The sequence below is a fragment of the Prosthecobacter sp. genome, assembly GCF_044222565.1.
Taxonomy (GTDB): domain Bacteria; phylum Verrucomicrobiota; class Verrucomicrobiia; order Verrucomicrobiales; family Verrucomicrobiaceae; genus Prosthecobacter.
The window spans coordinates 173015-230685 of sequence record NZ_JBGANA010000005.1 but is presented as its reverse complement, the minus strand read 5'-3'; the positions used below and the strand labels follow the sequence as shown (position 1 = coordinate 230685).

Sequence of the window (57671 nt, the reverse complement as noted above, 5' to 3'; positions counted from 1 at the left end):
CTGCGTTACCGCCCCGGCCAGCCTACCGTGGCGCAGGTGCAGGCGGAGCTGGATCACTTCCAAGCCGCCGAAGCCGTGGCGCGCGCTGCGGGCGATGACACCCAGGCAGCCGAGTGCCGTGCGATGAGCGAGCGCAAAACGCGCCTGCTGCACAAGCTTCACCAAATGCCGCCGGGGGACTGCTATCCGCTGCAGGTCGTGCTCTGGCACATGGGCGATTCGGTGTGGGTGGGCGTGCAGGGAGAGAGCTACAGCGTGCTGCAAACCGAACTGCGCCGCCGTTTTCCCGACAAGGTCATCATTGTGGCCACCATCGCCGCTGACTGGGGCGCCTCCTACCTGCCACCGCGTGAGCTTTACGACAGCGGCATCTATCAGGAAAGCATCGCTGTCGTTGCAGCGGGCAGCCTGGAGCAGCTCATCGAATCTATTTCCAAACGCCTGCTAGACCTGGCATGAGACTCCATTTCGTGGACATCAATCAATCAGTCGTCGATGCCCTTGCCGCTGCGTTTGCCAGTCACGACGAGGTTGAAATTCTTTGTGGCGACATCCTCGCTGTAGCTTCGCATTGTGTCATCTCGCCTGCCAACAGCTTCGGATACATGGATGGAGGAATGGATGCGGCCTATTATCAATTTTTTGGGCCATCCATTCAGTCCACGGTGCAAACAGCGATTCAACGCAGACCCGAGGGCATGCTTCCTGTGGGTGCCGCGCTGGCGGTGAGCACGGGTCATGAGAGGATCCCATACCTGATCGTGGCTCCGACGATGGAAATGCCTGAAACAGTCCCAGCCTCACACGCTGGCAGGGCATTACGTGCAGCGTTGCGATTGATTGATCGCGAACCTTGTCTTGATGGCGATGTCTTTTGCCCGGGACTGGCAACCTTGGTCGGAGGTGTTGATCCGACCGATGCCGCCGCCAGCATGGCATCTGCCTATGAGAGCTGGCTTCAAACTCGAATCCAAGACTCAACAAACACTATTCACCCATGAAAATCACCGCCATCGAAACACTCGTCTGCCACGCGCGGATGCGAAACTGGATCTTCGTCAAAGTCGTCACGGACCAGCCCGGCCTCATTGGCTGGGGAGAGGCGACGCTGGAGTGGCACACGCGCAGCATTGTCGGCGCGATCGAGGACATGTCGCATCTCCTCATTGGTGAAGACCCCACGCGGGTGGAGTACCTGTGGCAGGTGATGTACCGGCAGCACTTTTGGCACGGGCACGGCATTGTGCGGGCCACGGCCATCGCCGGCATCGATCTCGCGTTGTGGGACATCGTCGGCAAGGTGGCGAACATGCCGCTCTCCAAGGTCTTTGGCGGGCCGGTGCGTGATTTTGTGCGCACCTACTGCCACCTCGGTGGCGGCAAGATGGAGGACTTTTATCAAACGCCTGCCGACAATGCCAAACGTTTTGCAGAGCTGGCGCAGGCCGCCGTGGCGGACGGCTACACTGCCTTCAAAAGCATGGCGGTGCCCAGCACGATGCCCATTGAAGGCCAGAAGCCCGTGCGCGCCGCAGCAGCCGCCGTGGCTGCCATGCGGGAGGCCGTGGGGCCGGACATCGACATCATGGTGGACTGCCATGCGCGGCCCTCGCCCGCGATGGGCCTGAAGTTTGGCAAAGCCCTCGATGATTTCGGCCTCTACTTCTTCGAAGAACCCTGCTGGCCCGAATGTGTGGACGGACTGGCCCGCATCAATGCCGCACTCACCACACCCGTGGCCAGCGGCGAGCGCGTGACAAACCTGGAAGCCTTCAAGGACATGTTTGAAAAACGCGCGGTGGAGATCTGCCAGCTCGACATCACGCACTGCGGCGGACTCAGCGCGGCCAAACGAGTCGCCGCACTGGCGGAGGCGCACCGCATCTCCCTGGCACCGCACAATCCGCAGGGGCCTGTGAGCACCGCCGCATCGTTGGAGTTCGGCTTTTCGCAGCCCAGCTACATCATCTGCGAGACCGTGCACAACGACGTGCCCTGGCGACAGGACGTCGTGGAGGAAGGATTCACCATCGAAAAACAAGGCCGCATCGTCCGCCCCAACACCAAGCCCGGACTCGGCATCACGATCAACGAAGCGGAGGTGAAGAAGCACCCGTTTCAGCAGGAGATCGTGCTGCGCGAATTCAGCCCAGATGGGGGTGTGACGGATTGGTGAACTTTGATTTCGAGACTATGACATTTCAGACGTTATCCGAGAGACAAAAGCCGGAATTCATTTTGCCTCGGATGTACGTGGCTCTGCCGAAGTCAGGCTCTGCCGACATAACCTTATCATATGATGATTGCCCGGTAGAAACACCGCTCGGTGCCGACGTGATGGTCTGGTATGCCTATGACATGGACTCGCATTTTGAGATCATCTCCAACTCAGAATTGAAGAATCTTGGAATGTCTTTAGACGAGTTGCATCAGCTTGCGATCCACAACCTCGATTCGTTGAATCTGGAAATTCGTGCGCATCAAAACGGGCTGTTTCACATGCTTACCGCAGGCGGGGATTTTGAGGCGACGGTTCTTTTGCTGCCTCATGTGTGGGATTTTGTGGCGTCCATGGTTTCCGGACGTGTCGTGTCGGTGATACCTGCACGTAATCTGATCTTCTTCACTGGCGAAGATGATGTGTCAGGACTTTCTGAGATGCGAAAGGAGACATCCCGAATGCTCGAAATGGCAGAGAAACCTCTGTCCCGGCAATTTTTTGTTCGTGCCTATGATAAATGGGAGCTGTACACCGGGCATGCTGAATAAATGAGATCTGCAGCCACGCCATGAAACCCACCCGCACACGCTTCATCGTTCTCGCAGGCCTCTGCATGGCCGCGGCGCTGGCCTATCTGACGCGCAATGCGGTGGGAACGGCGGAGAGTACCATTCGTGCGGACCTGGGGCTGACGAAGCAGCAGTCCGGCTGGTTGAACAGTGCCTTTTTCTGGTCATATGCGCTGTGTCAGATCCCTGCGGCGGCGCTTTCGCTGCGTCTGGGTGCGCGACGTGCGCTGCCGTTGTTTGCGGTGCTCTGGTCGCTGGCCACAGCGTTGTTCGGCATGGGCGGCTTTGCTTCGATGGTGGTTTCTCGTGCTCTGATGGGCGTGGCGCAGGCGGGCCTGGTGCCGGTGGCGATTGCAGTTATGGCGCGCTGGTTTCCACGCGCGGGGCAGGGGCTCGCCTCGGGTGCGTTTGGCGGGTTCATGTCGGCAGGCAGCATTGTGGGCGCGCCGCTGACGGCGTGGCTGATCATCGTCTGCGGCTGGCGGCCGATGTTCCTGTGGTATGCGCTGCCGGGCATCGTGTGGGCCGTGTGGTTTGCACGATGGTATCGCAACGATCCGGCCGAACATGCTGCGGTGAATGAACCGGAGCGTCAGTTGATCACGGCGAATTCGAATAAAACCGCCAAGGTGAATGCAAAGCCGCCTGCGGTGCCGTGGCGTCTGCTCATCACGAGTCCGGCGATGTGGTGCATCTGCGTGCAGCAGGCGTGTCGATCTGCTGGCTACATTTTCTTTGGCAGCTGGTTCACCACGTATCTGCAGGAGGCGCGTGGCGTGGAGCTGATCACCTCCGGATGGCTCACCGCGCTGCCCCTCATCGGCGATTTGACGGGATCGCTTCTCGGCGGCGCAGTTTCAGATGCGGTGCTGCGCAAGACGGGCAGCCAGCGCCTGGCGAGGCAGGGGATCGCCGCGATCGCGTTGTTTGTGTGCGCCTGCCTGGTCTTCTCGGCTTGGTTTGTCAGTCATGCACTCACGGCGGTGCTGAACATCAGCCTGGGCATGTTCTGTGCGGCGGTGGGAAATCCCTGCGTGAGCACGGTGATGATGCATGTGGGCGGCTCCCATGTGGCGACAATCAGCGGCGTGATGAACATGTGCGGCAATCTCGGCGCGGCCGCGTTTCCAGTCGTGGTGCCCTGGCTTCTTGCCAACGCTGGCGGCTGGGATGCGGTGCTGATCTGCTTCACGACGCTCTATGCCGGGGCCGCGCTGTTCTGGCTGCTGATGAAAACGAAACCCAACATGTTTGACCGCACGCCCGCCAAGGCTGCTCACTGAGCGAAAGCACACAGGTGCTTGTTCGTGCGCACATAGATCACGCCATCGACAATGGCAGGTGAAGCAAACACAGGCGCTTTGAGATCGTTTTTCGCCAGCACTTTCAATGTGTCGCTTGCCGCATCCATGACAGAGATCACACCGCGCTGTGAAGTGACATACACGCGCCCGTCGGCAGTGACGGCGGAGGCGTAGTACTCGCCGGAGGCATCCAGGCGCTCGGCTTGGAAAATCGGGCTGCCGCTTTTGGCGTCGTAGGAGGAGGCAAGGCCGCCACCTTTCACGGTGAAAAGGCGCCCATTGGCTATGACAGGTGAAAACACATAGGGCAGGTGCTTCGTCTGCCGCCAGATCACATGCGTCTCCGTGATGTCGCCGCTGCCGCCGGCCTTGATGGCAAAGAGCTGGTTCGCCGCATTCGCAAAGATGGCGCGCATGGCGTCATACTCCGCCTTGTTGACCGTGCCGTTCTTGTCCGCATCGATGATGGTGAAGCGGTCGCGCAGGGGTCCCTCGGGAAATTCCGCCTCGCTAAGAAGACCGTTTTTGTCAGCGTCATGCGCTGCGAGGAAGGCGTCATGCGGCTCCATCTCCACGCGGTCGTCTGGATCTCCGCCGGCATTCCAGCCGCACACGATCAGCACATCCCCCACGGCAATGGGGCTGGTATTGGACACTCGTGCCATGCCACTGGCAGACCAGCGCAGTTTGCCATCCTTGAGATCGTAGCTGCGTGTCTGGAGCGAGCCGCTGACGATGAGTTCCTCGATGCCATCATGCCGCCAGACGAAGGGCGTGGAAAAGCTGCGGCGGAATTCACTGCGGTCCACACGCCACACCTGCTCGCCAGTTTTCACATCCAACGCGGTCATGTAGCTGCCGACGTCTTGATCGGCGACGATGATCACCTTGCCATCCGCAATGATGGGCGAGGCGCTGGTGCCAAACTCCACGATCGGCGGCGGCAGCGGCTTCTGCCACAGCACCTTGCCATTCCAGTCATAAGCCAGCACGCCGTAGGAGCCGAAGTAGGCGATCAAGCGCTCACCATCCGTGCAGCAGGTCGGCGTGGCCGGGCTGCCGATCCGGTGCGCCCCTTCCACCTTCTCCACCGGTGCCGCCGCGCGCCACAGCTCGTGCCCATCAGTCCGGCTCAGGCAAAACGTGACCAGCTTGCCGCCATCGAGACCGGTGAGTGCGATCTTGTCCTGCCAGAGGCACGGCGATGAATGACCAAACGGCACCTCCACCTGCCACTTTACGTTCTTCTGCGCATTGAATTCCACCGGCGGTTTGCCTGTGCCGAGGCCGAGTCCGCCCTCGCCACGAAACTGCGGCCAGTTGGAGTCCGCGAGGCAGGGTGTGATGAGAATGAAAAAAGCGAGGGGCAAATGCTTCATGCAGCCAGAACGTGACGTTGAGTGAGGATGATGCAACGCTTGTTCCTGCTTCCTCTTTTTGCCATCACTCTCCACGCCGAGCTGCAGGTGCGCACAGATTTCGAAGGCGGAAATGCCGAGGTGGTGACGCTGGACCAGTCCACCCGGACGCTGCGCATCATGCCCGCGCTTCGCGAAGGCCGGGGCTGGCCCTGCTGGTGGTCATTCAAACTGGAAGGACTCACCGTGGGCGAGACTTTCACTCTTGAAGTGCAGGCGCAGAGCAAACCCTATCGCGAAGGGACCGTGCTCGCTGCTGCCTGGTGCCAGCCCAAGTGTGCGTGGCTGAGCCTCGATGGCGAGACATGGCGGCCTTCATCTCCGGGCACGCTGAGTGCGGAGAAGGTGATGCGCTACTCACTCAAGGCGGAAGGCGCGCAAATGTCCCTGGCGTGGGGGCCGCCGTTTGTGCCGGCGGATGCGGAAAAGCTGCTGGCCGGTATCGCCGCAAAGTTGCCGGAGGCAAAGCGCTTTGAACTCGCCCGCACGCACGGCGGCCGCCCCGTGCAGGGCATTCGCATCGGCGCTGAAAACGCCCCGCATCAGGTCTGGGTCGGCTCACGGCAGCACGCGTGGGAGGCGGGCGGCAGCCAGGTAGGTCGCGGGTTCATCCAATGGTATGCCAGCGATGAAGCCAAGGCCCTGCGCGCAAACACCTGCCTCTACTTTATCCCCATCATGGATGTGGACAACGCCGCCATCGGCGCCGGCGGAAAAGAAGCCGTGCCGCGTGATCACAATCGCGACTGGGCCGATGAACCGATCTACCCTGAAGTGGCCGCGGCACAGCGCATGATCCGGGACATTCACACGAAGCATGGGCTGGATGTGTTCATCGACCTGCACAATCCCGGCGCGAGCGATCCCATCTTTTTCTTTGGCCCCTTTGCCTTCGAGCGGATGGCCGGCGTGCAGCAGCGCAACTACCAGCGCTGGATCGAGATCGCCGCCGCGAGCATCGTCGAGCCGCTGAAGGTGGAGCCCAAGTACCGCTTCGCCACCTACGTGAAAACGGATGAAGAACGTGCGCGCATGAGCAGCGGCTGGGTGCGCGCCCACACGGGCGATGCCACGATCTCAGTGACGCTGGAAACAGGCTGGAACAGTCCGCTGATGTCCGTGGACGGCTATGGCAAAATCGGCGCAGGACTTGGGCGTACGTTGGCGGCCTACATCAAAGAAAACCCACGGCGGGAGTAAATCATTTCAGCTTCTTCTCCAGCCACGGGATGATCTGAGCGGCCCAGCGCGCGCCATGCTCGCGCAGCCCAGCGCCGCTGAAGTGCACGCCCTGGCCATTGCGCTCACGGAGATCGCCCTTGAGCGCATCACTGTCCGGACCTTCAAGGGCGACTCCGTCTTTCCACATCGATGCCTGCGCCGCACGGATGTCAGGAGACGCTTCGTCTCCCGGCACATGATAGCTGACCTGCGCGACGAACCACGGCGCCTCCCAGCCGATCTCGCGGCGTGAGGCGCGGATGATTTTCTCCAGATATTCGCGATACAGCTTTCCTGGCAGCGTGCGTGAGGGGTCCTTCTGATTCGCGTCACTCTCGCCCTGATGCCAGAGCACCGCACGGAAGCCGTTGGGCCCGGCGGACTTCATGCGCTGCACCAGCGTTTCGTAGGCCTGCCCCTTGCTCTCCCATTCTCCATTCGGAAGCTTTTGCACCCGCGACTCGATCGTTGGTGGATTTGGAAATGTCGCGCCTTTGGGCAGCCACTCGCGCACACTGGTCGCACCGATGCCGCAGGGGATGAAGCCCACCGGCACGCCCAACTTCGCGGCCAAGGCATTGCCCAGCGGCGGCATGAAACTTCCGCCATTTCCGCTGGCACCAGGCTGGGGATCATCCGTCACATGCCAGCTCCGGCCATCGAAGGAGGCGAAAGAGCCTTCGTTGTGCTGCTTTTCGGCCCCGTGATTTGCCGAGTTTGACTGACCGGCCACGACAAACACTTCACCGATGCCGAGATGTTCGACGGCTGCTGCAGCGGTCACCGTGCCGGCCTCCAAGGCGCGCACTTCAAGCCGGAACCAGCCACCCGCAGGTACCTCCAACTTTGCGGTGAAATGGCCGTCTTCGAACTTCGCATCGAGCCGCTTCCAACCGCCGCTTGAGCCAATGCGCGCTTCGATGACCGAGGCTGCCGCACTGCCGGTGATGGGGATGCTTCCCCTTTCTTTGTCGCTGCGTTGAATCACCTGGTGCTCAAGAGGCGCGGTGAGTTTGAGCTGTGCAGGCGGCGTAGTCTGGGCGTGCAGCAGGCACAGCGGTGCAAGAAAGACGGGCAGGAGCAGAGAAGACTTCATGGGAGGATCAGGCTTGGTAAAAAAGGCGCGTCACTCCTCACTCGACGCGCCACGTCGCCTGCCGCAGCACGGCGAGCTTCGGCTCCTTCATCGTCTCATACCAGACAGTAAGCAGCGTGCCATCGGCCAGCTCCACGGTGCTTGGGTAGCCGAGATCTCCGCCGATGCCGTCGCCAGAAATGATCATTGCCTCGCCCCACGTCTTCCCGTTGTCGCTGCTGATGCGTGCCTGATTGCCGTAGGGCTTGCGGCGGTGGCCGTAGGTCATGAGCAGGCGGCCATCGCGCAGACGCAGCAGATGGGAGGGAAGACCCCACACGCCAATGCTGTGCGGCTCGCTCCAAGTCTTGCCGCCATCCGTGGATTCAGTCTGCAGAGTCTCGCCTTTGTTCGCGGCATTGTGATTGCGAATCTGCGCGATGATCGCGCCGTCAGCGGCCTCCACCGCATGCAGTTCGTGGTAGGCATTGGAGGCGGTGTCTCCTTTGCGGGTGGGGATGTCCGCCAGCCACTGCCACGTGGCGCCATCGTCTTTGGACTCGGCGGCTCCGATCTTCCGGTCCTCGGTCCAGAGCTGCTTTCCCAGATAGAGCAGGCGGCCGTCTTTGAGCTGGATGGGGCCATGCGGGCTGTTCACGATCGTGGGGATGCGTGTGGACCAGGACTTGCCGCCATCGGTGGAGCGGATGATCCATTCGCCCAGCTCGGCTTTGCGGTCCGCATCGTTCAGGCGCTCATGGGCGGCCTTCCATTTGGCGTAGCGCTCCGGCGGCATGGCTTTGGTGATCCAGCCTTTGTCCGTGTGCTCCGCCATGGCGGCCGCTTTTTTAAACGAGTCCTCGTAGGCCAGCGAGGTGAAGGTGGAGACGATGAGCGTGCCCTTCGCTGTCTCCAGCACGCCGGAGTCACGATCATCCGTGGCGGTGTCCAGCAGCACGCGCGGCCAGGTCCAGGTGGCGCCGTTGTCATTTGAAGTCATCGCATGCACCTGCCCAAACGGACACACATGCGACTCACGTCCGCCCGACCACGAAACCCAAAGCTCGCCGCTCTGCCGACGCACCACGGTGGGCCAGCCATGGTAATATTCCGGCTGCTGGGAGATCACCTTCGTTTCGAGAATCTTTGCCGTTGGCGTGGCAGCGCGAGCGAAGAATGGAAATGCGAGTGCCGAGGTGGTGGTGGCAAGGAAGCAGCGGCGATTGGTCATGGTGCGGGAAAGTACGCCGCCGCTCCATTGGGTTTCGCAGCAAACCCTTGGTCCGAACACCGGACCAGCCTGCGGAGACCTCATTTCGCCAAGATTTTCTCCGGCAGCTCGGACAGCTCGGCAAGTGTGAGGCTGCTGTTCTTGTCGGTATCAAGCTTGGTGAAGATCCCATCTGTCAGTGTGTCGTATTCCTTGCGACTCACGGCCTTGTCCTTGTCGGTATCCAGCGTGAGGAGCACCTGCTTGATCAGCGCCACAATGATCACTCCACCGATGTCTCCTGCCTCCGCAGCGATGTCATTGCTCAGGGCATCCACCTCATCGGTCTTGATTGAGCCATCACGATTTGTGTCCAGCTTGTCAAAGCTTCCCGAGATGCCGTTCTGCCATTCGCCTTGGTCGAGTTTATCATCCGAGTTCGTGTCAAATTCATGCGCGATGAGCTTGGCCAGTGATTCCGCTCCCGGCACTGCTGCGCGCAGCGTGTGAGCATTGAAAACGTACAGGAGGGTGATGAGGAGCGGTTTCATACGGAGACATGGATCACGGCTTGAACGCAGGCAATTTGCCAATCCTGCCGCTCAGTTCACTGACGACGTCGGCATGCTGAGCGGCGACATTGTGCAGTTCCTCAGCATCGGAGTCGTGATCGTAGAGTTCTGTTTGACCATCGCTCCAGAGAGTGAAACGCCAGCGCGCGGTCCGCACGCTCTGGCCATGCAGACTCGGGCTGCGGGAGACGAGCGTGAAAGCGGCGTCCTTCACACTGGCAGTCGGATTCTTCAGAATCGGAAGCAAGCTGAGCCCTGCACCCTCATGCGGCATTTTCAGACCGCAGAAGTCGGTGACTGTCGGATAGAGATCCACAAACTCGACGAGTGACTCGCTAACCTGACCGCCCTTCATGCCGGGGGCAGCGATGATGAACGGCGCATGGCAGGCCCGCTCAAACAGCGTGTTCTTGTTCCACCACTGCCGCTCGCCGGTGTGGTAACCGTGATCGCCCACAAAGATGACAAGCGTTTTGTCCCAGAGCTTCTTTTGATCCAGCACGTCCAGCACGCGTCCGAGCTGTGCATCCATGAAGGTCGTGCAGGCGCAGTAGGCACGCAGAAGCTCGCGCCATTCCTGGTCGGTGAATTTCGCGAAGGCCTTGCCGAGATCGCCGAGGCCCACCGACTCTTTGCGCACGGCATCCATGTCGGCAGGGTCCTTCCAGATCTTCAGCGACTCCAGCGGATACAGGTCGAAATACTTCTTCGGCGCGATGAAGGGATCATGCGGCTTCATGAAACCGCAGCCGATGAACCAGGGCTGGTCGCCGAGCTTGTCAATCATCGACACAGTGGCGGCGGCGATCTGGCCATCCGGCTGGTCGTCATCCGTGCCATCGGCGGCACCCCATTGGCACCACTTCAGTGCGCCACCCGTCACGTTGCGGCCTTCGAGCATTTTCTGGCCGGGCTTCGTCACTTCAAAAGCCTGCGCCGTGTGCCAGGAGCGCCCTGCATCCATCCACTGCTGCCTCAGTGCCGCGTCTCTGCCGCCGCCGAGATGAAACAGTTTCCCAAACGCATGCGACTGCCAGCCCGCCTTTTTGCAAAGCTGCGGCATCGTAATGACATCCGGCATGCGTTCGCGCAGGCGGGTGTCATTTCCCACGATGCCCGTCTGCTCGGCCCGCAAGCCGGTCATCATCGAACTGCGGCTTGGATTGCAGACGGTGTACTGCACGTACGCATGTTCAAAGGTCGTGCCGTGCGCACGCAGGCGGTCGAGGTTCGGCGTCTTAACCACATCCCGGGTGAAGGCACCACCAAAGTCACGGAGATCGTCCGCCATGATGAGCAGGACATTGGGTTTCGCGGCCAGGAGCGGCGAACTGAGGGCCAGGATAAAAAGCAGGACACGCATGGATGCGTGGAAACTGCCGGACACCTCACTTCTTGCGCACAAACTTCTGCACCCGCGCTCCGGTTCCCTCAGCCACATACACGGCACCGTCCGGGCCAACAGCAATATCATGCCCGAGCTGGAACTGGCCCGCTTCTTTGCCGTAGCCACCAAAGGTGTCGAGCACCTGGCCAATGGAGTCGAGTTCAACAGCCTTGCCGCGCAGCTCGCGCTTCAGCGACGGCGATCCGCCATCGATCACGAAGAGATGGCCGTCGGGGGCGGTAGCGATGCCATAGGGCTTGCCGATCTGCGGTCCTTTCCACTCTTGTTGGAAAACGCCCTTCGCATCGAAGACCTGCAGCCGCTCGTTTTCGCGGTCGCAAACGATGACGTGGCCCTTCGTATCCACCGCAATGCCGTGTGGCAGATTGAACTCGCCCGGCCCATTACCTTTCGTGCCCCATTCGAACTCAAAGCTTCCGTCGTGGGCGAATTTCAGCACACGCGTGTTTTGATAGCCGTCGCTCACATAGAAGGAGCCGTCCGGCAGCACGGCCACATCCGTGGGCAGATTGAAATGCGCGGCATCGTTCCCGGGCACGCCAGCCTCTCCCAGCGTGAGCAGCACTTCGCCAGTTGGCGTACACTTGAAGACCTGATGCAGGCCGACATCAGTGAGCCAGAGATTGCCCGCGTGATCCACCGTAAGCCCATGCGGCATGATGAAACGATTGGAGCCCCAGGTGCTGAGAAGGCGGCCCGTGGCCCCCTCAAACACACTCACCGTCGGCGCGGCGATGGCTTCCTTGGGAAAGGGCTTGGACCACACCCTCCCGCTGCGATGAAAAACGAACACACGATTTTGCGCATCGACTCCCGCTCCAGCGCAAAGGCCAAGCACATGCCCTTCCGGCAGCTGCGGCCAGCCAGGAACAACCTCGTGCTGCGGCTGGGCGAGGGAAGCGGTGGCAAGAAGGCCGAATAAGAAGAGACAGCGCATGGCGGAAGGACCACGCTCACTTCAACTTCGAAACCGTCACATCATCCACATCCGCCGATTTGTTCACGGCGAGGGTGATCATACGCTTCGTGGGATGCGCAATGCCTGCGCTGCTGAAGGAGACGGGTTCCAGCTCGTCGATACGCACGGTCATCTGATCGCCCACGATCTTGATGTTCATCGTGTGCCACTCGTTAGGCTTGAGGTCGAGCTTGAAGGACTTCGTCTTCGCCTTGAGCAGCGCGGCCAGCTCCGGCGATTTGTCTCCCTTCTCGCGACGGGCGCGGATTTCATTGTCCATGCCGCCGGTTTTGGAGTCGGTGATGGTCACGGCCTTGTTGGTGACACGCGCGATGCAGAGATGGCCGGCGTGCACGGTCTTGAGCTCACGATCCACGAAATCGACGCCGAGGTCGTCTCCTTCACCGAGACGGAACTTCAGCATGACAATGCCGTCTTGAAACTCCGCCGCATGAAAGATGGCCACGCCATGGTCCGCCTCCGCGTGCTTCGTCACGTGCATGTACCCATCTACAAGATCCACCTGCTGATGCCCCTTCGCACGCCAGGCGCTGTTGCTCGTCCATCCATTGCCGATGTCCTCCTTGCCCGCTGTGGCTTCGTCGCGGGAGAAGTCGTCGGAGAACAGTGGCGTGACGAAATCGGCACGGAGAGAGGAGGTGAGGGCGAGGAAGAGAATGGCGGTGGAGATTCGGGACATGGCTATTGAAACGAATCTGGGTGATGGCTCTGTCAAACGAGGCGAATGAATCACGGCCACTGCGCCAGCACCTTTCCGTCCGCGCCCATGAGCACAAGACCCTCGAGTTTCACCTCTCCTTCACCACTGCAAGGATCAAGACGAAGCGCATGCAGAGTTTTAGTCTCATCGATACGCGTACTCATCTCATGCCATTCGCCGTCGTGCTTCACTTCGAAGTCGAGGTGCTTGCCGTTCGGGAGAGTGGTTTCAGCGTCGGTGGTCCAGTAAAGTTCGGCGGGGCCGGAGGAGCGGCTTTGGATGCGGAAGCTGAGTGTATAAGGGCCAGGCGAGGAGAGGCGCAGGTTTTCAAAGGCGAGGCCTGGGTCCTTGCCGCTGCATTGCAGGATGAGCTGGGTCTCAGTCACGGTGAGCTTGGTCCCTTTGCGGGCGCGCGGAGGAGGCGCTTTGACTTGCTCCTCCGGCACGGTCTTGCGTTTGTTCTTCCTGTCCTTGCCTTTGCCATTGCCGGGCGTGGCATCGAAGTGCGTCCACTGCGGATTTGTTTGGGGCGTGGGTTCGGCATCCACGGGTTTGTTTTCTTTGGCGGGCACGTGCAGGACATTGGCGGCCATGTCGTGCCATTGCTTCACCATGCGCTCGACGATGTCGGGATGCTGCGCTGCCACGTCGTGCAGCTCGCTGCGATCGGTTGCAATGTGATACAACTCCCACGGGTGGCTTTGAAAGCTGACCAGCTTCCACTCGCCATCGCGCAAGCCGCGGTCGCTGGAAAAAAGCAGGTGGATGGGCGGTCGAGGTTGTGTGTCGGATTTGGCAAAAATGGGGGCGAGAGAGATGCCCGCAAGCGGCGTCGGCTCGCGATCTGGAAATGTCTCCGGCACCTTCGCGCCGGTGATCTCCGCAAGGGTGGGCAGCACATCCACCAAATGTGCGGGGGTGTCGATGACGGTGCCCGGCTTCTGCTTCATACCCGCAGGCCAGTGCATGACGGCGGGCGAGGAGATGCCGCCTTCAAACTGGTTCTGCTTATAGTAGCGGAAGGGCGAATTGCGCGCCCAGGCCCAGCCGGTGCTGTCGCTCCAGTGCGACTGCGGATCGTAGGGTTCTATTTCGGGAGTGGGATGGGCGCGGTCATAGGGGCAGGCGCCGTTGTCGGAGAAAAAGAGGATGAGCGTGTTGTCGAGTTCTCCGGCTTTCTCGATGTTGGAAATCAGGCGCCCCATTTCTTGATCGATGCGATCGATCAAGCCTGCGTAGGCGGCCATGCGGCGCGATTCCCAAGACTGCTGCTCGGGTGTGAGTTGATCCCAGGCGCGCACATGCTCGGGGCGTGGGCATTCTTGCAGGCTGCTGGGCAGGAGGCCGATTTTCTTTTGTTTGGCCACGCGTGCAGCACGGATGGTGTCCCAGCCGGAGTCGTAGCGGCCGAGGTATTTTTTATAATCCTGCTCCAAGGGCTGCAAGGGGCCGTGCGGGGCATTGAAGGCGACGTATTGGAACCAAGGCTTCTTTGCCGTGCGTGCTTCGCTGATGAACTCGATGGCACGGTCCACGTTGGCAATGGTGGTGTAAAAGCCGCTTTCGGGCGCTTTCCATTTCTCGCCATTCAGGCGGAAGGAGTTGTCTCCACGATAGTAGTTTGTGGCGCCGGAGAGGTGACCAAAATAGCGCTGAAAGCCGAAGTCGGTGGGCTCTTTGGAAAGGTGCCACTTGCCTGTCATGGCAGTAAAGTAACCCGCGGGTGCCAGCACTTCGGGAATGATGACGGCGCGCTTCAAAGTTTCATCGCCTGCCTGACGACACCAGCGGCCGCTGAGAAGGCTGACGCGCGATGAATGACATTTGGCTGTGTTGTAAAACTGCGAGAAGCGGACGCCATTGGCTGCGAGTCTGTCCATGTTGGGCGTTTCGATCTCACTGCCGTAGCAGCCGAGATCGGAGAAGCCCATGTCATCCACCAGAACCAGCAGGATGTTGGGTTTGTCCGCGCCCCGCAGCACTCCACAGAGCGCACAGAGGACCACAGAGATGAGGAGCTGTTTCATGAGGTGCTATTTTTTGGGAGGATTGGGCACGGTGCCAGCGGTGTACTCGGCTTGATCGATGGTGCCGTTCCCATCCACGTCGCGGGCTTTGAACCATGCGGCGGCATCTGCCGGGTTGCGCTTGGCGCTGAATTCTTCTTGGGTGAGCTTGCCGTCGTGGTCGGTGTCGAGTCGCTTGAACTGCTCGGCTCGGTTGGGATCACTTTTTGTTGCCGCCTTGCCTTTGGCCTTTCCTTTCGCATCTCCGGCGATGGGCAGCGGCAGGTAGTCGTAGTCGAGGATCATCTTTTTCTGCAGCGCGGACTTCAGCTCTAGCGTGGCTTCTTCCAGACCTTTCTGGCCGTAGAGATTGTGCAGCTCGCTCGGGTCTTCTTTGAGATCGTAGAGCTCGTACACAGGCCGCGGACTGGTGAACCAGAGGTCTTCAAATTCGGTGGCCAGCGTTTTCTCTTCATGCGCCTTGGTGATGTCTTTCCAGCTGGGGTCGCTGCCGCTGTCCACGGGGGTGTAGCGGATGTTTGGCGTGACGTTGTAGATGAGCTTGTAGCGTGCGCTGCGCACACACCGGCTGTAATCCACGCCGCTGGCGGTGGTGCTTTCATTGAAGGTGGCGCTGCCGTGCGGGCCGCGCTCGGCAAAGATGTGCTGGCGCTCCTTCTCAAACTTCACGCCCTTGAGCAGCGGCAGGAAACTCATGCCGCTCATGCGCTCCGGTACAGGAAGACCCGCGGCTTCGAGGCAGGTCGGTCCGATGTCTTCTCCGGAGATCAGCGCGCTGGAGTCTCCGCCAGGTTTGATCACGCCGGGCCACCACGCGAGGAGGGGCACGTTCAACCCCGGATCATGCAGCGAGCCTTTGCCGCTGGGGAAGGCCATGCCGTTGTCTCCCATAAAGATGATGAGCGTGTTGTCCAAACCGGCGCGCTCCTTCACAAGATCGAGCACATGCTGGAAGTCGCCATCGCAATGCTCGATCTCGCCTTCATACGCGGAGAGGTCGCTGCGCACTCCGGGCAAGTCTGGCAGGAAACCGGGCACCTTGAGCTTGGCCGGATCGGGTGGATTCTTGCCCGTGTTCCAGGCGTGGTGCGGATCGCTGAAGCCCACCCAGAGGAAGTAAGGTTTGTCTTTCGGCTTCTGATCGAAGAACTCATTCACCTTCGCCGGCACGTTCTCCTGACCGCTGGCATCCACATAATCAAAGCGGTCTTTAAAAGTGGTCAGGTGGTGCTCTTCAAACACCTGCGCCGAGGCTTCCGGTCCACGGCCCGAGCCATCCAGATGATACGTGCGGCCGCAGCAGCCCACGAAGTAACCCGCGTCCTTCTTCAAAAGCTCGGGAAAGGTGATCTCATCGCGCGGCAGCGGCGAGGAGAAACGCGTCATGCGACAGGCCACAGGGGAGCGCCCCGTCATGATGGTGGCACGCGAGGGCACGCACTGTGGTGCCCCTGTAAACATGCGACGGCACATGATGCCTTCCGCTGCAAAGCGGTCGAGGTTTGGCGTCTTCATCTCCTCGCGTCCGTAACAATGGATGAACGGATAGCTATGGTCGTCTGAGAGGATGAAGAGGATGTTTGGCGGAGCCGCGAACGACGAATGTGAAATGAAGAAGGATAAAACCAGCAAAAGAAGGTGATGAAATCTCATGGCAGCACGGGTGTGGGTTCGATGTCGCTTTTGTTGATCCAGTTGGCCTTCATGGGTTTGCCGCTCATGAACTTCTCGTAGAAGCCCACGTTGCCAGGGCTGGCGTGTTTGTACTCGTCGAAGATGGCCCCTTTGCCCTCCATGCGCGGGTCGCCCTGCTGCGTGAGCTCGGCGTGGAGCTGATTTTTCAAAGCGGTGGCGCGTGGATCGGCGGGCAGGTTCTTTACAAAATCAGGATCCGCTTTGAGATCGTAGAACTCGTTCCCGGGGCGCAGTCCGAAGCAGAGCTGCCAGAAGGGATCTGCTGGGTTCTTGCGGTGCGCTTCGAGGATGAAGGTCTTGGTGGCGCCGGCATCGCAGTCCATGTAGCCGGTCTCGGGATTGCCGGCGGGCCAGCGCGTGGGCTCGAAGTTTTCGATGAAGACGCTGTCCTTCGTCACAATGGCGCGGATGGGGTAGCCCCAGTCGTGCGGGCGGCCGACGTCGGTGCGCTCCTTGCCAATGAGGACGTGATCCCGCACATGCGCGGGCTTCGCGGCAAACAAATCGGTGAGGCTTCGGCCCGGTGACTCCGCCATGCCGGTGTCCGACCATTTCATGCCAGCGACCTCAATGAGCGTGGGCGCGAGATCGATGAAACTGACGAAGTCTGCCAGCGTGCGACCGGGCTGCAGGATGCCCTTCTTCCACATCATGGCCAGGGGCACGTGATTGGCCTGCACGTTAGCATTCCCCTTGCTGCGCGGGAAGGGCATACCGTGGTCTGCGGTGACGATGATGAGAGTATTTTCCAGCAGGCCGCGTTTTTCGAGATCGGCGATCATGCGGCCGAGGTGGCGGTCGAAGTGCTCCACCTCAAAGGCGTAATCCAGCATGTCATTGCGGATGACGTCGTTGTCGGGCCAGTAAGCAGGCACATGGTCGACATCCGTGAGCTTCTTGCCGCCCTTCGCCACACCACTGCCGAATTCATAGCCGCGATGCGGCTCCACCGCGCCATACCAAAAGCACCAGGGCTTGCCGGCAGGTGAGGCATTGAGGAAGTCGCTAAAATTTGCCGCGTAGTCGCAGTTCAGGATCTCAGGCGTGGGCGCTTCGGCGCGGCGTTTGTTGTAAGGTGTGCCGGTCATCTGGCGGGGCTTTCCATTCGCATCGTTCGCCACGCCGGGTCCCCAGCCTTTGGTGGTGTAGCCCACGTTCCACCCTTTCTCCGCGAGCGCCTCGCCCCAGCCTTTGAACTCCGGCGGGAAGTAGCAGATGTGGTTGGCGGCTTCTTTGAGCTGCCAGGAATTGCGCCCGGTGAGAATGCACGCGCGTGAAGGAGCGCACTTCGCATTCGGTGTGTAGGCCTGACTGAAAAGCAGGCCCTCTTTCGCGACGCGGTCAAAGCTCGGAGTCTTGACCCAAGGAGTGCCGTAGGCACTCGCGTGCGGCCCCCAGTCATCGGCGATGGCAAAGAGGATGTTCGGCGGGGGCTCGGCGGCAAAGGAATGCGGTGCGGCGGAGAATGAGAGGAGAGAGACGGCTAGGACGAAATGGCGAAGCATGCCGTGAGAACGATGAAACTTGAAGTTTCATTCGGTAAACACCACCAGGAGATCCGCCTTGGTTTGTAGATTGGCGGAGAGTTAAAAACTTTTTGCCGATGGTGGTGTACAACGGGCATGGACAGCGATGCGCTTTGACTGCGGCGGCAGGACGATGAGACGCTGCTGGAGAGCGCGGTGTGTATAGAAAACGATGGGTTTGCTTTCCCAGATTTTTGCCTGGGTGGACCCAGGGCTTGCTCGTTCCTCGCGGCGCCCTGGGCTGAATCCGGCGCCCCGTTGGGGCTTGTGCGATTTTGAGGCGGATTGCAAAGCGGGTCGTCTCATTCCTTTTCGATGCTGTGTGGACGCAAGCCCGGAGCCGGCAGGATGCCGGCGCTCCCAGTACAGAATATCCTGGCGGCGCCACAGTACGCCCAGAGAGCGAAGCCCCGCCTCAACCGAGTGGCGTTCAGGCCTGGCATTACTTCTCCGCCCTCTTTTTACCCTTCTTCCCGGTTTCACTTTTCCACAGCACGATGTCTGCCACGTCATTGGCAGAGTCCGGACCCGCGGTGCTGCGGCCACGTTCGATGTCAGCTTTCATAAGGTCGAGGAGCTGGTTCACGATTTCGGGTTTTGATTCGAAGAGGTTCGTGGTCTCGCCGATGTCGTTCTGCATGTCGTAGAGCTGCCCCTTGGGTGAACCGGCAGGCATTTGGTTTTCATTGGGCGAGGACCAGCCGCCGGATCCTCTGGCCAGAGCGAGCTTCCACGGCCCCTGACGATACGCGAAGTGCCCGCTGATGGAGTGATGAATGACTCCGTGCCGCGTGGAGACAATGGGCTGCCCCTTCAGCGCGGGGAGGAAGCTGACGCTGTCTTCACAGCTGCCCGCAGGCACGGGACGCCCAACAATCTCCGCAGCAGTGGCAAAGAAATCGACGAGGCAAATAAGCTGGCTGGAGGTGGAGCCTGCGGCGATCTGATCCGGCCAGCGCACGATGAAGGGAATGCGGTGCCCGCCGTCCCAGATGTCCGCCTTGGACCCGCGCATGTTTGCGCTAACCTGGTGGCCCTGCTTGGCGAGTTTGTCGATGCCGGCCGCCTTCGAGCAGCCGTTGTCGCTGGTGAAGATGACGAGCGTGTTGGACGTCATGCCATTGCGCTCCAAAGCTTCAGACACCGCGACGGCGACATCGTCTGTCTGCATCACGTAGTCGCCATAGTCTCCCAGGCCGCTTCTGCCCTGCCATTCGGTAGAAGGAACGATGGGCGTATGCGGCGAGCCGAGCGGCAGATAGAGAAAGAAGGGCTCTTGCTTGCCTTTGCGCGAGTCGATGAACTCCACGGCCTTGCGGCGCAGACGTGGCAGCATGTGCACCACTTCATCGTGTTCGATGACGGTGTTGTTCTCGATGACCGCCTCCATGTCTCGTGCGTGGTGAAAGCCGTGGTAGAAGTCGAATCCGCGCGTTACCGGACCGTCAGGGATCTTGGCTCCGATCGGCGGCGTGTTGAATTCTTTGGCACGGTAAGGTTTGCCGGTCTGGGGATCGAGATATTCGAAATTAAGATGCCATTTGCCGATGATGGCCGTGTGGTAGCCCGCGCTCTTGAGGAAGCTGGCGACCGTGGGACGTTCCTTCGCGATCAGGCTCGGCGCGAAGCCTTCCACCACGCCGTTTTGCAGCTTGGTGCGCCAGCTGTAGCGCCCGGTCATCACGCCGTAGCGGGTGGGCGTGCAGACGGAGGAGCCCGAGTGCGCGTCCGTAAATGTCATGCCCTGCGCCGCCAGCCGGTCGATACCCGGCGTCGCGATCTTCCCATGCGCGGGATTGAGGCAATGCACGTCCCCATAGCCCAGATCATCGCACATCAGGAAGATGATGTTGGGTCGCGGCTCGGCAGCAAATGATTCAAGGCCGAGGCAGAATGACGAGAGGATTAGCAGAAGCGAGCGCATGAGTTTGAGGGATGAAGTTACTCGGCCTTATCCTTGCCCTTTTTCTTCTTTTCCTTCTTCTGCTTCGCGTACTCGTCGAGTTCCGCCGGGCGGGCGTCTTTGAAATGATCGAGGGCGCTTTGTAGTTTCACAGCCGCTGCAGCCGCCTCGCCCTTGAGGTCCGCCACTTGGAGCGGTGACTTTTCTTCCACATCGTGGTCGAGCTCAAAGAATTTGCCGGTGCTGTAGAGCTTGAAGTGATGATCAAAGGCCTGCTCCACCGCACCGCGTGCGCCCACATTCGCCATCTGGCTGTCGCGCAGCGGCACCCAGTAGCTGTAGATCCAGTCGCGTGGAATTCCTTTTTCTCCGCGGATCTGTGGGAGGAAGCTGCGGCCATCGAGCGGCAGCGTTTTTGGTGGCGAGATGCTTGTGGCCTCGCAGATCGTGGGCAGGAAGTCGGTCATGTCCACGAGATCAGGGCAGACGGTGCCGGGCTTCATCGTGCCGGGCCAGCTCGCAATGAGCGGCACGTGCATGCCGCCGCGAGTGGTGCTGCCTTTTTCGCCATTCTGCTCGCTGCCATCTGCCAGGGCAGATGTGGTGCCGCGGCCGGTGCCATTGTCTCCGGTGAAAAGGATGAGCGTGTTTTCACGCAGGCCTAGGGTGGTCAGCTCCTGCGTGAGCGCGCCGACCAGCTTGTCCATGTAGGCCACCATGTCGGCGAAGTGCTGCTGGCCGCCTTTTTTATTTTTCACGGCACCTTGCCCGTAGTCTTTGCTGTCCGGAGTGGCCTCGTAGGGACCGTGGGTCAGAATCATCGGGTAATAAAGGAAGAAGGGGTTGCTGCGATTGCGCCGGATGAAATCGAACGCGAAGGCCTGGCACGCATCCGGACCATACTGGCCTTCCATGGCCTCTAGTTTGTCATTCACCGCCAGACTCGCATTCGCATAGCGCTTGCCATGATCCAGGTAGGCCCACAGGCAGTGTTCGTCGAAGCCGAAATGCTTCGGGCCACCATCACCCTGGCCCAGCTGCCATTTGCCGGTGATGCAGGTGGCATATCCGGCCTTTTGAAACAGATGCCCAAAGGTGGTCTGCGACTTCTCCAGCAAACCAAAGCGCACGTAGTTCCTCACGTTCGACATGCCCGTCATCATCTGCACCCTCGTGGGTGTGCAGTTCGGCTGCGCGTAGCACTGCTCAAAGCGAACGCCTTCGCGCGCCAAGCGGTCCAGGTTCGGAGTTTGGTAGGACGTACCGCCATTCGCGCCGATGCACTCATATCCGAGATCATCGACGAGAATGACGACGACGTTTGTCTGCGCGGCATGAAGGGTGCCGCTGAGAAGACCGAGCAGGGCGAGGAGTCGGAGCATCGCGTGAGAACGAGCGGAAGAAGGCGATTTGTCAGGAAACAGAGCGCCGTCTCCGTGGCGTCACTCTTCCGCTTCGTCGTCGCGCCGGCACAGCTGATCGCCCCAGAAGGTGGCGACAAGGAGGCTGCTGAGGGCCAGAAGGGCCAGCCCATTGAGCACGTGAAAATTCGTGACCCAGAAGCTTTTGCCGGTCAGGATCACAAAGATTCCCAGGGCCACCTGCACCGTGGGCAGAAACATCAGCCACGTGGCTGCGAGGCGCATCTGCGGCAGGGTGACCAGCCAGCGCCGTGCGCGCACAGCGACGAAAAGGATCAGCACCGCCACCGTGAAGCCCCAGTATTTGTGGGCAAAAAGCAGAAACACATCCTCCGGATGAATCGGCGGCAACCACTGCCCTTTCGTGGTGAGGATGTCATTCGCGGCGAGGTACGTGCGCTGCGTGTGCCGCAGGCAGGCACCGAGCGTGAGCTGGCCGAAGACAGCGAGAAACAGAGCCAGCGACCAGAAGCGTGCTTTGGCCGCCTCTTTGAGCGGGAGCACCAGCCGGCCCTCCGTCCAGGTGCGTGAGGAGGCGAAGGCGATGAAGACGAGGACGCAGTAGAAAACCTGGCCAAAGGTACCGTGGATGATTCCGAAGGGGTCCGACATTTCCTGCACACGTGCCGCACCCAGGGCGGCCTGGATCATCACCAGCATGACGGCCAGCGTGGTGAGGCCGCGCATGAGCGTCCAGCGTTTCCCGATCCACGTCATGATCAGCCAGCCAAATCCCAGCAGGGCCACAAAAGAAGCGATGGAATAGACGCGCAGCTTGATCAGCACGAAAAAGCCGATGCCGCAGAGCACGATGCCCACGCCTTCCACCAGCGAGGGTTTGAGCTTTGAAAACTGCCAGAAGTACATGCCCAGCACCAGCCAGCCAATGATCATGGCGATCCAGCGATGCCCGTGCTCCAGCAGCAGCGCCGGCACTTTGTACCAGCCTTCCGGATTGATCTTGCCATAGCACAGCGGCCAGTCTGGCACCGCCAGGCCGACATCTTCCGTGGTCACGGCCGCGCCCCACCAGATCAGCACCACACCCACCGCAAGGGTCAGCAGGGAATAGCGATGAAAGGCGCGGTCAGGCATGTCAGTCAGATCAGATCAGAAACGTGCTGCAAAAACAAAAGGGCAAAATAATGAGGTCATTATTTTGCCCTTCGGTCCGGCCATCCTGTGGGGATGGAAAATTAGTGAACGGCTGGCTTCGGCGCAGCGGCTTCAGCAGCCTGGGTCTTCTTCAGAGCGGCACCGGTCTGCTCCTTGGCCCAGGAGTCGTAGTCAGCGGCAGGCACCACTTCCAGAATGGCCTTCATCTGGGCATGGCCTGGGCCGCAAAGCTGGCCGCAGATGATGTCCCATGAGCCTTCCTTGACTGGCTTGAACCACATGTGGGCTTTCACACCGGGGGTGGCGTCCTGTGCGGCGCGCATGGGCACCAGCGCCAGATTGTGAATCACGTCCTTGCTGGCCACGTCCACGATCACAGGGCGGCCGACAGGCAGCTTCATCGTGCCGGGATTGACGAAGTCGTCCTTGCCGTTCGGGTCATGCAGATCTTTGCCTGTGGCGTTGCTGCTGCCATCCACATTGCGCGGATCCCAGGTGCTCAGCATCATGTCGGCGCCGGGGTACTGGAAGTTCCAGAGGAACTTCTCGCCAAGGGCGCGCATGCGGATGGTGTCTGGGGAGGTGGGGTACTCGTCTGCCTGGCGGGACCACAGCGGGAAGGCGAAGCCCAGCAGCAGGATGGCCTCCACAATGACGACACCGATTTCGATGTGCGTGGTCGCATGCCCGCGGAAGCCATGGTAGTCAGCGCGGGGGGTCTTCCGCTGACGGAAACGATAGAAGGCGATGGCGAGATAGATGGACCAGCCGACGCCCAGCACGACCATGAACCAGTGGACGAAGCCCAGCATGTGATCAACCAGGCCGCCATGCTCAGAAGCGTTTGCTGTCTGGCCCAGCCAGATATTGATGGAATCGAGTTTCATAAGGGGGGGAAATGGGAAAAACTAAATCAGGTTCGCGGCCGCGGCGGCGCTGGCGCTGTTCTGGCGGCGGATGAAGGAAATAATGAAGGCAGCCGCGCAGATGAACATGAATGCGAGGATGCCGAGCATGAACAGGATGGCGAAACCCTGGGCCTGCCCGACGAGGCTGCCTTTGTCAGCCATGCAGGTGGCGCAGGCGAGAACAGATGTTGAGGGCACGCTGATCATGGCTCAGACAATGATGGTGCGCATTTTTTTGACCATGTACCACAGGCCGTAGACCAGCAGGGCCACGCAGAGCATGCCTGCATAATTCTTGAGCCCGGACGCTCCGGCTCGGGCTGCATCCTCAGGCATGAACTGCAGCCACAGCCAGAACCCGGCATCGCACAAGATGGCGAAGACGAGGAAAACGATGTGGAAGTGCTTGAGGGACATGGCCGGGAAGCGTGATTACTGCTGCTGTTCGACGGGGGCGTACATCCCCTTGAACTCGAGCGGGTCTTCGTGGGAGAAGATGATCAGGGCAAAGAGAGCGATCACAAACGCCACCGTGAAGGCGAGCACCTTGTAGATCAGCGCGCGCTCGTGATTGAGATGCATGAAGATCAGCGCCACGAGGGCCGCCTTGAAGGTCGCCACGATCATCCCCACCAGAATGTTGAGGCTGTGGGTGGGCAGCTCCACATAGGAGAGATAAACGGTAAATCCGCTCAAGGCGATCAGGGCCACACCTATGATCAGGTACTTTTTGATCGTCTTCTGAAGTTCTTCGACGTTGTCAGCCATGGCTAGGGAGGGGTGAAAATTAGAGGAGATACAGGAGCGGGAAGAGGAAGATCCAGACAAGGTCCACGAAGTGCCAGAACAGGCCGCCCACTTCGACGCGGTTGGCCAGATGCTCCGGGTCCTGACGCAGGCGCTTGCCGTCAAACACCAGGAAATAGAGCAGCACCCCGGCGCCGGCGACCACGTGCAGGCCATGCAGACCGGTCAGTGTGAAGTAGATGGCGTAGTAGGTGTTCAGCTTCGGCGTGAAGTTGGAGAAGAAGGTGAAGTCCTTCTTTTCCAGCACCAGCGTGGGGTGATGATGGCCTTCGCCGTGACCACCGGAAGGGGCATGTGCTTCGGCACCATGCTTGTCTCCATGGGCTTCACCAGGAGCAGGAGCCGTGGGGCTGTCCAGCGGGAGGATCAGGGACTCCTTCTGCAGGGTGGCGGAGCGTGACTTGTCGCGCGTCGGGTAGTCTTTTTCAAACTTCGCGATGTGATGGTCACGATTGGCCACGAAGGCCTTCTGCCAGTCTTCACCCAGGTAGCGGTGGTCAAAGGCGAGGGATTTCTCCGACACCGCCACACCACGTGCGTCGATGGCGTCCACTTCGATCGTCAGCTTGTCATCAGCCAGCTTGCCGGCGGCGATGGTGCCGTCACGGAAAGTAAGCTGGGTTTCGCTGTAGCCAAAGATCTCGGAAGGTGTCGCGGCAAACTTGAGCGGAGCGGAGGCGACAAGCTTCACCTTGGTGTCTGGCACCACATTGTAGATGTTCGCGGTGCGGCGTTTCTCATTGGCGACCTGCTGGGCAAATGCGGCCTTGGAATCACCTTCAGCCTTCAGCTTGTCGGCAAGTTCCTGGGCCTTTTTGGCGGCATCAAACAGCTCTTCCTTTTTCTTGGCGAGAGATTCATGCGCGGCTGCGATGCTGCTGGCACGCAGTTCGGCAAAGGTCTGGCTGTTGAGCTCCTGCTCGGTGCCGGAAGGGAACTTGAACTTCGGTGCGGTGCCCTGGAGGAATGGCAGCACATGCTCCACAGGATCGGCGTCCACGGCCTTCTGCGCACCCGTGATGGTGAGCTCAAGCTCGGTCACGTTTTCAAACTTCACCTGGTAATGGATGAACTTGTCGTTCGCGTCCTTGGGCATGTGGCCGGTAAGGATGGTGCCGTCCGTGAGTTTCACGGCGTAGTGCTCAAACTTGGCCTTGTACTCCAGAGTCTTGTTGACCATGAAGACAGCGGCGCAAGCCACGGTGACTCCCATGTTGACGCGGTACCAGAAGAACTTGCGCATCTTCAGCATGGCCCAGGCCATGACCACCGTCACGGAGGAGGCGATGAGAACGACCGTGTTGATGAAACCAAGGGTCACATTCAGATCATGCACCGGCCACGGATAATCCGCTCCAACGCGAAGGAAGATGTAGGCGGAGAACAGGCCGCCGAAGAGCATGACTTCCGAGGCCAGGAAGAGCCAGATGCCGATCTTGGCATTGTAAAGACCGGTGTCTGGACGGGCGTGAACGGTATAGGGGATGTCCATTGAAGTAGTCGCGGTGCGCGGTTCGGTGTTCGCGGTTTAGTGGTGGGCCAGCGCCGGGGCGGGGGCGGGGCTGCCTTTCGGGTCGGGTTTGCCGGGTTCGGATTCCCACTGCGGGTAAAAGTCGCTGCCGTGGCCGGGAACGCTGTACTCGTAGGGACCGCGATGGGCCACGGGGTCGAAGAGGAAGTTGCCGTGCGGAGGAGGCGTGGGTGTGGCCCAGTCCAGCGTGGTGGCGTTCCAGGGGTTGTCGCTGTTGGCTTTCTTGCCGCCCTTGATGCTGAACCAGAAATTGAAGATGAAAGGCACCTGGCCGATGGCGAGGATGAACGCGCCAATGGACATGACGATGTTCAGGGAGAGCATGTTGTCCGGGATGTTGAGGCCGAAGAAGGCGCCGATCTTGTGCGTCAGCGTCGTGGTCCAATGAGACATGGCGCTGGTGTTTTCAAAGTACTTGCCGCCGTCATACCAGCGGCGGTGGAAGCCGGCCATGCCCTGGATGAACATGGGGGCAAACACGAGGTTCATGCCGAGAAGGGAAGGCCAGAAGTGCAGCTTGCCCAGCCTGTCATTCATGAACCGGCCCGTGATTTTCGGGAACCAGTGATAGACGCCGGCGAACAGCGCAAAGATGGTGCCGGGCGCCACGACGTAGTGGAAGTGGCCGATCACGTAATACGTGTCGTGCATGGCCAGGTCGATGAAGGAGAAGGCCAGGGGCAGGCCGGTGAGACCGCCGATGCCGAACATGGGCAGGAAGGCGGAGGCAAACATCATCTGTGTGTTGAAGCGGATGGAGCCGCCCCAGAGGGAAACCATCATGCAGGTCAGCAGCACCACCGAAGGCACTGAGATGAGCACCGTGGTGATCTGGAAGTAGGTGGACATCATGGTGCCCATGCCGGTGAGGTACATGTGGTGCGCCCAGACCAGGAAGCTGAGGAAGCCGAGCGTGAGCACGGAATACACCATGGACTTGTATCCCCACAGCGGACGGCGCGCATTGCACGGAATGACTTCCGTCAGAATGGCGAAGGCGGGAAGGATGAGCACGTACACCTCAGGGTGGGCCAGGAACCAGAACAGGTGCTGGTAGAGCAGGGGGCTGCCACCACCGGAGATGTCCAGGTGTTTGCCACCTTCCATGAGGCCGGTCGGCAGGTAGAAGGAGGAGCCGAACACACGGTCGGAGAGCTGCAGGAGCGCGGCCACTTCAAGGGGAGGGAAGGCCAGGAGGAGCAGGAAGCCGATCACAAACATGGCCCAGCAGAAGAAGGGCATCTTCATCCATGTCATGCCCTTGGTGCGCAGGTTGATGATGGTGGCGATGAAGTTGACGGAACCGAGGAGAGAGGCGGAGATGTTGAACACCATCGCGGTGAGCCACCAGGTATGACCGTGGCCCCAGATGCTGGTCACGCCGATATTGGCCGTGGAGGCCAGCGGCGAATACATTGTCCAGCCGGTCTGCACAGGGCCGGTGCCGACGAAGAAGCTCCACATCATCAGCACGCAGCTGATGAAGAACAGCCAGTAGCTGGCCATGTTCAGGCGGGGGAAGGCCATGTCGATCGTTCCGATCTGCAGCGGCATCACAAAGTTGCCGAAGGCGGCGAAGCCGAGCGGCACGATGCCGAAGAACACCATGATGGTGCCGTGCATGGCGCCGAGCATGTTGTAGAGCTCGCCGTTCAGGGAACCGTCAGCATTCAGCCAGCGGCCGAACATGCCTTCGAAGAGTTCACGGATGCCCGGGACGGAGCGGATGAATTCGATCGCCGGCAATGGCACTCCCGGATAGGCGATGCTCCAGCGCATGAGCAGCATGAGGAAGAACCCAAACAGCAGGAAGATCATGCCCGTAAGGCCATACTGGATGCCGATGGTCTTGTGATCACTCGAGAAGATGTACTTCCAGATGAAGCTCTGTTCGTGGTGCCCGTGCGCATGGTCGTCATGCGAGTGATCGTGGGCGTGATCGTGAGTGGGGGCTGCGGCGCTCATAAGCTGGGGTTCAAAGGGTCAGAGGGAGTGGGCATTCGCAAAGTCGAACTCGAAGTCGGCTGTGGCTTTGCCGTCACGGACAGTGACGGTATGCGTGATGCTTTGCGGAAACTGCGGGTGCCATGCTTCGACGACATAGTCGCCGTCAGCCAGCGCACGTGAGATGGAAAAACGGCCGTCGGTGCCGGAGACGGCGGTGTGCACACCTTCATGAACATACACCCAGGCGTTCATCCAACGATGTACGTCACACTCCAGGCGGTAGATTCCGGGGGTGTTGAAAACCTTGACGTTTTCATCTCCACGGGAGGGCTGGCCGAAGTTGTCGATGTTGCTGCTCTTGCCAGGCGCCTCGTAGCGCGCGATGCGGATATTGTGGAAGGTCAGATCGTTGTTGTGGAAGCGCACGCTCTGGCCGGGCTGGATGGACAGCGTGTGCGGCACAAATTCGCACTTCGTCTGGTCCATCATCGGAGCGCTGGCGGCATTGCTGGCGCGCTGGCTGCCACGCACGGTGATCACCGCATCGGCCAGCGAGCCATCCGCCGAGACTTTCCAAGCGGGGTCCAAAATCTCACCATGCCCGGTGCAAAATGGGTTGCCTCCCACATCGACGACCTTTTTCAGCTTCGCGGGATCGGCGCCTTTCAGCGTCACCTTGCCCGTGATGCTCGTCACTTCGGCAATCTCGATGGCAGGAGAAAGTTTCACCTCCGCGGCCGCATCAGGCATCTTGCCGCAACTCACGTTGGCGATCAGCATGACGACTCCGAAGGCAGCCCAAGGTGCCTGGCGGGAGACGGTTTGCTTCACACGGGTCATCGCGGTTTGAAATTACTTGGCGGCTGGGGCGGGGGCAGCGGCGGCTGGGGCGGCAGCACCAGGGGCCTCGCCGGGGATGTCTTTCTTGGCGAAAGGTTCCAGTTCAGGCGCGGTCCACTGCGTGGTGCGTTTTTCTTCGTCACGCACCTTGGCCACCATTTCCTTGGTGATCATGCCGGCCTTGTTGCTCCAGCTGTTGCGCACGAAGGTCAGCACGTTGGCGAGATCTTCCGAGGACATCGACGCGCCGAACGGCATCATGCCGCCGGGGAAATTGTAGCCTTGGCCCTTCACGGTCACCGGACCGGTAAGACCGTGCTGCACGATGCGGACCAGACGCTCCGTACCGCCGAGCACAAATTCAGAACCATCGAGCGGAGGGTACTGGCCGGGGAGACCACCGCCATTGCCCTGATGGCAGCCACCGCAGACAGCATAGCCAGCCGCACCTTTTTTCATGGCCTTGGCAAACGGATCAGCGCCCTGGTCCTCACCGCCTTTGGTAGGACGGGGATCGCCGCTGTTGGAGCCGACAAAGAGATTGCTGGACTCGAAGCTCACGCCTCCGCCGTTCAGGATGGGGCCAAGCTGGCCACCGGCGAGGATGGCGACGAGCATGAGCAGGAACATCGCCCAAAGCGGGGCGGGCTGGCTTTCGGGAGCGAGATCTTCCTTCTCGCGCTTCACAGCAGAGTGAAGGCGGTCGAGATCGGTGCTGTCTGGATGGGCGGGTGCGCTCATGGGGCGTGCGGGTCGCGGGAGGGGCTACTTTTTGGCGGGAGAGGCAGCGACGGCTGCGCCCTGGCCGGGGACGGGATAATCCTTTTTGAGGGAGAGAAGGTATTCGACGAGGCGGTCCGCTTCAGGAGTCGGGACGACTTCGTAACCGGCGGGCGGTGCAAACTTCTTCGGCAGCTTCAGTGCGCGGCTTGAAACCGGGCCCTGCACCTTCTGCAGCTTGTAGAGGTTCTTATAGGAAGGCATCGTGCTCCAGTCATTCACCGCGCGGGGTGAATAGAGGTGCACGTGCAGGGCGTTCGCATCCGGAGCGCGCCAGCCAAAGTTGGCAAGGTCCGGACCCACGCGCTGAATGCCGAGAAGGGCGTAGCGCTCGCCGAGGTAGTCACGCAGCACGCTTGGGCGCGCAGGTGTTGCCGGGCGGGCTTCCTGATCCTGGCCCCAGCCTTTGTACCAGCCGTCCAGACCCAGCTGAATGGGGCGGATCATCTGGCTATGGCATTGGTTGCAGCCTTCGCTGATGTAAACGAGCTGCCCCTGGCCATTGATGGGCGCGGGTGGGAAGTAGCCTTCCACGCCGTCCTTTTCCTTGTCATAGGCGACGGGGGCAAGCTGCTCGTACTGCATCGCCGGGAGAACGATGAGGCACAGCCAAGGCAGCCCGAAAGAGGCGGCGAGACCGAGAATGAAGGTGCGGAAGTTCGTCATGCGTGGGCTTCGTGGGGAAGAGCGTGATCGTCATGGTGTTCGAGCAGGGTGGGGGCCGAGCTGCGGCGACCCAAGCCTGCGACCATGAGCAGGAGGTGAAGAAGGAACATGAAGTTAGAGAAGCTGATGAGCGCCCAGGCCACCGCGCGGGAAACCACATACGGGCGGGAGTTTACGACGTGATTCATGAAGGTCTGGTCCCAGTGCTCAGGATCATTCAGATCCACGCCCTGCTGCCAGCCGGCCACCAGGCTCATGATGACAATGGTGCTGACGCCATACACAGAGAACCAGAAGTGGTTGCGGATGAGGCGGACGCTCAGCCATTCACAGCCGGAGAGGCGGGGGACGATGTAGTAGATGGCGCCGAAGACGCACATGCTGAAGAATCCGTACACGCTGACCGTCTGGAAGGCATACCAGGACTGGGTGAACTGCATGTTCGCACCCGTCCAGAAGGCCGAGTTCAGCGCGAGCACCAAGCCGGAGACGGGATAGAAGATCGCTCCGAAGAAGATGAATCGCAGCGTGGGGCTGGTAGCCACGGCGCTGTGCTTGCCCAAAGTGGTGAGGTGATGGTTCAGTCCAACGAGACCCACCGGGATCAGCAGCAGCACGCCGGTGCAGGCGCCGACAGAGGTCATCCAGGCTGGCAGCGGGCCGCCCATGTATTTCTGCATTCCTGTCCAGCCGCCGAGGATGGCCAGACTCCAGAATCCAGCAGAGGCGAGCTGGGCGGAGGCGATGGGCTGTCCGGTGATCTTCGGAATGAAGTAGTAGGCTGCACCCACGCCAACAGGCACGAAGAACAGCAGGATCACCGCGTGGATATACCAGGCGTCAATGCCGGCACCAATGGCTCCGAGGCCTGGCAGGCAATGCAGCGCGACATTGGCGGTGATGAAGATCCAGGGGAACCAGAAGCAGGCACCAAGGATGTACCAGGTGCTGACCATGAAGCCCTCAGGACGGAAAGCGCGGCCAAACATGCGGGCGATCGGCCAGGCGTAGCAGAGGAAGCAGGTCAGCAGCACGGGCCAGACGAACTTGGGCATCTCCAGCCACTCGATCGAGGTGCTCTTTCCACAAAGGATCGCGAGAATGCCGATGGTGATGGTGATGTTCCAGAAGACACCGGCGGTGATGAGGAGGCTCTTGCCGCCCTTGAGCTCCTGACCGGAACGGCGGGCCATGATCCAAAGCATCACACCGAGTGCCGCCTGGACGCCCCAGCCATACACCAGCGCATTGATGTGCGCAGGCTGCAGTCGGCCGTAGGAGATGTAAGCGCAGTCTCCCATGAACTCAGGCTCCACCAGCTTGATCGCGGCGAGAACGCCGAGCAGCGTGGAGAGCATGAGCCAGAAGGCTCCGTTGGTGAAGAGGAAGAGCACAGGGCCTTTCACCGACTTGTCGATCGCCGCGCGGCGAAGGTTGTCGGCCTGAAGGTCTGTGTCAGGGGTGGCGGGAGTGGTCTGCATGACTTACTTGGGCGGAGCGGGTGCGGCAGGGGCGGGGGCGGGAGCTGCGGGAGGAGCGGCTGGTGCCGCAGCAGGAGCAGGTGCAGCCGGGGGCGTTCCTCCTGCGGCTGGGGCGGGAGCTGGCGCTGGCGCCGCAGCAGCCTGCTTGAGCTGAGTGGGCGATCCTGGGACCACTTGCTTGCTAGCAGTCTCGCTCCTCTTCTTTGCGATATCATCAAATGCGTCCTTAAACACCTTCTTCTTGTTCTCAGGGTCGCTCAGACCCAGGCTGGAAATGTTCTTCGCCTGTGCGGCAAGGATTTCAGCCGTGTTGTTGTGGCGCTCCTGCTCGCGCGGGTCAAAGCCCTGCTTCGAGTCACTGACGGCCTGGATGAGGATGAAGAGCACGGCGAAGCCTGCGAAGGCTCCGAGCACCCACGTGAAGGTGGCTCCGGCTTTTTTGGGTTGATCGGGCTGCGACATGGAAAATCGGGGTCGGGGAATCAGTTGACGACGTTGACGGACTCGATGAGGCGCGGATCACGCCATGGATACAGGCTGTACTTGGCCAGGCTGCGGAGGTAGAGGAAGCCCATGGTGCCAAACACTGCGAGCAGCGCGGCGATGTCCTGCACCCAAGCTCCACTTGAGAAGACGCCATCGCCAAGGGAAGGACCACGCTCAGGGATCACGATCCAGTAGATGTCCACCAGGTGCATGAAGAGGATCCAGAGACAGCCAAGGCTGATCACCACCGGGTTCTTCTTGCGCTTCTGGGACAGGAGGAACAGGAACGGACCGATGAAGTGCCCAAGCAGGATGAAGATGGACACGTAGCGCCATTCTTCCGTGTTACGGGTCAGGTAAAAGCGGGTTTCTTCCGTGACGTTCGCATACCAGATGAGGAAATACTGGCTGAAGGAGATGTAGGCCCAGAACACCGTGAAGGCGAACAGCAGCTTGCCCATCAGATGGTAGTGCTCTTCCGTGACGACCTTCTGCAGGTAGCCAAGGCTGCGCAGCCAGCTGACCACCAGGATGGACACCGCCATCGAGGACCAGGCGCAGCCCGCGAAGATGTAAACACCCCACATGGTGGAGAACCAGTTGTAGTCCAGACCCACCAGCCAGTCATAGGCCGCGAAGGTCACGGCCAATGCGAACGGCAGAAGCACGATGCAGGAGAACTGGCGGGACCAGATGGTATGCTTGATGTCACCATCCTGCTCCTGCTTCACAGACCTGCCACGCAGAGTGCGGGCGATGACCCAGAGAATGAGGAAATAGAGCACGAAACGCACCTGCCAGCTGAACGCGGAGCTGAGGGTGAAAGCGCCAAAATGCTCCGTGAGGTTCATGTAGCCAAACTTGGAAACAAGCACATGCAGGTGCGGATTGTCCTGCGCCATGTGATGGAGCGCCTCCCTCACCGTGCCTCCATGCTCGCTCGCCTGCTTGGCTGCTGCGCGATGATGATTCATCCACTCATAGAGCGGTGACTGCACCGCAGGGATGAGCAGCGGGGAGGTCAGGAGCGCCAGAGGAAGGATCATGTTGGCCAGGTTTTCCCAGATGCGGCGCACCGCAACTCCCCAGCTCGAGTTCGAAGCGCTGTGGAGCAGGATCCAGAAGCAGCCACCGACCACGAAGGTGAAGGTGAAGAAGATCGCAAACAGCCAGGAGTAGGCGAAGGTGTCCGTGTTCTTAAAGAAGAAGTAGGCCGAAGCCAGGAGACCGAAGAGACCCAGAAGGCCCAGCGTACCAATGAGCTTGCCGCCCTTGGCTGGTTCGAATTTTTCTCCGCCCTGGGGCAGATCGTTAAAGGTGACGTGGTGACTCATGCCGGGATTCGCGTGATCGGGCCGTTACTGAAGGGGAAGGGTGACTTTGGACTCTTGCGCAGCGAACTGCAGGGTGCGGATGTAGGCCACGATGGCCCAGCGGTCCTGCACGGTGATGTTGCCGCCGTAGCTGCCCATCAGGCCTTTGCCGTTGGTGATGACATCAAAGATGGCACCATCCGCGCGGTAGGCTGCGGCATTGGCAGGGTCCAGATTGCCGGCCTGCTGGAAATTAAAGGCCGTGAGAATGCCATACTTGGAGGTCACACCCTTGCCGTTCCCGGAGATGCCGTGGCAGATGGCGCAGTTGATGTTGTAGCGCTGCTCGCCGCGTTTGATGAAATCCACGGTGAAAAGCTCCTTGTCTCCGGTGATTTCCTTGGGCAGTCCGTCGCCGTAGTAGTCGCCCATTTTGCCGGTGTCGTAATAGCCCAGACCGCTGGAGAAGCCCACGCGCGAAGGCTTGGCTCCGTCCACCGCTGGCTTGGAGGGGATTTCAAAACCCATCGGCAGCGTGCCTTTGACCGGCAGGCGTGCTCCGCGGCCGTCTGCGAAGAATTCGCTGCTGGCCTGGTACTTGACCTTGGCCTGTTGGTCCATGTCAGGCAGGATTTCGAGCGGCGGCAGTTCGGACTTGCTGCCGCGGAATCCAAACGCGCTCACGATGATCGCGCCGACAAAAATGTAGCTGAGAAAGAAGTACTTCATGGTGCGGGTAAGCGAGGCTTAGATTTCGTCCTCCACGAGTTCGATGTTCTTGCCGCCGGCTTTTTCGAGAAGGCTCTTGGTGCCTTCCTGGGAGAATTTGGGGTCGCGGGCTTCGATGCAGACGAAGAAGCCGTCGTCGGAGAACTTGCTGAAGTTCTTGGAGACAAACAGCGGATGGTTCCAGCGTGGCAGGCCGATGAGCGCCAGCAGGCCGAACAGGGTGGTGAAGGCGCTGAAGAGAATCGTCAGCTCAAACATCACCGGGAAGAAGGCCGGAAGGGTCCAGATGTCGGTGGGCTTGCCCTGCACCACGGTCGGGTAGGTTTCCACGATCTTCTGCAGGAAACCGAGGCCGATGTGGCTCCAGAAGTTCGTCTGCGTGATCGTTTCCAGGGTGAAGGCCACCGTGGTGCCGGTGATGCCGCCGCAGAAGACGAGCATTGGCAGTTTGGAGCGGGGATTGCCCATGGCTTCGTCCATTCCGTGAATGGGGAAGGGGGAATGGACGTCCCAGCGCTGATAACCGGCATCGCGCACATGCTCAGCGGCATGGTAGAGGTCCTTCACGCTGTCAAATTCAGCGAGGTAGCCGTGGACTCGTTTGAGGGTGGTGCTCACAGTCGGGGTGCGGTTAATTGGTTAGGCGGCGGTGGCAACGGGTTTCGGGACGTGGCGGTCAGGATAGTCCATGAGGTCCTCCTCCTGGATGCCCTTCTCAGCATGGTCGTCGGCGTGTGCGTTCGACTGTGGCAGGACGCCCTTCACTTCTCCGATGGCGATGACCGGCAGGAAGCGCAGGAACAAAAGGAACAGCATCATGAAAAAGCCGAAAGTGCCGAGGAAGGTGTACTTATCCACCCAGGTGGCCTCATACACGCGCCAGGAGCCTGGCATCATGTGGCGCTCCAGCGTGGTGGCGATGATGACGTAGCGCTCAAACCACATGCCGGCGTTCACGAACATGCAGACGATCATGACGACCCACACATTGTGGCGGCACCAGCGGCTCCAGAAGAGCTGCGGGGCAAACACGTTGCAGCTGAACATCCAGTAGTAGGCCCAGGTGGAGGGACCGGTCAGACCGCGCAGGGTGAAGGCGGCGGCTTCATACGGATTGGCGCTGTAGTAGGCCACGAAGAGCTCCATGCAGTAGGCGTAACCGACGATCGTGCCCGTGAGCAGGATGATCTTGGCCATGTTGTCCACGTGCTTTGGCGTGATGAGGTCGTCCAGGCCGTAGATGCGGCGCACTGGAAGCATGAGCGTCAGCACCATGGCGAAACCGCCGAAGATGGCGCCAGCCACGAAGTAGGGCGGGAAGATGGTGGTGTGCCAGCCGGGAACCACGGAGGTGGCGAAGTCGAAGGACACGACGGAGTGCACGGAGAGCACCAGCGGTGTGGAGAGAGCGGCCAGCAGCATGTAAGCCGTCTCATAGTGGCTCCAGTGGCGGTTGCCACCGCGCCAGCCGAGGGCGAACAGGCCGTAAAGGAACTTCTTCAGGCCCGGGCGGCAGCGGTCGCGCAGCGTGGCAAGGTCAGGCACGAGGCCCAGGAACCAGAACACGAGGGAGACGGAGAAGTAGGTCGAAACCGCGAACACGTCCCAGAGCAGGGGAGACTTGAAGTTCTGCCAGATGGCGTTGGCGTTCGGGATCGGTGCCAGGAACCACACCATCCACACACGACCGACGTGGAAGGCCGGGAAGAGACCGGCGCACATCACGGCGAAGATCGTCATGGCTTCTGCAGCGCGGTTCACAGACGTACGCCATTTCTGGCGGGTCAGGAACAAGATGGCGGAAATGAGCGTTCCGGCGTGGCCGATACCGATCCAGAACACGAAGTTCGTGATGTCCCAGGCCCAGGCGACTGGCTGCTTCTGACCCCACACACCGACGCCGGTGGAAATGAGATAGGTGAAGCAGAACACCATGAGTCCTGTCAGCAGCACGGAAGGGACGAACAGGATCCACCAGAGGGCGGGCTGCTTGTTTTCCACGATGCCGCAGATGCGGTTCGTGATCCAGGAATAGGAACGGTTGTTCAGCACCAGCGGCTCGCGGTCAAGGATGCGAGGCGTGGTGTTTGTAGCTGTGGCGGAGGCGTCCATGTGTCCGGTTTAGAATTGGTTGTTGCTCCACACGGCGATGTTTTCTGCGCCGGGCATGTTCTTGTTCGGATTGCGCAGACGGGCGAGGTAGCTCGTGCGCGGGCGGGTGCCGATGTATTTGAGCAACTGGTAGTCGCGTGGGGAGGCCTTTGACTTGGCCACCGCGGAGTTTGCATCGCCCAGATCGCCGAAGATGATGGCTTCTGCCGGGCAGGCCTGCTGGCAGGCGGATTTGACCGTGTCGGTCGGCACGCGGAAGTTCTTCGAGTCGCGCTGCACCTGCTTCTGCAGGATCTTGGCAGATTCCAGACGCTGCACGCAGTAGGTGCACTTCTCGATGACACCACGCATGCGGACGGTGACGTTCGGATTGCGCTGGAGGCGGAGGCTTTCGTCTTCCTTCTTCTCGCCGAGCGGGCCGGCGTAGAGGTTTCCGACGGTCATGCCGAGCACCTTCGTGTCGATCAACGGATTGCGCTTGTTGTAGTCGAACCAGTTGAAGCGGCGGGCGGTGTAAGGGCAGTTGTTCGCGCAGTAGCGGGTGCCGATGCAGCGGTTGTAGGCCATCGCGTTGAGGCCGTCCGGCGTGTGGACGGTGGCGTTCACCGGGCAGACGGTTTCGCATGGAGCCGCTTCGCACTGCTGGCAGGCCACGGGCTGGTGCACCATTTCGGCGTTTTCCAGCTGCTCGGGGGTGGCGTTGTCTTCGGGGAAGGTGCTTTCCTGCTCGACGTTGTTCTTGCCCCACTTCGGCACGGCGAAGTAGCGGTCCATGCGGATCCACTGCATCACGCGGCCCTTGCGGACCTGGTCTTTGCCGACCACGGGAATGTTGTTTTCGCTCTGGCAGGCGATGATGCAGGCCGTGCAGCCAATGCACTTGCTCAGATCGATCGTCATGCCCCACTGGTGCTGCTTCTCGTAGTCGAAGCCGTCCGGATTCTCCTCGGACTTCACGCCCACCTGGCCTTTGTAGAAGGAGATGTTTTCAGGGATGTGGCCGTCCATGCCCGTCTTCTGGGCAAAGGCCGTGTCCTTGTTGAAGGTGTCCAGCGTGCCTTCGCGATACAGCGCGCGCCCTTCCATCGTGTTCTGGTCCTGCGTGATGGCAAGTTCAGCGACGGTGGCGAGCACTTCGATCTTGGCACCGCCCAGAACAAAGGAGCCGGGCTGCTTGCGCAGCGCGTAGGCGTTCACCCCGCGGCTGCCGCCGACCACGCCGATGCCTTCCTGGCCGTAGCCAAGGGGCAGGGTGATGGAGTTGGAAACATGGCCCGGGGCTTCGATCGCCGGGATTTCGACGGACGCGCCACCTACGGTAATTTTGACATGCTGGCCGTCTTTGAGACCCAGACGCTGGAAGGTGGCGGAACCGATCCATGCCGCGTTTTCCCAGGTGAGCTTAGTCACGGGATCCGGCGCTTCCTGCAGCCAGGCGTTGTTGGCATAACGACCGTCATAGACGCTGGAGTCAGCCACGAGCACCACTTCAGGTGCTTCTGCCGTGGGAGCAGTTGCAGCGGCGGCCTTGCTCACGATGCCACCCACAGCGGCGGTGTTCGGAGTGCTGGTGGCCTTGGCGAAGGCGGAACCTTTGAGGAAACCGTCGCGCAGGGTGAAATTCCATTTCGTTTCATCCAGGCTGCCTGCCACGGTGGCGAAGGTGTCGCGCACGGCGGTGTGGGCTGGATCTTCAGCGGGGGCTGCGGGCGCGGCTGGAGCAGCACCGGCGGCGGCTGGTGCGGCGGCTTCGGCCGGGCCCAGCTTCTTGCGGCCGAGAAGGGCCAGGAGCATCTCCACACGGCTGGCTCCATCATACAATGGCGCAATCATCGGCTGGATGACGGAGTAGGTGCCGTCAGCGGCACGCACGTCTCCCCAGACTTCGAGATAATGGGCAGCCGGGATGTGCAGCGCGGCCTGCGTGGCCGTGGCATTCTTCAGCGTGCCGAGGTGAATCAGATTCACTTTCTTCTCCTTCAGGAGCTTGGGCAGCTCCGCTGCGTCTGGCGCATCGTAGAAGAGATTGGCAGAAGTCAGCGAGACGAGAGTTTTGAGCTGGCCGCCAGAGATGGCTGCCTGCAGATCGGCGTAGGAGCCGAGTTCAGGGCCGGCGGGGGACTGCAGCAGATCCACGACGGTGCCGTAGGCGCCCAGCAGGCTGTTGATCGAGGCCACCAGGGCGTGCACTTCAGCACCGTAACGGGAACCTGCGAGAACAACGGACTTGCCCTTGTTGTCGATCAAATCACGCACGGCGGGTGCGATCCAGTTCTTGAGATCTTCCGAAGCCGTGTCAGCCAGGGCCTTGGCGGAAGTGTCTCCGAGCTGTGAGGCAATCAGCGCTGCTGCCACCGGGATCAGGCTGGCTGCGAGCGGCTTGCGATGATCGGCCATGGCGCCGGTCAGCGTGTAGCGGTTTTCAAGAGAGTAGAGACGGTTCATCTCCGCCTCAGGAGTGGACTTGTCTGCGGCGCGCTTCTTGGTGAAGGCGGAGATCGGCTCGCCCGCGACCGGGTCCACGCCGAGGAAATCGCAGTCCAGCGAGAGGATGCGCATCGCTGAGCCAAACTTCACAAAGGTTTTCACGCCGGCACCAAGGACTTCCTTGTTTGCCGCGGCCTGGCCTTCGCCACCGAGGGCTTCATACTGGTAGAATTTGACCTGCGGATACGCGGTCTTCAGCTCGCCCAGGAGGCGCTGATACGTTGGCGAAGAGGAGCTGCCCATCACGATGCCAAGGCTGGCACCCGAGGATTTCTTTGCTTCTTCGACGGCCTTGCCCAGCAAATCGTTGGCCTTGGCCCAGGAAAGTTCCTTGCCTTCGCCCATCGGCTTCTGCGAGCGCTCTGGGTCGTAAAGATCGAGCACGGAGGCCTGTGCAAAGCTGCTGAGACCACCGCCCACAGGGTGCAGAGGATTTCCAGCAAGGTGGGTCGGACGGCCTTCATGGGTCGTGACCACCAGCGGCACGGCACCGCCATGCTGCGGCATCGTTGTGGCATACAGAAGGGACTTGCCGGGAATCATCCACTCCACGTGCTGGGTGTACGGGAGGATGTTGATGATGGGGCGGCGGCAGCTTGCCAGACCCATCATGCCCACGCTCGCGCCCATGATCTTCAAAAAGTCACGGCGGCTGTTCTCACGCTCTTCTTCATTGAGCGTGTCTCCCGCAGGGAATTCACGGCCCAGATTTTTCAAGAAATCTTCACGGCGGTCCAGTTCCGCGACACTGCGCCAGTAGCGCTTGGCGTTTTGCGGCTCCTCAGGATGCTTCCAAATTTTTTTCATGTGTCAGAAAAAGGGGCGCGGGTTAGCGATGGCAGGCGGTGCAGGATTCCGGCGGCTGAATCTGCCAGTGCTTCTTGATCTGGGTGCCCACTTCAGTCTGGGTCACTTGTTTGCCGTAAGTCTTTTCGGCCAGGGCAAGGATGTCTTCGATGCCTTTGGCTGTGGCACCTTCACCGCCGATGGTGGTGGCGATTTCGTCCACTGGCACGTTCTTGTCGATCAGGCCTTGGTAGAAATCCGCGCGCTTCAGGTCGCTCGGCTTGTAATTCAGATTGGTGATCTGCTCCAGCGGGCGCAGGTTCTTCTCAGGATTGCGGTGGCAGTCAAGGCACCAGCCCATGGACTGCGGCTGATCGTGACGCACGACTTCCATCTCGTTGATCTTGCCGTGGCAGTTCACGCAGGAGATGCCGCGGTTGAGGTGGGCGCTGTGGTTGAAATAAACGTAGTCAGGCGCCTTGTGCACTTTCACCCATGGGATGGACTTGCCGGTTTCGTTGGCTTTCACGACCATCTCCAGCTTGGGCGAATTGCTGCGGATGTTGCCCTTGCCTGGTCCATGGCAGTTGAAGCAGGTCTGGTTGGTGGGGACGTTCGAGTGGCCCGAGGTCTCGGCAAAACTGTGGCAGTAACGGCAGTCGAGTGCCAGCTGGCCTGCGTGAATCTTGTGTGAAAACGGCACCGGCTGCGTCGGTTCATATCCTACGCGAGTGTACTTCGGTGTGAAGTAGTAGGCAATGCCAGCACTCACGCCGAAGGCAATGAACACGACGGCAATGGCGAGCTTGAGCGGCAGCCAGTTGGTCCAACGCGGAAAAAAGTTACCCATAGAAAGTGTCGGCAGATGAGCTTGTGAAAAATTTCACAAGGAGTTTCAGAATAGAAAGCAGGGAGCACCTTTGCAACCGTCATCTGTAATTTTTTTGAACTTTTGTATGCAAGGCTTGTCTTGTTGCGAACCCGTCGCAAAAAATCTGCTTTTTGGCCTGTTTTTCCCTGTTCCATCGGCCCTTTGAGGTGGCACTGGCCCTTCCCCCGGTCGCATCGCGTGGTTTCTTCCTTCAAAATATGTCCCGTTTCACCCTCTTGGTGATGGCGCGGCGAAGGTTGGTTTCAGGGTTTGACGGCTTTTTTGGGCGCGGTCGCGGGCGGAGTTTCCTTTTTTGTGTGGGACTTGGGGACTTCATTCCACGCCGCTGCCATCTGGCTGATCGAAAGCGGTCCCACGGCTTTCTTCCCGGATTCGGGCAGGGATTCCTCATAGCCAACACGGTCGTCATGAAGCACGAGACCCAGCTTGCGCAGATACTCCTCCTGCGCAGGGCGCCCCTTGCCAGCCTCGGACACTTTCAGAATTTGTCCTGCCCCAGGCCCGCCCACGACCGGGTTGGAGGTGGCATACACTTTATAGCGCCGGCCTTCCTCCGGATGGCGCTCGCCATCGGCACGGCGGAAGGCTGTGCGATCGATCCAGGCCCCCGCGGGAACTTTCCGCGCCACGTTCTTGCTGGTCAGCTTGTGCATCCACGCATCTTCCGGATGGTGCATGATGGCCAGCGGATCGTCATACACGATCGTGGGCTTTGAAGTGATGCCGCGCTGCTTCATGATGCGGTGCAGCCAGTTGAGGGAAATGCCCGCCATGTCATTGGAGTCGCTGTAGCCGCCGCCCACGTCCGAGTGGACGCCCGGAAACCAGACCTCATAGACATTCGTGGCGGCTGGGTCCACCGGAGCACCTACCAGCAGAGGCTCGAACTTGCTGCGGCGATCATCCAGCGACAGTGCGTGTACGACCGTTTCCACGTTCGGGTAGGGCCTCACTTTGTACAGCTGCCGTCCTTTCTCCGGCTCGCCCAGGGAGCTTAGCTTCGAAAACGGCAGTCCGGGCACCGTGTCCCAGACAGCCAGCAGCTTGATGGACGGCTTGCCCCATTGAAAGTGCGGATGCCGCGCGCTCATCGCAGCCTGCAGGCTCTTCTGATTGGCGGCCAGGCGATTCCGCCACACCGCAGGGCCGCCGGCCGCCTCCTGCTGCGTGGGATCGGTCAGGTTCTTCTCACAATAGGCCCAGACATCCTCTGCCAGGCGGTCCAGTTCAGCCTCCTCAGTCTCGCTCAGCTTCGAGGATGCCCTGCCTTCCCAGCCCGGCAGGCGGGGAAGCCCGCAATGCGCCATGAACCCGGCAAGCATCCGCGCCTGGAAGGCCCCTCGGCTAAAGCCAAAAACGAGAATCTGGTCGGCATCCTCGGATTTCCCATTTCCACGGCGCCAGTTGCGGGCCAGAAATTTGTACGCCGCCAGCACCCGGGACTTCATGCCCACGCCAAAGATCTTGCCGCTAAGGCTGTCCGTTCCCACGCCTTCGATGTACAGGCAGGGCCGCGCAGGATCCTCGGGCTGCGCCGCCACTTCAAAGCGCCGGCGTACATTGGTCCGCGCCGACCAGTCATTGGAAGTCCCGTCAAAATAGATCTCAATCTGCCGCGGCCTCTCCCGGTCGTGCTTTGTCAAAATCCGCGGCGTCTCCGGATTCGGAACCGGCTGCACCTGGTAGGTCCGGCAGGAGGAGAGCAGCACAAGCAAAACGGCGAGAAATTGGCAGAGGGAAGTGGACTTCATTTTTGAAATCCTGAAACAGGACCGCTGTGGAAACAAGCATTATGCACGTTTTTACACGCTTTTCTCAGTTTCGTGCCTAAGCCATATAGCGTAAAGCTCTCCAGCGAACTTTAATTCTGAAGTTTCAACCCCACTCCACCCACAGCAGCTTGTGCTCAAAGTCCAGGGTCACACGGTAGTCTTCCAGCAGGTACGTCCCCAGGCGCGACGGCCCCGGCATCACGTCCACCTGCGCAAAAGGGTAATACGAGCCAAACAGCCCCAGTGCCTGAAACTCCAGCACCCTTACATTCGCCTCCCTCGGTGTCTGTGCCCCGCCCACCCCCGTGATCAAATAGTTCCCGCCCACATGCCAGCCGCCGTTCTTCCAACCCAGCATTTCCGCGATGCGCCGATCCAGCTGCACGCCGAACACGGACCCCGAGTCCACCACGGCCTCCCAGCTCATCTTGCCGTACTTCAGCAGTGTTGTCGGCACGCCATGGCTCATGTTCAGGCTCGCCTTGTGCACATGCTTGCGCACCGGCCCGGCGTAGCTGCGGGTGAAGCCAAACTCCACTTTCTCCTTTAAAAAGTCGAGCGTCAGGTACTTGCAGCGGCTGGCCACGAGGTTCACGCCCAGCACGGAGATCCCCAGCTTCTCCTTGAGAATCCCGGTGCCAATGGCCGTGCGCTGCATGCGGATGATGCAGGGCAGATTCTCCACCCGCCAGCTGCCGATCTGCAGAGTCGGAATGAACGCCGCCATGCCCGGCTCCGTGCCCAGCACGCCCGCCATCTTGGGCCGCACCTGCGGTACCGTGCGCAGGCCGTACTCCACCGCCTGCTCCGCATCAAAGACGCTGTAGGTAGCCCCCGTGTCGAACATCAGCTTCCTGTCCTTCTGCCCGTTAAAGCTCACTTTGATGTACGGCACGCCACGCTCATAGTACATCGGCACCTGCAGCACCCCCTCGGGTGGCGGCAGACTGTTCGTTTTCATGCTCACCCCGCCTTTCGGCGTCAGCTTGATCTGCGCAGCCGGAATCGCCTGCGCGTGCAGCTTCTTTTGCAGCTCCTCCGGCACCGCCTCGTTCTTGATCGCAAACGTCTCGGCACAACCCGCAAGGCATGCCATTGCGGCGGCCGTCAGCGCTGGTTTTAAGACACTGGTAAAACGAAGGCGGATCATCGGGCAAAAGCTGTCCATGTCAGAGTTGCGGCTGTCAACCACCGCCAGCGTCAGGAGTTGTGCTCAACGTTCCAGCCAGAGCGCATTTCCTCGAAAATCCACCGTCAGCCGCGTGCCCTGCCAGAACCGCGAGCCGATGCGCTTGGGTCCGGGCATCACATACAACGTCGCCCCCGGATGCGTCTCCCCGCAAAGCGTGGCCGCCGGCACCTGAATGGTGCGCGCGCCTGCCTTGTCCGCTCTCACGCTGCCGCCCACCCCGCTCAGGATCAAGCCCTCCCCCAAGCCCATGCCGTCGTGCGCATGCCCCAGCTTTGCAGCAGTGCTTTGATCAATGACAATGCCCCAGGAGGACCCCGAGTCCACCACCGCGTCCCACGCCAGCCCGCCGCAGCTCACACGCACAATGGGCATGCCGTTCATCCAGCGCAACGGCGTCCGCGTCACCACACCGCTCGTGGGCTGAAACGGGCGCGAGAAACCCAGCTCCACCATGTTGCTGCGGTAATCAATCGTCATAAAACTGCACTGCCGCCGCAGGTGATCCATCCCCAGGATCGCGCTGCCCAAGCCCCCGATCCGAAAGCTCGGGCTGCCACGCACCAGACACGGCACGTTCATGGTGTGCCATGCGCCGAGATCGAGAGTGCGCATCATCGCCTGGCTTGCCCCCGTCGTGCCATGCACCCCCTGCACCTGCACCCTGCGCCCCCCCAGCGGAATGAGACCGCAGTTCGTGGCCACCTCCGGCTCAAAGACACTCATCGTCGCACCCGTGTCCAGCAGCAGCGGCAGAGCATTCTGCCCGTTGATCCGGCCCATCACATGCGGCGTCCCCGCCCGAAACCGCACCGGCACCGCCACCTCCGCCGCCGGATTCTGCGGCATCCCCGGCAGAAACGGCATCGCGCACGAGGAAAGCAGACACAGCGTCAGCAGAGCAGAGATCGTTTTCATGCGTTTTTTCCATGTGTAACGCCTTTCCGCCCGTTCGCATCCTGTCGTTCTGCGCAAATCACACACAAATCCTTGTGCGCAGCGGCGTATTGTCTGAGGTTTCCGTTCTCCTCCCGCCAACCGCCTCATGCGCGACTACTTCATCCGCCGCTTTTTACTCATCATCCCGACTCTGATCGGGGCGACGCTGGTGGTATTCTTCATCACACGCATCACACCTGGCGGGCCGTTGGAGGCTGCGCTCCAAAGAGCTGCCTCCATGCAGGCAGAACGTGGCATGAAGGACGCCGGCGCCTCTCTCAGTGAAGAGCAAAAGGAGGAAATGGCCGCCTACTACGGCTTTGACCGTTCGTTCGTTCCCGCCTACCTCGCCTGGCTCGGCGTGCTTCCCAAAGAAGGGGACAAGCGCTTCATCAAGTTCGACAAGGACGTGCAGGAGCAGGCCTTGACGCTTCAGGAACTCCTCCCGCGCGAACAATGGAAACCCAACAATGCCTACCGCATCATCCAGGCCAAAGTGACGCGGGATGGCAAACTGACCGCCGACAATCCCAAGGATGTCGAAAACTGGAGGACGCGCGCAGAGAAAGAAAAGAACCGTGTCCAGATCTTCCGCCCGAAGTTCGACGGCCTCCTCCAAGGCAGTCTGGGCATCTCCACCCGCTACAACGACTATGTCTCAAACATGATCCGCGAGCGCATGCCCATCTCCATTTTCTACGGTCTGGCCTCGTTTTTCATCGTCTATGTCGTCTGCATACCCCTTGGCATTCTCAAAGCCATCCAGCACCGCACCGTGCTCGACAACGTGAGCTCCGTGCTCATCTTTGTGGGGTATGCGATTCCCGGCTTCGTGCTGGCCAGCGTCTTGGTGGTGTATCTCGCGGCACGCCTCCACTGGTTTCCCACCGGCGGATTTATCAGTGAAAACTTCGACTCCCTGAGCCTGGGCGGCAAAATCTGGGACGTGGTGCACCATGCCTTCCTGCCGCTGGTCTGCTACCTCATCGGCAGCTTCGCCTTCATGACCATGCTGGTAAAAAACAACCTGATGGACAATCTCGCTGCGGATTACGTGCGCACCGCCATCGCCAAAGGTGCCAGCTTCAAGCGTGCCGTGCTGGTGCATGCTATGAGAAACTCCCTCATCCCGCTTGCGACGACGCTGGGGCACGTTGTCTCGATTTTCCTGGCCGGATCGTTTCTGATCGAAATGATTTTTGAGATCAACGGCATCGGCCTGCTGGGTTACACCAGCATTCTGGATCGTGACTATCCGGTGGTGATGGGTCTCCTCGTCATCCAGGTGCTGCTGCTGATCGTTGGCAATATTCTTTCCGACTACTTTGTGGCGCTGACGGATCCGCGCATTCGCTTCGAGTAAATCCCCCATGTCCCCTCGCACCACAGGCATCGCTCTCCTCCTCTATGCGGTTCTAAGCGCATTGATGCGCGGGCTGTCTTTGTCAGTGCCCGTCTTCAAGATCCCCTTCCTGGGCGCCGCCGTCTTCGGCTGGGTGCTTCTGGCGCTCCTGGCTTTGGCCGGGGGATGGCTGGTCTGGAAGGGTCAGCGGCATTGGCAGTTGAGCCCGCTGACCTTGAAGCAGTTCCGCCGCTTCCGTGACATCCGTCGTGGTTATGTCTCCTTTCTTGTACTGCTGGGTCTCGTCGGTCTGGCTTCGCTGGACAGCCTTGTGGTCGGCAAGCGGGCGCTCGCCGTCCATTATGAAGGACGCTTCTATTTTCCTTTCGTGACTGGCGTGCTGCCAGCCACCACCTTTGGCTTGAAGGACGACTCCGAGACTGATTACCGCGAGTTGCAGCGGCAGTTTCGTGCGAAGGGCGCGGGCAACTGGGTGCTGCTGCCTCTGGTTCCCTACGATCCCAAACTCGACACGCCAGAGACCATTGAGGAGGTGGAACTGCGCGAGGGCATCGCCTATCATGTGCATGACTCCAAACCCTTCGACGGGCGTGCTTACACCACCTTTCGTGACAAGCCGGAGCAGAAGCGCCAGGAATGGGTGTTTCGTCATGGCCTGAAGCAGGGCGAGATGCGCGGCTGGGACCAGAACAATGAGCAGGTGGAAAAAGGCGTGTTCGAAAAGGGTCAGCGCACCGCCTACACCGACTATTCGGAGGGCAGGGCGGCCGCACTCGAATCTCAAACCGATGGCAAAATGCTGACAGTCGTCTATCCGCCGTCTCCTCCCTCACGCCGTCATTTTCTTGGCACGACTTCCAGCGGCGGCGATGTCCTGGCGATACTCTTTGGCGGCATGCAGCAGTCCATCATCGCTTCGGTCCTGTTCGTGTCGTTCGTGTTCTTTGTGGGTGTGGCCGCAGGGGGCGCGCTCGGTTACTTTGGCGGCGTGCTGGATCTGGTGGGCATGCGCTTGATCGAAATCCTTTCCGTTCTGCCCTTCTTGTTTGTCGTCATGATCATCAGCTCGGTCATCAGCCCTTCGCTGCCGGTGCTCGTGGGTGTCATCGCGTTTTTCAGCTGGATGGGCACGACCATTTACATCCGCACCGCTGTGCTGCGGGAAAAGGCGCGGGATTATGTCGCCTCGGCGCGCCTGCTCGGCACCGGAACGGCACGCATCATCTTCAAGCACATCCTGCCCAACAGCATCGCCATTCTTGTGACGCTCGCTCCCTTTGAAGTCGCGGCCATCATCACGGCACTGGCGGGCTTGGATTACATCGGCTTTGGCCTGCCGCCTGAAGAACCGAGCTGGGGGCGGCTCCTGCATGAGGGCACGGAAGACTTCAACTACCCATGGATCGTCAGCAGCGCCTTCTTTGCCATGACTCTGGTGCTCGTGCTCGTCACCTTTGTGGGTGAAGCCGTGCGTGAAGCCTTTGATCCCAAAAAATTCACCACTTACCAATGAAGCAACCCACGCTGCAAGCTGCACAACTTCTCAAGGGCACATTGCGTGCGCTTGGCGTCCTGCTGTGCGCAGTCGTGGCCTCCTCCTGCTCGAAGTCCACGGATGATCGTTTTCCCCCGTATGACAACACCGCGGAGGTGCAGGCCTACTGGAAATCCAAGCCCCGGTTCTTCCAATGGAAGACGCCTGCGGATCTGCCGCCGGATTTGAAATGGGAAAACGGTGCCAGTGTGCCCGAGTTCGGAGATCCACGCGCCAAGAAGGGTGGGACTTTTCACGAGTGGCACCCCTCCTATCCTCCCACCTTCCGCAAAATCGGGCCGGATGCCAGCAATGCCTTTCGTGGCGAGCATCACGACAACATCGAGATCAGCCTCGTCATACGTCATCCGGATGAGGATGAATGGATTCCTGGTCTCGCCAAAGAATGGGCCATCTCCAAGGACCGCAAGACGGTTTACTACCGTCTTCAGGACAACCTGACCTATTCTGACGGCAAGCCGGTGATGGTGGAAGACTTCTTCATGACCTTCTTTGTCATGACCAGTCCGCACATCAAAGACCCCTGGTACAATGACTGGTACACCAAGGAATTTGCCGCCATCGCCAAGTACGATGAGAAAACCCTCTCCATCACTCTTCCGGAACCGAAGCCCGATCCTCTTTGGTATGCCGACCTGCCAGCTTCGCCACAGCATTTCTATCGTGAACTGGGTCCCGATTTTCCCGCACGCTATCAGTGGCGCATCACTCCCGTGACCGGAGCTTATGTGATCGATCCCGCCTTGCTGAAACGCGGGCGTTCGATCACCCTCAGCCGCGTGAAGAACTGGTGGGCACGGGATTTGAAGAACTTCCGTTACATCAACAACGTGGACTTCATCGAGTACAAGATCGTCGCCAGCCAGGACAAGGCTTTCGAGATGTTCCGGCAGGGGCAGTTTGACACCTTCCTCGCCGGTCTGCCACGCTACTGGTACGACAAGACGGAGATCCCCGAGATCTACCATGGCTACATCGAGCGCCACAAGTTCTACAACGAATACCCCCAGATCACCTGGGGCATCCGGCTCAACGAGAGCAAGCCCCCGCTCGACAATCTCGATGTGCGTCTTGGCATCAATTACGCCATGAATTTCGACAAGGTGATCGAGGTGGATTTCCGCGGTGACAAAACACGGATGAACAGCACCGTCTCCGGGTTCGGCAAATACACCAATCCCAACCTGCGGGCGCGCCCTTTCGATCCCGTGAAGGCTCGTGAGCATTTCGCCAAGGCTGGCTACACCATTCCTGGGCCGGATGGCATCCTGCAAAACGCCGAAGGCAAGCGTCTCTCCCTCACGCTGACCACCTTCAACACTGGCACGGTGATGCCCATCATGCTGCGCCTCAAAGAGGAAGCCAAAAAAGCCGGCCTGGAGATGAACATCGAAGGGCTCGATGGCACGCAAATGTACAAGAAGCTCGATCAAAAGAAGCATGAGATGGCTTTCGCCGGCTTCGGTGCCCGGCCGCCTTACCCACGCTTCTGGGATGACTACCATTCCTCCAATGCCTTCAAGATCGGCAAGGACGGCAAGCGTGAAATCGTCACCGACACCAACAACATGACGCAGACCGCTGATCCGGCTCTCGATCCCCTCATTGATAAACATCGCCTCGCGCAGACGGAGGAAGAGGTGCAGAAGCTGTCCTGGGAGCTGGCCAAGCTGATTGAAGACCGCGCCAGCGTCATCCCTGCCTGGGAATCGCCTTTCTACCGCTACCTCTCCTGGCGCTGGGTCCAATGGCCCAAGAACGGCAATGCCAGGGCCAGCCGTGAACCCCTCGACGCCCACATGTTTTGGATTGATGAAGACATCAAACGCGAGACGAAAGAGGCCATGAAGGAAGGCAAAGATTTTGGCGAAGTCACGCGCGTGTTCGACGCCTACCAGAGAAAATAATGAGCGCCGCACCCTCCAGCATTCTTGAGGTTCGTGACCTCGTCACCGCGTTTGACACGGACGCCGGCCGCATGACGGCCGTGGACGGCATCTGCTTTGAAGTGCCACGTGGCAAGACCTTTGGCATCGTCGGTGAATCCGGCTGCGGCAAGAGCGTCACCGCGTTCTCCATCACTCGGCTGCTGCCGCAGCCGCATGGCAAAATTCTCGGGGGAAGCATTCACTTTGAAGGCCGCGATCTTGCCTCTCTGCCGCTTGAAGAAATGCAGAAGGTGCGTGGCAACGACATCAGCATGATCTTCCAGGAGCCGATGACGGCGCTGAACCCGGTGCAGACCGTGGGCCGCCAGCTTGCCGAGGCGATTCTGCTGCACACTCAATGCAGCAAGGCGGACGTGCTGGCGCGCAGCATCGACATGATGCAGAAGGTGCGCATTCCAGCGCCGGAGCAGCGTCTCAACGAATACCCGCATCAGCTCAGCGGCGGCATGCGCCAGCGCGTGATGATCGCCATGGCGCTGATCAACAAGCCGAAGCTTCTCATCGCTGACGAGCCGACCACTGCGCTCGACGTCACCGTGCAGGCGCAGATTCTCGAACTCATCGCCGATTTGCAAAAGGAGATGGGCATGAGCGTCGTCCTCATCACCCATGATCTCGGCGTCATCGCCCAGGTCTGCGATGAAGTGGCCGTGATGTATGCGGGACGCATCGTCGAGCGTGCCGGGGTGCATGAACTCTTTGCCACACCACGCCACGCATACACCCAAGGCCTGCTGGATAGCATCCCACGCATCGACAGCGTGCCCAAGACCAAACTGAAAGCCATCCAGGGCAACGTGCCTGGTATCGCTGACTTCAAACCCGGCTGCCGTTTTGGCGAGCGCTCCGGCCGTCTGCACACGGAAGCACACCTGAACACCCGCCCGCCCTTCGTCGAAATCTCTCCAGGCCACTGGGTGGAGAACTGCCCCATCTGCGTCGCATGAGCCTTCTCACCGTCCAAAACCTTCAGCAGCACTTCCCCGTTCGCGGCGGCCTGCTGCGGCGTTCCGTCGCCTCCTGCAAAGCGGTCGATGGCGTGAGCTTTTCGCTCGGCTCAGGCGAAACACTCGGCCTCGTCGGCGAGTCCGGCTGCGGCAAGACCACCCTCGGCAAAGCCATCGTGCGTCTGCTGAACCCCACCGGCGGCAGCATTCAATTCGAGGGGCGAGACATCACCCACGCCAGCATGAGAGCGCTGCGCCCGATGCGCCGGCACATCCAGATGATCTTCCAAGATCCCGCCGAATCGCTCAATCCACGCCACACCGTGAGCGACATCTTGGAAGAACCCTTCATCGTGCAAAACATCGGCACCAAGGAGGAACGCAAGAAATGGGTGGCCGACCTCCTCGACAAAGTCGGCCTCAGCGCCGCCTCCGCCGATCGCTTCCCCTTCGAATTCAGCGGCGGCCAGCGCCAGCGCATCGGCATCGCCCGTGCCATTGCGTTAAAGCCCAAGCTCATTGTGTGCGACGAGCCTGTCTCCGCGCTCGACGTCTCCGTGCAGAGCCAGGTGCTCAATCTCCTGCTCGATCTGCAGCGCGACATGGGCCTGAGCTACCTCTTCATCGCTCACGGCCTCAACGTGGTGAAACACATGAGCGACCGCGTCGCCGTGATGTACCTCGGCAAAATCGTCGAACTCGCCCCCGCCACCGAACTTTATCAAAACCCGCGCCACGCCTACACCAAGGCGCTGCTCGATGCCATCCCCATCGCCGATCCCACCCAACGCCGCGAACGCCAGCTCCTGCGTGGCGACGTACCCTCTCCCATCAATCCCCCACCCGGCTGCGCCTTCGGCCATCGCATGAAGCATCCGCTGTGGGAGCAGAGCATCGGCATGGATCTCACGCTCAAGGAAATCGCACCCGGACATTTCGTGCAGCCTTGTCCGTGCTGCACGTGATGGGAAGTGATGCGGGCACTCCTGCCCGCAACAAGCGGCCCACCGTGCTCATCGCATCCACAATGGGCATAACACCTTTTGGGGACGCTCGTTTGCAGGCATGAGTGCCTGCATCACCGATGAAGCTTGCCAGAACTCCCATGCTCGGGAGCATAGCCGTCCGCATGAAGACCATTAAGGCATGCCTGCGCAGACCTTCCATGTCCAAGCCGTCACTCTCAGCCTAGGCGATGACCTCGAGCTGGTGGAGTCTCATGGCTTCCCCACCGTCTCGAGCCTCGGCGACAAAGCAGGCCGCGCCGCCGTCGGCTTGCGCTCGAAAATCGGGTCGCTGCTGGCCGATGCGGAGGCCGTGCCCGCATCTTCCCTGCACCGCCGCATGACGGGCAAGGATGCGCGCGTCGAGCACATCACGCTCATGCTCGAGCCCACCAAGAAACGCGCGGACTGGAAAGCGCCCGTGGAGCTGCGTTTTGACTACATTACCTGGACCGAAGCGGACGATCTTTATCTGGCCTTTGTCCCCGTGCTTGGAGTACAAGTCATCGCAGCAAAGCCGGAGCAGATCCCCGCGCGCGTGGAGGCCCACGTGCGGCTCACGCTGGTGGATCGCGTGAAGCGCGTGTCATTGAAGCAGCTCGTGCTCTCCCAATGCGTGCAGACCCTGCGTGTGGAGTCCATCAGCGTCAGCACACACATTCAGACACCGCGCGAGTTGGAGATCAGCAAGAACGGCGAGAAGAAAATCAAGTCCGTGCTCAAGGAGGTGGCGCAAAAGCTGGGGCAGCAAAAGGTGATGCCCGCTTTTGAAATGGAGGCCACGCTGCAGCTCATGCGCGAGGCGCTGGAGTCGCGCCAGCCCGCCAGCGTGCTGCTCATCGGCCCGCCCGGCGTTGGCAAGACAGCAGCCGTGCGTGAACTCGCGCGTGTGCACACCATCGATCTTTGGAGCACCAGTGGCTCGCAGCTCATCGCAGGGCAGAGCGGCTTTGGCCAGTGGCAGGAGCGCTGCCGCGATCTTTGCCGCGAGGCGGCCAGCACCAAGGCCGTGCTGCATCTTGGCAGTCTCGTCGAGCTGATGGAAGTCGGCCAGCACAGCGCCAATGCGCAGAGCATCGCCAGCTTTTTGCGCCCCTCCATCGCGCGCGGCGAGCTGCTCGCCATCGCGGAATGTACACCGGAGCAGCTTGCCATCATTGAGCGGCGCGATCCCCACATCGCCGGCGCTTTCGTCCACGTCCGCGTGCCGGAGCCTGCGCCTGCCGTCACCCGCAAAATTCTCGGGCAGGTGTTTCATCATCTCGCGCGAAAGGACAGCGATCACGCGCAGTCAGCTCCCGCGCTCGACTGGCTCCACCGCCTCCACCAGCGTTACGCCACCTACTCCGCCAATCCCGGCAGGCCCATCCGCTTCCTGACCACCCTCGTCACCGAGCAGCCCGCCGGTCAGAAGACGCTGCTCACGCTTGAACAAGTCACTGCTGCATTTACCCGCGAAACCGGCCTGCCGGAAGTGCTTCTCAAAGACGAGCTCCCGCTCGATCTGGACGCCACGCGCACTTGGTTCACCCACCGCGTCATCGGCCAGCCAGAGGCGGTCGAGGCCGTGCTCGATCTGCTGGCCACCATCAAGGCGCGCCTGAACCGCCCCAAGCAGCCGCTGGCTTCCTTTCTGTTTGTCGGACCCACCGGCACCGGCAAAACAGAGCTGGCCAAATCGCTCGCCGAATTCCTCTTTGGCAGCGCCAGCCGCCTGGCACGCTTTGATCTGAGCGAGTTCAGCGATGCCGTCTCCGTGCAGCGTCTCATCGGCGGCCTTGGCCAGGCGGAAGGCCTTCTAACCGCACGTGTGCGCGAACAACCTTTCAGCGTGCTGCTGTTTGATGAGTTTGAAAAAGCGGATCCCGCCTTCTTCGATCTCCTGCTGCAAATCCTCGGCGATGGCCGTCTCACGGATGCCGCTGGGCGTTCCGCGGATTTTTGCAACACCGTGGTCATCATGACTTCGAACCTCGGCGCGCGTGAGTTTCAGCGCGGCTCCATGGGCTTCGCCAAAAGTGAGGGCGATGACGGTGGCGGCCACTTTGACGAGGCGGCACGGCAGTTTCTGCGCCCGGAGATTTACAACCGCCTCGGTGCCATCCTGCGCTTTCATGCGCTCAGCCGCGATCTCATGCTGCGTGTCACGCGCCGGCATCTGGATCTCCTGCGCCAGCGCGACGGCATCCGCCTGCGCGATGTCGATCTGCGTCTCGGCCCCGGTGTGGAGGAGCATCTGGCAGCACGGCCATCGCCAGCCGCTGGTGGCTTCGGTGAACGTGGTCAAAGGAAGTCTCGTCATTGAGGTGCGCCAGCGTCAGGCCAAAGAAGACGCCGCAGCCACCCAGCGCGCGGTGGAGCTGGCGGATGGCGTGCTCGCATTGCGCCGTCGTCTGTCAAAGCTGGCGCGCAGTTCCACGGTCTCTGCGCTGGAAAATGAAGTGCCTTTGCTCGCCATGCTGGAGCGCCGCAGCGCCAAACGCACCTGGCTCAGTCCGGAAGAGCAGTCACGCCTGACACGGCTCGGGCAGCTGCGCCGTGTTTTGTCTGAACTGAGCGCCCTCACACAGCGCATGGATGCGCTGGAGACCGAGACGCTCGGCACCTTCCACCTCGCCGGTTGTTTTGATGCCCCGGCTTTGCAGCAAAGCCAGACGGAGATCCAAAGCGAACGGCTGTGCCTGCAGCGCGATTTTTTCCGCTTCAGCTTCCCTCAGCCGGACGACATCGTCATCGCCATCTACAGCGAGCACCGCGACTGGATGCAGCAGATGATCAGCATTTACCTCGCGCACGCCGCCGCGCTCGGGGGGAAACTCATGGCCTTCGAGTTTGTGCGGCCGCCGGAAGGTCATGATCTGCCGGACAGCAAGCCCCGCCGCGAGCCGCCCAAGAATCCAGGCGCGCCCATGGAGAAGCCGCCGGGCGGCTGGGTGGGCGCCATCATGCATCTGCGTGGAGACCTGTTTTATCCGCGATTCCTGCTCGAGGGCGGTCTGCACAAGCTCCTGGCCAAGGCCGTGAGTTATCTCTGCCTCGTGGAGGCTGGCGCCACCTGCCTCGCCGAATACACACCGCCCGCGGGGATTCATCGTGGCGGAGCCATCAACGACAAATCCGCAAAGCTGCGCCGCACTTTCAAAGCCGACGAACGGACCATCTCGGACGCCGTCATGGAAGACTCCACCTGGTCGCGCTCCGGACCGGATGCGGCCATGTGCCGCCTCATCGAGGCAAGACTGGCGAAAGCCGTGGAGGACCTGGCATGACGATCACGCTGCCCATCTACATCGAGGAGCATCCGCGCGGCAGCGGCGAGGCGCCGCTGTTTGTGGTGCGCCCTTTGCAGAAAGAGGAGCCTGTGCGCAAATCGGAGAAGCTGCAGCGCGCGCTCACCCAGCTCCAGGCAGAGCTGCAAAGGATGCTGCTGGACTTTTCCCGCGCCACCCGCCATGACGAATTCGCACGCTGGTGCCTCCTGCCAGAATATACCACGGCGACTCTGGATCTGCGCATCGAGCTGAAAACCGGCTCGCACCACCGGCGCTTTTTCTTTGCCGGGTATGAGGCGCTCGGGCGCACGCTTTGGTTCACACCCCGGCTGCCGGAGCTGCATTTCGAAGTGCTCAAAGACCAGCGCCTGAACGAACGCGCCGCCGAGGTGCTCACGCAACATTGCCGCGAACTGGAGAAGAACGGCGATGTTGTGGACCTCGATGATTTCGCCATCCCCACCTCGGGCAAGGCGCGCCTCACCGCCATCGAGCTGAAGGTCAAACCTGTCCTGAATGCGTTCGAGGCCAAGCCTGCCAAACGCGCCTCCATCTTCGGTGGCGATGACAAAAAACCGGACGGCGAAACCGAACTGCGCAAGGTGGGCCGCCTCCTGAACTCCCTTTATCCCGATGATCTGCCCCGTGCCATTGGACGCGATGCCGAGGTGACGGATCTGGAGCGCTGGCTGCGTTTGCCGGACAAGCGCGCCATTCTCCTCGTGGGTCCGCGCCAGGTCGGCAAGACCGCCATCGTGCAGGAGCTGATCTGGCGCATGATGGCGGACAAGGAATGGACGCGGCGGCGCAACGTCTGGCTCGTCTCTCCCATGCGCATGATCAGCGGCATGAGCTACGTCGGTCAGTGGCAGCAGCGCGTGCAGGCCATCTGCGACCACGTGGAGCGCAGCGACTCCGTGCTCTACCTCGAAGACCTGCCCGGCCTCTTTACCGCCGGGCAGAGCGCGAACAGTGATCTGAACGTGGCCCAGCTTCTCAAGCCACGCCTTGAAAGGCGCTCCATGCGCCTGCTAGCCGAGATCACCCCCGAATCCTGGCGCGTCCTGCGCGAGCGCGATCGCACGCTGGCGGATCTGTTTCACGTCGTGCCCGTGTTGGAGCCAGGCGAGGCAGACACGCTGCGCATTCTGGTGAGCGCGGCACGCGAACTGGAGCGTCAGCACGACTGCGCCTTCACGCTCGATGTGGTGCCGACCAGCTATGAACTGCACCGTCGTTTCGCGAGTGACGCAGCCTTTCCTGGCAAGGCCGCAGGCTTCCTCCATCGGCTGGCCGTGAAGCATGCCAGCAAGCCCTGCGACCGCGCCGCGGCGCTGGAGGAGTTCCGCGACCGCAGCGGCCTCCAGCTTTCCATGCTCGACCAATCTCAGGCGCTGGATCGTGAGAGCATCGTCAAAGCTCTGCAGCGGCAGGTTTCCGGACAGGACACCGTGCTGCACGCTTTTGCCGATGTGCTGCTGAAGCTCAAAGCACGCTTGAACGATCCGCGTCGGCCGCTGGCGGCCTTTCTCCTGCTGGGTCCCACCGGCGTGGGCAAGACCCAGTGCGCCAAAGCTCTGGCCCAGCACCTCTTCGGCCACGCCGACCGCCTGCTGCGTTTTGACATGAATGAAATGGTGGACTCCAGCGCCGTGCTCCGTCTCACCGGCACCCCTTCCCAGCCCGATGGCCTGCTAACCGGTGCTGTGCGCCGCCAGCCATTTTCCGTGGTGCTGTTTGATGAGATCGAAAAAGCCGCGCCCGAAGTCTTCGACATGCTGCTCGGTGTTCTGGACGAAGGCCGCCTCAGCGATGCCATGGGCCGGGTGGCGGACTTCACCAGCAGCGTCATTTTGCTCACCTCCAATCTCGGCGTGCGCGAGGCCGGATCGCACATCGGCTTTGGCAACGCAAAGGAGCTTGAGGTGGAAGCCAGCTACATCAAAGCAGCCGAGAAATTCTTCCGCCCCGAATTCTTCAACCGCCTCGACCGCGTCCTCCCGTTCCGTGAGCTGACCCGCGAACATCTCGCTGCCATCGCCAGCCGTCTGCTGGCCGAGGTGCTGAAGCGCGATGGCCTGCGCCAGCGCCAGTGCATGTTCAGCTTCACCGACGCTGCCGCCGCCAAACTGGTCGAGCTGGGTCATCACCCGCAGCTAGGCGCACGCGCCCTGAAACGCGTCATCGAGCGCGAAGTCGCCCAGCCCCTCGCCGCCGATCTCGCCGCTCGCGCGCCGGGCATTCCGCTGAAGATCGAACTGCGCTGCGTTACAGACCGATTCTCCCTGCACACCCATGCCTTGCAGCCTGCGCAGCGCAACGTCTTCTGGCCCGAACGCCTGTCGCGCGATGAGGTGGACAAGCACGCCCTGCTGGATGCCGCCAACGACGCCCTGGACCGCCTCATGGATCAAATCGAAGACCATGCCCCCACAGGCACCGTGGAGCTCAGCGCCCTCACTCCCGCCCAGGAACGCTACTACCACTGCCGCGAACAGGTGAAGCGCGTCGAACGCCTCCTCACCGCCGCCAAAGCCAGCCTCCATGCCAAACCCGCCAAACAGGGCCGCGCGATGTCAGTCTCGCGAGCAAGGCCGGTGAAGATTTTGGTGCGTCAATATGACAGCATCAGCGACCCTCGTTTCAATCGTGAAAAAGAGGCCGAGCTGCATGACAGCCATTTTGCCGAATCCGACACACAAGATCACGACATCATCGAGACCCCGATGTTTGCCGCCATGCGCGAACTCGCGCTCCTGGAGCTGATGCTTTCCGAGCCTTACCAAGATGAAGCCGTGGGCCTGCTAATTCGCGGTCAGGGCCCCTCTGCTTTGGAGCATGCCATGATAATCCAGCAGCTGGTAAGAACCCTGCTGCAAAGCCATTGGGGTACCGAGGTCAAACAGACTCCTCACATCAGCGATTACCTCAGCCCGTTTCAATCCGGCCTCTGGGCGCGTGATGAAGATGGCACGCTTCAGACACTGGAGCTCAGCCTTGCGTCGTGTGAATCACTGGAGGCGATGAACCAAAGTACCGCTGCGGCAACGGAGGCCTCGCTGGTCATGACGCTGCTGCGCGATCATCAGCTGCTCTCTCATCGAACCGGCCTGCTGCTGGCGGATGGGGGTGGTGCTGACGAATTTCGCGCGTTTCATCTGCCTGCGCTGCCGTTGCCAGTAGAGCTGGCGGATTTGCTGCAACCTCAACTCTAACCCCGCACCATGGCCACGCACGTTTATCCTGTTCTGCTCTGGCGAGATGCCAGCGGTGGTGTCACGGGCCTGCTCGTCGGAGACTATCGCGGTGCCACGGCCTACGGCAGCACGCAGCAGGAGGTGCTGCGGCAGCTTGGCGAAGCGCTGGACTGGCGGGCGGAACATGAATCGTACAGCATCAGCGCGGAGCTGCTGGAGCCGCAGTTGCGCGAGGTGAAGGTGGACGTGCGGGCGCAGTACAAGGACGAGACGGAGCATCGCCTCATCCCGGCACCGGAGACGGTGACGCTGCGTGTGCCCTGCGTAACGGGAAAGGCGGAGAACGGGCTTCCT

48 protein-coding genes (2 of these 48 running past the window's edge) are annotated in these 57671 nt (G+C 60.7%); 15 read left to right on the top strand and 33 right to left on the bottom strand.

What is annotated here, in order from left to right; all coding sequences use genetic code 11:
* The 5 genes in view from ACILSR_RS09585 to ACILSR_RS09565 are tightly spaced (at most 20 nt apart) and all read left to right on the top strand, a layout consistent with a single transcriptional unit that may run on beyond the window.
* A protein-coding gene (locus ACILSR_RS09585) for a hypothetical protein (protein ID WP_395749538.1) crosses the window boundary here: on the top strand, positions 1-459 show its 3' portion. The gene continues 975 nt to the left of window position 1, outside the view; 459 of the gene's 1434 nt are visible here — the last part of the coding sequence; the start codon falls outside the window, past its left edge; the stop codon is at positions 457-459.
* Positions 456-1001, top strand: coding sequence for a macro domain-containing protein (locus ACILSR_RS09580; RefSeq protein ID WP_395749537.1), 546 nt, complete (start codon positions 456-458; stop codon positions 999-1001). Before ACILSR_RS09585 ends, ACILSR_RS09580 begins: the two co-directional genes overlap by 4 nt.
* Positions 998-2176 (top strand): enolase C-terminal domain-like protein, encoded by a 1179-nt coding sequence (locus tag ACILSR_RS09575; RefSeq protein ID WP_395749536.1) that lies wholly within the window; start codon positions 998-1000, stop codon positions 2174-2176. Before ACILSR_RS09580 ends, ACILSR_RS09575 begins: the two co-directional genes overlap by 4 nt.
* Before the next feature lie 17 nt (positions 2177-2193).
* Complete coding sequence (locus ACILSR_RS09570) at positions 2194-2769, top strand: DUF1444 family protein (protein ID WP_395749535.1); 576 nt, start codon at positions 2194-2196, stop codon at positions 2767-2769.
* 20 nt (positions 2770-2789) lie between these two features.
* On the top strand, positions 2790-4073 hold the full coding sequence (locus ACILSR_RS09565) for an MFS transporter (RefSeq protein ID WP_395749534.1): 1284 nt from the start codon (positions 2790-2792) through the stop codon (positions 4071-4073).
* Here ACILSR_RS09565 and ACILSR_RS09560 read toward each other — a convergent pair.
* Positions 4067-5473 carry a PQQ-binding-like beta-propeller repeat protein gene (locus ACILSR_RS09560; protein ID WP_395749533.1) on the bottom strand — a complete coding sequence of 469 codons (1407 nt, stop codon included), beginning with the start codon at positions 5471-5473 and terminating at the stop codon, positions 4067-4069. The two genes, ACILSR_RS09565 and ACILSR_RS09560, sit on opposite strands and share 7 nt — an antisense overlap.
* Before the next feature lie 27 nt (positions 5474-5500).
* On the opposite strand from ACILSR_RS09560, the gene ACILSR_RS09555 reads away from it, so the two are divergent.
* Positions 5501-6712: a M14-type cytosolic carboxypeptidase gene (locus tag ACILSR_RS09555; protein ID WP_395749532.1), complete on the top strand. Its 1212-nt coding sequence runs from the start codon at positions 5501-5503 to the stop codon at positions 6710-6712.
* A gap of 1 nt (position 6713) precedes the next feature.
* Here the strand turns inward: ACILSR_RS09555 and ACILSR_RS09550 are convergent, their stop codons facing one another.
* The 32 genes from ACILSR_RS09550 to ACILSR_RS09395 form a co-directional block, all read right to left on the bottom strand.
* Positions 6714-7829 (bottom strand): sialate O-acetylesterase, encoded by a 1116-nt coding sequence (locus ACILSR_RS09550; RefSeq protein ID WP_395749531.1) that lies wholly within the window; start codon positions 7827-7829, stop codon positions 6714-6716.
* 37 nt (positions 7830-7866) lie between these two features.
* Entirely contained in the window at positions 7867-9039 is a 1173-nt protein-coding gene (locus ACILSR_RS09545) for a sialidase family protein (RefSeq protein ID WP_395749530.1), read from the bottom strand.
* A gap of 80 nt (positions 9040-9119) precedes the next feature.
* Positions 9120-9569: a hypothetical protein gene (locus tag ACILSR_RS09540; protein WP_395749529.1), complete on the bottom strand. Its 450-nt coding sequence runs from the start codon at positions 9567-9569 to the stop codon at positions 9120-9122.
* 13 nt (positions 9570-9582) lie between these two features.
* A complete protein-coding gene (locus ACILSR_RS09535) occupies positions 9583-10953 on the bottom strand; it encodes a sulfatase (protein WP_395749528.1) in 1371 nt (456 codons plus the stop codon).
* A 25-nt stretch (positions 10954-10978) separates the two neighbouring features.
* Positions 10979-11935, bottom strand: coding sequence for a peptidyl-alpha-hydroxyglycine alpha-amidating lyase family protein (locus tag ACILSR_RS09530; protein ID WP_395749527.1), 957 nt, complete (start codon positions 11933-11935; stop codon positions 10979-10981).
* Between the two features lie 16 nt (positions 11936-11951).
* Positions 11952-12656, bottom strand: a complete 705-nt coding sequence (locus ACILSR_RS09525) for a family 16 glycoside hydrolase (protein WP_395749526.1) — start codon at positions 12654-12656, stop codon at positions 11952-11954.
* 50 nt (positions 12657-12706) lie between these two features.
* Positions 12707-14704 (bottom strand): arylsulfatase, encoded by a 1998-nt coding sequence (locus ACILSR_RS09520; RefSeq protein ID WP_395749525.1) that lies wholly within the window; start codon positions 14702-14704, stop codon positions 12707-12709.
* Between the two features lie 6 nt (positions 14705-14710).
* Complete coding sequence (locus ACILSR_RS09515) at positions 14711-16357, bottom strand: sulfatase-like hydrolase/transferase (RefSeq protein ID WP_395749524.1); 1647 nt, start codon at positions 16355-16357, stop codon at positions 14711-14713.
* Positions 16354-17904 carry a sulfatase gene (locus ACILSR_RS09510; protein ID WP_395749523.1) on the bottom strand — a complete coding sequence of 517 codons (1551 nt, stop codon included), beginning with the start codon at positions 17902-17904 and terminating at the stop codon, positions 16354-16356. The genes ACILSR_RS09515 and ACILSR_RS09510 overlap by 4 nt, the downstream gene beginning before the upstream one ends.
* 463 nt (positions 17905-18367) lie before the next feature.
* Positions 18368-19849 carry an arylsulfatase gene (locus tag ACILSR_RS09505; RefSeq protein ID WP_395749522.1) on the bottom strand — a complete coding sequence of 494 codons (1482 nt, stop codon included), beginning with the start codon at positions 19847-19849 and terminating at the stop codon, positions 18368-18370.
* Positions 19850-19866: 17 nt separating this feature from the next.
* The gene (locus ACILSR_RS09500; protein ID WP_395749521.1) at positions 19867-21210 is read right to left on the bottom strand and encodes a sulfatase-like hydrolase/transferase; all 1344 of its coding nucleotides are present in this window, start codon (positions 21208-21210) and stop codon (positions 19867-19869) included.
* A 60-nt stretch (positions 21211-21270) separates the two neighbouring features.
* Entirely contained in the window at positions 21271-22344 is a 1074-nt protein-coding gene (locus ACILSR_RS09495; protein WP_395749520.1) for a heme A synthase, read from the bottom strand.
* Positions 22345-22445: 101 nt separating this feature from the next.
* The gene (locus tag ACILSR_RS09490) at positions 22446-23252 is read right to left on the bottom strand and encodes a cytochrome c oxidase subunit II (RefSeq protein WP_395749519.1); all 807 of its coding nucleotides are present in this window, start codon (positions 23250-23252) and stop codon (positions 22446-22448) included.
* A 21-nt stretch (positions 23253-23273) separates the two neighbouring features.
* Positions 23274-23480 (bottom strand): hypothetical protein, encoded by a 207-nt coding sequence (locus tag ACILSR_RS09485; RefSeq protein WP_395749518.1) that lies wholly within the window; start codon positions 23478-23480, stop codon positions 23274-23276.
* 3 nt (positions 23481-23483) lie between these two features.
* Positions 23484-23690 (bottom strand): hypothetical protein, encoded by a 207-nt coding sequence (locus ACILSR_RS09480; RefSeq protein WP_395749517.1) that lies wholly within the window; start codon positions 23688-23690, stop codon positions 23484-23486.
* A 15-nt stretch (positions 23691-23705) separates the two neighbouring features.
* Complete coding sequence (locus ACILSR_RS09475) at positions 23706-24041, bottom strand: cytochrome C oxidase subunit IV family protein (RefSeq protein WP_395749516.1); 336 nt, start codon at positions 24039-24041, stop codon at positions 23706-23708.
* A gap of 19 nt (positions 24042-24060) precedes the next feature.
* A complete protein-coding gene (locus tag ACILSR_RS09470) occupies positions 24061-25572 on the bottom strand; it encodes a heme-copper oxidase subunit III (protein WP_395749515.1) in 1512 nt (503 codons plus the stop codon).
* A gap of 36 nt (positions 25573-25608) precedes the next feature.
* Positions 25609-27576, bottom strand: coding sequence for a cbb3-type cytochrome c oxidase subunit I (locus tag ACILSR_RS09465; protein WP_395749514.1), 1968 nt, complete (start codon positions 27574-27576; stop codon positions 25609-25611).
* 18 nt (positions 27577-27594) lie between these two features.
* A complete protein-coding gene (locus ACILSR_RS09460; RefSeq protein ID WP_395749513.1) occupies positions 27595-28398 on the bottom strand; it encodes a carboxypeptidase regulatory-like domain-containing protein in 804 nt (267 codons plus the stop codon).
* Between the two features lie 12 nt (positions 28399-28410).
* Positions 28411-29139: a c-type cytochrome gene (locus tag ACILSR_RS09455; RefSeq protein WP_395749512.1), complete on the bottom strand. Its 729-nt coding sequence runs from the start codon at positions 29137-29139 to the stop codon at positions 28411-28413.
* Between the two features lie 24 nt (positions 29140-29163).
* Positions 29164-29844: a cbb3-type cytochrome c oxidase subunit II gene (locus tag ACILSR_RS09450; RefSeq protein ID WP_395749511.1), complete on the bottom strand. Its 681-nt coding sequence runs from the start codon at positions 29842-29844 to the stop codon at positions 29164-29166.
* Positions 29841-31325, bottom strand: coding sequence for a cbb3-type cytochrome c oxidase subunit I (locus ACILSR_RS09445; RefSeq protein ID WP_395749510.1), 1485 nt, complete (start codon positions 31323-31325; stop codon positions 29841-29843). Before ACILSR_RS09445 ends, ACILSR_RS09450 begins: the two co-directional genes overlap by 4 nt.
* A 3-nt stretch (positions 31326-31328) precedes the next feature.
* The gene (locus ACILSR_RS09440; RefSeq protein WP_395749509.1) at positions 31329-31787 is read right to left on the bottom strand and encodes a hypothetical protein; all 459 of its coding nucleotides are present in this window, start codon (positions 31785-31787) and stop codon (positions 31329-31331) included.
* Between the two features lie 20 nt (positions 31788-31807).
* Positions 31808-33145, bottom strand: coding sequence for a hypothetical protein (locus tag ACILSR_RS09435; protein WP_395749508.1), 1338 nt, complete (start codon positions 33143-33145; stop codon positions 31808-31810).
* Positions 33146-33169: 24 nt separating this feature from the next.
* Positions 33170-33853 carry a c-type cytochrome gene (locus ACILSR_RS09430; protein WP_395749507.1) on the bottom strand — a complete coding sequence of 228 codons (684 nt, stop codon included), beginning with the start codon at positions 33851-33853 and terminating at the stop codon, positions 33170-33172.
* Between the two features lie 18 nt (positions 33854-33871).
* Entirely contained in the window at positions 33872-34471 is a 600-nt protein-coding gene (locus ACILSR_RS09425) for a DUF3341 domain-containing protein (RefSeq protein WP_395749506.1), read from the bottom strand.
* 21 nt (positions 34472-34492) lie between these two features.
* Positions 34493-35965 carry an NrfD/PsrC family molybdoenzyme membrane anchor subunit gene (nrfD, locus tag ACILSR_RS09420; protein WP_395749505.1) on the bottom strand — a complete coding sequence of 491 codons (1473 nt, stop codon included), beginning with the start codon at positions 35963-35965 and terminating at the stop codon, positions 34493-34495.
* A gap of 9 nt (positions 35966-35974) precedes the next feature.
* Complete coding sequence (locus ACILSR_RS09415; protein ID WP_395749504.1) at positions 35975-39259, bottom strand: TAT-variant-translocated molybdopterin oxidoreductase; 3285 nt, start codon at positions 39257-39259, stop codon at positions 35975-35977.
* A 22-nt stretch (positions 39260-39281) separates the two neighbouring features.
* Entirely contained in the window at positions 39282-40088 is an 807-nt protein-coding gene (locus ACILSR_RS09410; protein ID WP_395749503.1) for a cytochrome c3 family protein, read from the bottom strand.
* A gap of 284 nt (positions 40089-40372) precedes the next feature.
* Positions 40373-41881, bottom strand: coding sequence for a phospholipase effector Tle1 domain-containing protein (locus tag ACILSR_RS09405; protein WP_395749502.1), 1509 nt, complete (start codon positions 41879-41881; stop codon positions 40373-40375).
* A 124-nt stretch (positions 41882-42005) separates the two neighbouring features.
* Positions 42006-43070 (bottom strand): retropepsin-like aspartic protease, encoded by a 1065-nt coding sequence (locus ACILSR_RS09400; protein ID WP_395749501.1) that lies wholly within the window; start codon positions 43068-43070, stop codon positions 42006-42008.
* Positions 43071-43115: 45 nt separating this feature from the next.
* Positions 43116-44009, bottom strand: a complete 894-nt coding sequence (locus ACILSR_RS09395) for an aspartyl protease family protein (RefSeq protein WP_395749500.1) — start codon at positions 44007-44009, stop codon at positions 43116-43118.
* A 127-nt stretch (positions 44010-44136) separates the two neighbouring features.
* Between ACILSR_RS09395 and ACILSR_RS09390 the strand changes: the two genes are divergently transcribed.
* The 9 genes from ACILSR_RS09390 to ACILSR_RS09350 all read left to right on the top strand — a co-directional run.
* Positions 44137-45393, top strand: a complete 1257-nt coding sequence (locus ACILSR_RS09390; protein ID WP_395749499.1) for an ABC transporter permease — start codon at positions 44137-44139, stop codon at positions 45391-45393.
* A 7-nt stretch (positions 45394-45400) separates the two neighbouring features.
* A complete protein-coding gene (locus ACILSR_RS09385) occupies positions 45401-46906 on the top strand; it encodes an ABC transporter permease subunit (RefSeq protein WP_395749498.1) in 1506 nt (501 codons plus the stop codon).
* A complete protein-coding gene (locus ACILSR_RS09380) occupies positions 46903-48855 on the top strand; it encodes an extracellular solute-binding protein (protein ID WP_395749497.1) in 1953 nt (650 codons plus the stop codon). The genes ACILSR_RS09385 and ACILSR_RS09380 overlap by 4 nt, the downstream gene beginning before the upstream one ends.
* Complete coding sequence (locus ACILSR_RS09375) at positions 48855-49844, top strand: ABC transporter ATP-binding protein (protein WP_395749496.1); 990 nt, start codon at positions 48855-48857, stop codon at positions 49842-49844. Before ACILSR_RS09380 ends, ACILSR_RS09375 begins: the two co-directional genes overlap by 1 nt.
* Positions 49841-50809 (top strand): ABC transporter ATP-binding protein, encoded by a 969-nt coding sequence (locus tag ACILSR_RS09370; RefSeq protein WP_395749495.1) that lies wholly within the window; start codon positions 49841-49843, stop codon positions 50807-50809. The genes ACILSR_RS09375 and ACILSR_RS09370 overlap by 4 nt, the downstream gene beginning before the upstream one ends.
* 181 nt (positions 50810-50990) lie before the next feature.
* Positions 50991-53153: an AAA family ATPase gene (locus ACILSR_RS09365; protein WP_395749494.1), complete on the top strand. Its 2163-nt coding sequence runs from the start codon at positions 50991-50993 to the stop codon at positions 53151-53153.
* Positions 53113-54117 (top strand): hypothetical protein, encoded by a 1005-nt coding sequence (locus tag ACILSR_RS09360; RefSeq protein ID WP_395749493.1) that lies wholly within the window; start codon positions 53113-53115, stop codon positions 54115-54117. The genes ACILSR_RS09365 and ACILSR_RS09360 overlap by 41 nt, the downstream gene beginning before the upstream one ends.
* A complete protein-coding gene (locus ACILSR_RS09355; protein ID WP_395749492.1) occupies positions 54114-57335 on the top strand; it encodes an AAA family ATPase in 3222 nt (1073 codons plus the stop codon). The genes ACILSR_RS09360 and ACILSR_RS09355 overlap by 4 nt, the downstream gene beginning before the upstream one ends.
* Before the next feature lie 9 nt (positions 57336-57344).
* Positions 57345-57671, top strand: the 5' portion of a protein-coding gene (locus tag ACILSR_RS09350; protein WP_395749491.1) for an AAA family ATPase. 1953 nt of this gene lie beyond the right edge of the window; the window shows 327 of its 2280 coding nt (coding positions 1-327); its start codon is at positions 57345-57347; its stop codon lies off the right edge, out of view.

Coding starts and splice junctions, on each gene's coding strand:
- ACILSR_RS09580 (WP_395749537.1), top strand. CDS start 456: ATGAGACTCCATTTCGTGGACATCAATCAATCAGTCGTCGATGCCCTT.
- ACILSR_RS09575 (WP_395749536.1), top strand. CDS start 998: ATGAAAATCACCGCCATCGAAACACTCGTCTGCCACGCGCGGATGCGA.
- ACILSR_RS09570 (WP_395749535.1), top strand. CDS start 2,194: ATGACATTTCAGACGTTATCCGAGAGACAAAAGCCGGAATTCATTTTG.
- ACILSR_RS09565 (WP_395749534.1), top strand. CDS start 2,790: ATGAAACCCACCCGCACACGCTTCATCGTTCTCGCAGGCCTCTGCATG.
- ACILSR_RS09560 (WP_395749533.1), bottom strand. CDS start 5,473: ATGAAGCATTTGCCCCTCGCTTTTTTCATTCTCATCACACCCTGCCTC.
- ACILSR_RS09555 (WP_395749532.1), top strand. CDS start 5,501: ATGATGCAACGCTTGTTCCTGCTTCCTCTTTTTGCCATCACTCTCCAC.
- ACILSR_RS09550 (WP_395749531.1), bottom strand. CDS start 7,829: ATGAAGTCTTCTCTGCTCCTGCCCGTCTTTCTTGCACCGCTGTGCCTG.
- ACILSR_RS09545 (WP_395749530.1), bottom strand. CDS start 9,039: ATGACCAATCGCCGCTGCTTCCTTGCCACCACCACCTCGGCACTCGCA.
- ACILSR_RS09540 (WP_395749529.1), bottom strand. CDS start 9,569: ATGAAACCGCTCCTCATCACCCTCCTGTACGTTTTCAATGCTCACACG.
- ACILSR_RS09535 (WP_395749528.1), bottom strand. CDS start 10,953: ATGCGTGTCCTGCTTTTTATCCTGGCCCTCAGTTCGCCGCTCCTGGCC.
- ACILSR_RS09530 (WP_395749527.1), bottom strand. CDS start 11,935: ATGCGCTGTCTCTTCTTATTCGGCCTTCTTGCCACCGCTTCCCTCGCC.
- ACILSR_RS09525 (WP_395749526.1), bottom strand. CDS start 12,656: ATGTCCCGAATCTCCACCGCCATTCTCTTCCTCGCCCTCACCTCCTCT.
- ACILSR_RS09520 (WP_395749525.1), bottom strand. CDS start 14,704: ATGAAACAGCTCCTCATCTCTGTGGTCCTCTGTGCGCTCTGTGGAGTG.
- ACILSR_RS09515 (WP_395749524.1), bottom strand. CDS start 16,357: ATGAGATTTCATCACCTTCTTTTGCTGGTTTTATCCTTCTTCATTTCA.
- ACILSR_RS09510 (WP_395749523.1), bottom strand. CDS start 17,904: ATGCTTCGCCATTTCGTCCTAGCCGTCTCTCTCCTCTCATTCTCCGCC.
- ACILSR_RS09505 (WP_395749522.1), bottom strand. CDS start 19,849: ATGCGCTCGCTTCTGCTAATCCTCTCGTCATTCTGCCTCGGCCTTGAA.
- ACILSR_RS09500 (WP_395749521.1), bottom strand. CDS start 21,210: ATGCTCCGACTCCTCGCCCTGCTCGGTCTTCTCAGCGGCACCCTTCAT.
- ACILSR_RS09495 (WP_395749520.1), bottom strand. CDS start 22,344: ATGCCTGACCGCGCCTTTCATCGCTATTCCCTGCTGACCCTTGCGGTG.
- ACILSR_RS09490 (WP_395749519.1), bottom strand. CDS start 23,252: ATGAAACTCGATTCCATCAATATCTGGCTGGGCCAGACAGCAAACGCT.
- ACILSR_RS09485 (WP_395749518.1), bottom strand. CDS start 23,480: ATGATCAGCGTGCCCTCAACATCTGTTCTCGCCTGCGCCACCTGCATG.
- ACILSR_RS09480 (WP_395749517.1), bottom strand. CDS start 23,690: ATGTCCCTCAAGCACTTCCACATCGTTTTCCTCGTCTTCGCCATCTTG.
- ACILSR_RS09475 (WP_395749516.1), bottom strand. CDS start 24,041: ATGGCTGACAACGTCGAAGAACTTCAGAAGACGATCAAAAAGTACCTG.
- ACILSR_RS09470 (WP_395749515.1), bottom strand. CDS start 25,572: ATGGACATCCCCTATACCGTTCACGCCCGTCCAGACACCGGTCTTTAC.
- ACILSR_RS09465 (WP_395749514.1), bottom strand. CDS start 27,576: ATGAGCGCCGCAGCCCCCACTCACGATCACGCCCACGATCACTCGCAT.
- ACILSR_RS09460 (WP_395749513.1), bottom strand. CDS start 28,398: ATGACCCGTGTGAAGCAAACCGTCTCCCGCCAGGCACCTTGGGCTGCC.
- ACILSR_RS09455 (WP_395749512.1), bottom strand. CDS start 29,139: ATGAGCGCACCCGCCCATCCAGACAGCACCGATCTCGACCGCCTTCAC.
- ACILSR_RS09450 (WP_395749511.1), bottom strand. CDS start 29,844: ATGACGAACTTCCGCACCTTCATTCTCGGTCTCGCCGCCTCTTTCGGG.
- ACILSR_RS09445 (WP_395749510.1), bottom strand. CDS start 31,325: ATGCAGACCACTCCCGCCACCCCTGACACAGACCTTCAGGCCGACAAC.
- ACILSR_RS09440 (WP_395749509.1), bottom strand. CDS start 31,787: ATGTCGCAGCCCGATCAACCCAAAAAAGCCGGAGCCACCTTCACGTGG.
- ACILSR_RS09435 (WP_395749508.1), bottom strand. CDS start 33,145: ATGAGTCACCACGTCACCTTTAACGATCTGCCCCAGGGCGGAGAAAAA.
- ACILSR_RS09430 (WP_395749507.1), bottom strand. CDS start 33,853: ATGAAGTACTTCTTTCTCAGCTACATTTTTGTCGGCGCGATCATCGTG.
- nrfD (WP_395749505.1), bottom strand. CDS start 35,965: ATGGACGCCTCCGCCACAGCTACAAACACCACGCCTCGCATCCTTGAC.
- ACILSR_RS09415 (WP_395749504.1), bottom strand. CDS start 39,259: ATGAAAAAAATTTGGAAGCATCCTGAGGAGCCGCAAAACGCCAAGCGC.
- ACILSR_RS09410 (WP_395749503.1), bottom strand. CDS start 40,088: ATGGGTAACTTTTTTCCGCGTTGGACCAACTGGCTGCCGCTCAAGCTC.
- ACILSR_RS09405 (WP_395749502.1), bottom strand. CDS start 41,881: ATGAAGTCCACTTCCCTCTGCCAATTTCTCGCCGTTTTGCTTGTGCTG.
- ACILSR_RS09400 (WP_395749501.1), bottom strand. CDS start 43,070: ATGGACAGCTTTTGCCCGATGATCCGCCTTCGTTTTACCAGTGTCTTA.
- ACILSR_RS09395 (WP_395749500.1), bottom strand. CDS start 44,009: ATGAAAACGATCTCTGCTCTGCTGACGCTGTGTCTGCTTTCCTCGTGC.
- ACILSR_RS09390 (WP_395749499.1), top strand. CDS start 44,137: ATGCGCGACTACTTCATCCGCCGCTTTTTACTCATCATCCCGACTCTG.
- ACILSR_RS09385 (WP_395749498.1), top strand. CDS start 45,401: ATGTCCCCTCGCACCACAGGCATCGCTCTCCTCCTCTATGCGGTTCTA.
- ACILSR_RS09380 (WP_395749497.1), top strand. CDS start 46,903: ATGAAGCAACCCACGCTGCAAGCTGCACAACTTCTCAAGGGCACATTG.
- ACILSR_RS09375 (WP_395749496.1), top strand. CDS start 48,855: ATGAGCGCCGCACCCTCCAGCATTCTTGAGGTTCGTGACCTCGTCACC.
- ACILSR_RS09370 (WP_395749495.1), top strand. CDS start 49,841: ATGAGCCTTCTCACCGTCCAAAACCTTCAGCAGCACTTCCCCGTTCGC.
- ACILSR_RS09365 (WP_395749494.1), top strand. CDS start 50,991: ATGCCTGCGCAGACCTTCCATGTCCAAGCCGTCACTCTCAGCCTAGGC.
- ACILSR_RS09355 (WP_395749492.1), top strand. CDS start 54,114: ATGACGATCACGCTGCCCATCTACATCGAGGAGCATCCGCGCGGCAGC.